The 57671-nt window shown below is 67.8% G+C and carries 48 protein-coding genes and 2 tRNA genes (1 of these 50 running past the window's edge); 13 read left to right on the plus strand and 37 right to left on the minus strand.

Annotated elements, in window-relative coordinates; all coding sequences use genetic code 11:
- Together EDC36_RS01410 and EDC36_RS01415 are read right to left on the minus strand one after the other, a co-directional pair.
- The coding region (locus EDC36_RS01410) for a thiosulfate oxidation carrier protein SoxY (RefSeq protein ID WP_243646423.1) at window positions 1–305 on the minus strand (305 nt) is incomplete at its 3' end.
- Window positions 306–521: 216 nt separating this feature from the next.
- Window positions 522–1118 carry an isochorismatase family protein gene (locus EDC36_RS01415; protein WP_132961695.1) on the minus strand — a complete coding sequence of 199 codons (597 nt, stop codon included), beginning with the start codon at window positions 1116–1118 and terminating at the stop codon, window positions 522–524.
- A 73-nt stretch (window positions 1119–1191) separates the two neighbouring features.
- Here EDC36_RS01415 and EDC36_RS01420 point away from each other — a divergent pair, with 73 nt between their 5' ends.
- Window positions 1192–1785: a C40 family peptidase gene (locus tag EDC36_RS01420; RefSeq protein WP_243646424.1), complete on the plus strand. Its 594-nt coding sequence runs from the start codon at window positions 1192–1194 to the stop codon at window positions 1783–1785.
- A 16-nt stretch (window positions 1786–1801) separates the two neighbouring features.
- Here the strand turns inward: EDC36_RS01420 and EDC36_RS01425 are convergent, their stop codons facing one another.
- Together EDC36_RS01425 and EDC36_RS01430 are read right to left on the minus strand one after the other, a co-directional pair.
- Window positions 1802–2023, minus strand: coding sequence for an HP1242/YdcH family protein (locus EDC36_RS01425; protein ID WP_132961485.1), 222 nt, complete (start codon window positions 2021–2023; stop codon window positions 1802–1804).
- A 112-nt stretch (window positions 2024–2135) separates the two neighbouring features.
- Window positions 2136–4427, minus strand: coding sequence for an arginine/lysine/ornithine decarboxylase (locus tag EDC36_RS01430; protein WP_132961486.1), 2292 nt, complete (start codon window positions 4425–4427; stop codon window positions 2136–2138).
- A gap of 32 nt (window positions 4428–4459) precedes the next feature.
- Between EDC36_RS01430 and EDC36_RS01435 the strand changes: the two genes are divergently transcribed.
- The 3 genes from EDC36_RS01435 to EDC36_RS01445 all read left to right on the plus strand — a co-directional run bounded on the left by EDC36_RS01435 (window position 4460) and on the right by EDC36_RS01445 (window position 5981).
- Window positions 4460–4879: an NfeD family protein gene (locus EDC36_RS01435; RefSeq protein WP_132961487.1), complete on the plus strand. Its 420-nt coding sequence runs from the start codon at window positions 4460–4462 to the stop codon at window positions 4877–4879.
- A 31-nt stretch (window positions 4880–4910) separates the two neighbouring features.
- Window positions 4911–5831: an SPFH domain-containing protein gene (locus tag EDC36_RS01440; protein WP_132961488.1), complete on the plus strand. Its 921-nt coding sequence runs from the start codon at window positions 4911–4913 to the stop codon at window positions 5829–5831.
- Window positions 5832–5890: 59 nt separating this feature from the next.
- Window positions 5891–5981: transfer RNA gene (locus EDC36_RS01445), tRNA-Ser, on the plus strand.
- Window positions 5982–5992: 11 nt separating this feature from the next.
- Here EDC36_RS01445 and EDC36_RS01450 read toward each other — a convergent pair.
- The 19 genes from EDC36_RS01450 to uvrB all read right to left on the minus strand — a co-directional run bounded on the left by EDC36_RS01450 (window position 5993) and on the right by uvrB (window position 28455).
- A complete protein-coding gene (locus EDC36_RS01450) occupies window positions 5993–7684 on the minus strand; it encodes an acyl-CoA dehydrogenase family protein (protein WP_132961489.1) in 1692 nt (563 codons plus the stop codon).
- A gap of 116 nt (window positions 7685–7800) precedes the next feature.
- Window positions 7801–8931: a cell division protein ZapE gene (gene zapE, locus EDC36_RS01455; protein WP_243646425.1), complete on the minus strand. Its 1131-nt coding sequence runs from the start codon at window positions 8929–8931 to the stop codon at window positions 7801–7803.
- A 45-nt stretch (window positions 8932–8976) separates the two neighbouring features.
- The gene (lpdA, locus tag EDC36_RS01460; RefSeq protein ID WP_132961490.1) at window positions 8977–10404 is read right to left on the minus strand and encodes a dihydrolipoyl dehydrogenase; all 1428 of its coding nucleotides are present in this window, start codon (window positions 10402–10404) and stop codon (window positions 8977–8979) included.
- A 19-nt stretch (window positions 10405–10423) separates the two neighbouring features.
- On the minus strand, window positions 10424–11692 hold the full coding sequence (gene odhB, locus EDC36_RS01465) for a 2-oxoglutarate dehydrogenase complex dihydrolipoyllysine-residue succinyltransferase (protein WP_132961491.1): 1269 nt from the start codon (window positions 11690–11692) through the stop codon (window positions 10424–10426).
- Window positions 11693–11780: 88 nt separating this feature from the next.
- Entirely contained in the window at window positions 11781–14663 is a 2883-nt protein-coding gene (locus EDC36_RS01470; RefSeq protein WP_132961492.1) for a 2-oxoglutarate dehydrogenase E1 component, read from the minus strand.
- A 213-nt stretch (window positions 14664–14876) separates the two neighbouring features.
- On the minus strand, window positions 14877–15248 hold the full coding sequence (locus tag EDC36_RS01475; RefSeq protein WP_132961493.1) for an ArsR/SmtB family transcription factor: 372 nt from the start codon (window positions 15246–15248) through the stop codon (window positions 14877–14879).
- A 67-nt stretch (window positions 15249–15315) separates the two neighbouring features.
- Window positions 15316–17220: a propionate--CoA ligase gene (locus EDC36_RS01480; protein WP_132961494.1), complete on the minus strand. Its 1905-nt coding sequence runs from the start codon at window positions 17218–17220 to the stop codon at window positions 15316–15318.
- Between the two features lie 132 nt (window positions 17221–17352).
- Window positions 17353–17427 (minus strand) — tRNA-Val (locus EDC36_RS01485).
- Between the two features lie 86 nt (window positions 17428–17513).
- Window positions 17514–18224: a DNA polymerase III subunit epsilon gene (dnaQ, locus tag EDC36_RS01490; RefSeq protein ID WP_132961495.1), complete on the minus strand. Its 711-nt coding sequence runs from the start codon at window positions 18222–18224 to the stop codon at window positions 17514–17516.
- Between the two features lie 38 nt (window positions 18225–18262).
- Window positions 18263–18601 (minus strand): ISC system 2Fe-2S type ferredoxin, encoded by a 339-nt coding sequence (gene fdx / locus EDC36_RS01495; RefSeq protein ID WP_132961496.1) that lies wholly within the window; start codon window positions 18599–18601, stop codon window positions 18263–18265.
- A 2-nt stretch (window positions 18602–18603) separates the two neighbouring features.
- Complete coding sequence (hscA, locus tag EDC36_RS01500) at window positions 18604–20499, minus strand: Fe-S protein assembly chaperone HscA (protein WP_132961497.1); 1896 nt, start codon at window positions 20497–20499, stop codon at window positions 18604–18606.
- A complete protein-coding gene (hscB, locus tag EDC36_RS01505; protein ID WP_243646426.1) occupies window positions 20499–21065 on the minus strand; it encodes a Fe-S protein assembly co-chaperone HscB in 567 nt (188 codons plus the stop codon). The genes hscA and hscB overlap by 1 nt, the downstream gene beginning before the upstream one ends.
- Entirely contained in the window at window positions 21043–21366 is a 324-nt protein-coding gene (gene iscA, locus EDC36_RS01510) for an iron-sulfur cluster assembly protein IscA (protein ID WP_132961498.1), read from the minus strand. The genes hscB and iscA overlap by 23 nt, the downstream gene beginning before the upstream one ends.
- Before the next feature lie 2 nt (window positions 21367–21368).
- Window positions 21369–21776: a Fe-S cluster assembly scaffold IscU gene (gene iscU, locus EDC36_RS01515; RefSeq protein WP_132961499.1), complete on the minus strand. Its 408-nt coding sequence runs from the start codon at window positions 21774–21776 to the stop codon at window positions 21369–21371.
- Between the two features lie 40 nt (window positions 21777–21816).
- The gene (locus EDC36_RS01520; RefSeq protein WP_132961500.1) at window positions 21817–23037 is read right to left on the minus strand and encodes an IscS subfamily cysteine desulfurase; all 1221 of its coding nucleotides are present in this window, start codon (window positions 23035–23037) and stop codon (window positions 21817–21819) included.
- Between the two features lie 33 nt (window positions 23038–23070).
- A complete protein-coding gene (locus EDC36_RS01525) occupies window positions 23071–23604 on the minus strand; it encodes a Fe-S cluster assembly transcription factor (protein WP_132961501.1) in 534 nt (177 codons plus the stop codon).
- Window positions 23605–23729: 125 nt separating this feature from the next.
- On the minus strand, window positions 23730–25655 hold the full coding sequence (locus EDC36_RS01530) for a sensor histidine kinase (protein WP_132961502.1): 1926 nt from the start codon (window positions 25653–25655) through the stop codon (window positions 23730–23732).
- Window positions 25656–25675: 20 nt separating this feature from the next.
- A complete protein-coding gene (locus EDC36_RS01535; protein ID WP_132961503.1) occupies window positions 25676–26329 on the minus strand; it encodes a LuxR C-terminal-related transcriptional regulator in 654 nt (217 codons plus the stop codon).
- A 56-nt stretch (window positions 26330–26385) separates the two neighbouring features.
- Window positions 26386–28455, minus strand: coding sequence for an excinuclease ABC subunit UvrB (uvrB, locus tag EDC36_RS01540; RefSeq protein ID WP_132961504.1), 2070 nt, complete (start codon window positions 28453–28455; stop codon window positions 26386–26388).
- Between the two features lie 171 nt (window positions 28456–28626).
- Here uvrB and EDC36_RS01545 point away from each other — a divergent pair, with 171 nt between their 5' ends.
- From EDC36_RS01545 to rsxB, 3 genes are all read left to right on the plus strand, one after another.
- Complete coding sequence (locus EDC36_RS01545) at window positions 28627–29823, plus strand: amino acid aminotransferase (RefSeq protein WP_132961505.1); 1197 nt, start codon at window positions 28627–28629, stop codon at window positions 29821–29823.
- A 110-nt stretch (window positions 29824–29933) separates the two neighbouring features.
- On the plus strand, window positions 29934–31337 hold the full coding sequence (locus tag EDC36_RS01550; RefSeq protein ID WP_132961506.1) for a polyhydroxyalkanoate depolymerase: 1404 nt from the start codon (window positions 29934–29936) through the stop codon (window positions 31335–31337).
- A gap of 6 nt (window positions 31338–31343) precedes the next feature.
- Window positions 31344–32021 carry an electron transport complex subunit RsxB gene (gene rsxB / locus EDC36_RS01555; protein WP_243646427.1) on the plus strand — a complete coding sequence of 226 codons (678 nt, stop codon included), beginning with the start codon at window positions 31344–31346 and terminating at the stop codon, window positions 32019–32021.
- Here rsxB and EDC36_RS01560 read toward each other — a convergent pair.
- The 5 genes from EDC36_RS01560 to scpA form a co-directional block, all read right to left on the minus strand.
- Complete coding sequence (locus EDC36_RS01560; protein WP_132961507.1) at window positions 32009–32494, minus strand: VOC family protein; 486 nt, start codon at window positions 32492–32494, stop codon at window positions 32009–32011. The genes rsxB and EDC36_RS01560 overlap by 13 nt on opposite strands.
- Entirely contained in the window at window positions 32491–34557 is a 2067-nt protein-coding gene (accC, locus tag EDC36_RS01565) for an acetyl-CoA carboxylase biotin carboxylase subunit (RefSeq protein ID WP_132961508.1), read from the minus strand. Before accC ends, EDC36_RS01560 begins: the two co-directional genes overlap by 4 nt.
- 23 nt (window positions 34558–34580) lie before the next feature.
- Window positions 34581–36113 carry an acyl-CoA carboxylase subunit beta gene (locus EDC36_RS01570; RefSeq protein WP_132961509.1) on the minus strand — a complete coding sequence of 511 codons (1533 nt, stop codon included), beginning with the start codon at window positions 36111–36113 and terminating at the stop codon, window positions 34581–34583.
- A gap of 66 nt (window positions 36114–36179) precedes the next feature.
- Window positions 36180–37238, minus strand: coding sequence for a methylmalonyl Co-A mutase-associated GTPase MeaB (gene meaB / locus EDC36_RS01575; RefSeq protein WP_132961510.1), 1059 nt, complete (start codon window positions 37236–37238; stop codon window positions 36180–36182).
- Window positions 37235–39409, minus strand: a complete 2175-nt coding sequence (gene scpA / locus EDC36_RS01580) for a methylmalonyl-CoA mutase (RefSeq protein WP_132961511.1) — start codon at window positions 39407–39409, stop codon at window positions 37235–37237. The genes meaB and scpA overlap by 4 nt, the downstream gene beginning before the upstream one ends.
- 93 nt (window positions 39410–39502) lie before the next feature.
- On the opposite strand from scpA, the gene EDC36_RS01585 reads away from it, so the two are divergent.
- Window positions 39503–40150 carry a GntR family transcriptional regulator gene (locus EDC36_RS01585; protein ID WP_132961512.1) on the plus strand — a complete coding sequence of 216 codons (648 nt, stop codon included), beginning with the start codon at window positions 39503–39505 and terminating at the stop codon, window positions 40148–40150.
- Here the strand turns inward: EDC36_RS01585 and dusA are convergent, their stop codons facing one another.
- The 6 genes from dusA to maiA all read right to left on the minus strand — a co-directional run bounded on the left by dusA (window position 40151) and on the right by maiA (window position 46672).
- Entirely contained in the window at window positions 40151–41206 is a 1056-nt protein-coding gene (dusA, locus tag EDC36_RS01590) for a tRNA dihydrouridine(20/20a) synthase DusA (RefSeq protein ID WP_132961513.1), read from the minus strand.
- A 34-nt stretch (window positions 41207–41240) separates the two neighbouring features.
- Window positions 41241–41981, minus strand: a complete 741-nt coding sequence (phbB, locus tag EDC36_RS01595; RefSeq protein WP_132961514.1) for an acetoacetyl-CoA reductase — start codon at window positions 41979–41981, stop codon at window positions 41241–41243.
- A gap of 50 nt (window positions 41982–42031) precedes the next feature.
- On the minus strand, window positions 42032–43210 hold the full coding sequence (locus EDC36_RS01600; protein ID WP_132961515.1) for an acetyl-CoA C-acetyltransferase: 1179 nt from the start codon (window positions 43208–43210) through the stop codon (window positions 42032–42034).
- A gap of 5 nt (window positions 43211–43215) precedes the next feature.
- Window positions 43216–45021, minus strand: coding sequence for a class I poly(R)-hydroxyalkanoic acid synthase (phaC, locus tag EDC36_RS01605; protein ID WP_132961516.1), 1806 nt, complete (start codon window positions 45019–45021; stop codon window positions 43216–43218).
- 168 nt (window positions 45022–45189) lie between these two features.
- The gene (gene pgeF, locus EDC36_RS01610) at window positions 45190–46008 is read right to left on the minus strand and encodes a peptidoglycan editing factor PgeF (RefSeq protein WP_243646428.1); all 819 of its coding nucleotides are present in this window, start codon (window positions 46006–46008) and stop codon (window positions 45190–45192) included.
- Complete coding sequence (maiA, locus tag EDC36_RS01615) at window positions 45998–46672, minus strand: maleylacetoacetate isomerase (RefSeq protein WP_132961517.1); 675 nt, start codon at window positions 46670–46672, stop codon at window positions 45998–46000. The genes pgeF and maiA overlap by 11 nt, the downstream gene beginning before the upstream one ends.
- A gap of 198 nt (window positions 46673–46870) precedes the next feature.
- Here maiA and EDC36_RS01620 point away from each other — a divergent pair, with 198 nt between their 5' ends.
- Window positions 46871–47914, plus strand: a complete 1044-nt coding sequence (locus EDC36_RS01620) for a TRAP transporter substrate-binding protein (protein ID WP_132961518.1) — start codon at window positions 46871–46873, stop codon at window positions 47912–47914.
- A gap of 45 nt (window positions 47915–47959) precedes the next feature.
- Window positions 47960–48505, plus strand: a complete 546-nt coding sequence (locus tag EDC36_RS01625) for an NUDIX hydrolase (RefSeq protein ID WP_132961519.1) — start codon at window positions 47960–47962, stop codon at window positions 48503–48505.
- A 12-nt stretch (window positions 48506–48517) separates the two neighbouring features.
- Here EDC36_RS01625 and EDC36_RS01630 read toward each other — a convergent pair whose 3' ends face one another.
- Entirely contained in the window at window positions 48518–50632 is a 2115-nt protein-coding gene (locus tag EDC36_RS01630) for a putative bifunctional diguanylate cyclase/phosphodiesterase (protein WP_165902787.1), read from the minus strand.
- Between the two features lie 73 nt (window positions 50633–50705).
- Between EDC36_RS01630 and EDC36_RS01635 the strand changes: the two genes are divergently transcribed.
- Complete coding sequence (locus EDC36_RS01635) at window positions 50706–51047, plus strand: Hpt domain-containing protein (RefSeq protein WP_165902788.1); 342 nt, start codon at window positions 50706–50708, stop codon at window positions 51045–51047.
- 2 nt (window positions 51048–51049) lie between these two features.
- Here EDC36_RS01635 and EDC36_RS01640 read toward each other — a convergent pair whose 3' ends face one another.
- Window positions 51050–52078 carry a cell division protein FtsZ gene (locus EDC36_RS01640; protein ID WP_132961522.1) on the minus strand — a complete coding sequence of 343 codons (1029 nt, stop codon included), beginning with the start codon at window positions 52076–52078 and terminating at the stop codon, window positions 51050–51052.
- Window positions 52075–55608: a chromosome segregation protein SMC gene (gene smc / locus EDC36_RS01645; protein ID WP_132961523.1), complete on the minus strand. Its 3534-nt coding sequence runs from the start codon at window positions 55606–55608 to the stop codon at window positions 52075–52077. The genes EDC36_RS01640 and smc overlap by 4 nt, the downstream gene beginning before the upstream one ends.
- 42 nt (window positions 55609–55650) lie before the next feature.
- Here smc and dapC point away from each other — a divergent pair, with 42 nt between their 5' ends.
- On the plus strand, window positions 55651–56892 hold the full coding sequence (gene dapC, locus EDC36_RS01650) for a succinyldiaminopimelate transaminase (protein WP_132961524.1): 1242 nt from the start codon (window positions 55651–55653) through the stop codon (window positions 56890–56892).
- 31 nt (window positions 56893–56923) lie between these two features.
- Window positions 56924–57671 carry the 5' portion of a 2,3,4,5-tetrahydropyridine-2,6-dicarboxylate N-succinyltransferase gene (gene dapD, locus EDC36_RS01655; protein ID WP_132961525.1) on the plus strand. It continues 80 nt past the right edge of the window, so only the first 748 of its 828 coding nucleotides appear in the window; it begins with the start codon at window positions 56924–56926; the stop codon falls past the right edge of the window.

Raw genomic sequence — 57671 nt, forward strand, 5'->3', positions numbered from 1 at the left:
GCCAGCGGCGTCGGGTTCTTCTCCACCAACAGGTAAATCTCCGTCGTGTTGGGGATCTTGCTCACCGCACCCACCGGCACCACCGCACCGTTTTCAGCAATGTCCGGCGACACAATCTGCACCTGGTCGCTCGTGGCCGGCTGACCACCCACCGCGTTGAGCGCCTCAGCCAAACTCTTGCTCGCAAACGCCTCACGCGGCAGCGCCAGCGCCTGCTCGCTCGTGATCACCCCCAGCGACACCAGCGTCGCCACAGCCCCGCCGGCGCGCAACACCCGACGACGTTGTCTAGAAATGATAGACATGCTCCATCTCCTGATCGAAAAGGAATCGCAAACGGTCAGCAACCGACCGGCAGCCGATTATCGGATCCTCAGCATCGAGTTCACCATGGGCATTTACCCTAAACATTGCGATATTCTTATTTAGCGATAGCTAACCTCTATGATAGGCGCCGGCTTTTTCGAAGCCGCCCCCGTCCACGTCCCCGTGTTCTCAGGGGGGCGGTCCGTGGACAGCCGCTACTTCAGGATGGCCAGCGCCTGGGCGAAGCGTTCGTCGCGCGCGCTGCGCAGCCACTCGAAGCCCACCATCTCGGTGGTCACGAGGGTCGCCCCCTCGGCCGCCAGCCGGTCGAACGCCGCGTCGCGGTCACGTTCCCGGCGCGAGCCACAGGCGTCGGTGACCACCACCACCTCGAGCTCGTCGTGCTCCAGCAGGGTCAACGCGGTTTGCATCACGCACACGTGCGCCTCGCAGCCGGCCAGCACGACGGTGTGGCGCGGTGGCGCCGCTGGCTTTTGCAAGTGCCGTGGCAGGCTGCGCGCGTTGCCGGCCGGGCGCGGTGGCGCGCACAGGTGTTGCTGCAGAGGCGTGTCGCTGGCGTCAAAAGCGGCCTTGGCCCACACCTGCCGACAAGCCTGGCGCAACGTTGGGGGCATCGGGCCGAGCTTGTCGGGCACCTGTTCCGTTCCCCAGCAGGGCACGCCGAACAACGTGGCCAGTGCGGCCAGCCGGTTGGCACGGTCGAGCACCTCGTCGCCATGGGCGATGGCGGGCATGAGCCGCGCCTGGTAGTCCACCAGCACCAGCTGGCAGTCGCTTGCATCCAACAACATCATGGTCCTGTGGGTTGTGGTTGGCACCCGGGCGTTGACGTCGGCGCCGGCACCGGCTATCGTTGGCCGCATCATGTTCGACGCGACGCGATGGGGTGTAGGGTGGTGTGCAGCCGCCGCAGCCGCGGTGCTGCTGGCCGGTTGCGCGTCGCCGCCGCGCGCTGCCGCCCCCGCCACCACGGGGGCCGATCCTATCACGGACTGGTTGGCGCGCCGAGGCGAACTGGCGCCGCACGCCCCGCGGCCGATGCCCGACGATGCGGGGCGCCAGCGCGCCGGGGCCCTCGTGCTCGCGATGGCCTACGTTGGCGTGCCCTACCGCCGTGGCGGCACCGACTTCGACCAAGGCGTGGATTGCAGCGGCTTTGTGCAAAGCACCTTCCGCGAAGGGTTGGGGATTGCGCTGCCGCGCACCGCCGCCGAACAGGCCCAGGCCACCCGCCCCATCGGCGTCGATGCGCTGGAGCCTGGGGATTTGGTCTTTTTCAACACGTTGGGTCGCCCGTACAGCCACGTAGGTATTTACGTGGGGCAAGGGCGCTTCGTGCACTCGCCACGGCCCGGCGCCCAGGTGCGGCTGGAGCGCCTGGACGGCGCGTACTGGCGTGCGCGCTTCGATGGCGCGCGCCGTGTCGACGTGCCGTCGGTGCAGGCGCGCGCCGAGTGAGCGCGCCACGGTGGCCTCAGGCCGTGGCCGCGGCCTTGCGCAACAGATCGTACAGTTGGTCTTTCAGCAGCAGCTTTTCTTTTTTGAGCGTCTCGATTTGCTCGTGCGTGCCCGGCTCAATGCCCTGCTCCATACGCTGGATGCGCTCGTCGAGTTCGTTGTGTTTGTCGAACAGGCGCGCGAAGTGGGTGTCGGTGGTTTTGAGCTTGCTGATCAGGTCGCGGTACTCGGGAAACATGGTTGCACACTCCTACGTCAGGCCCCTGGGACCGATGACCACACTGTAGCGCATCCCGTGCGAGGCACCGCGGCCCGCGCGCGCAGGGTTTGACCCAGCGCAAGCGCGGCGGTCACTGGCGCACGCAGTCGGCGTAGTAGCGCTTGCGGCCGTCGAACCCCTCCTCCACCACCAGGCCGTGGATGTCGGTCTCGAAACCGGGGCAGCGCTCGTTGAACTCGCGCGAAAACTTCAGGTATTCCACGATCTTGCGGTTGAACACTTCGCCCGGGATGAGCAATGGGATGCCCGGCGGGTACGGCGTGATCAGCGCGGTGGTGACACGCCCCTCCAGCTCGTCGATGGGCACGCGCTCGGTGTTGCGGCGCGCGATCTGGGCGTAGGCGTCGCTGGGCTTCATTGCCGGCGTGAGGTCGCTCAGGTAGATCTCGGTGCTCAGGCGCGCCACGTCGTACTTGGCGTACATCTCGTGCACAAACTGACACAGGTCGCGCAGCCCCATGCGTTCGTAGCGCGGTTGCTTGCGGCAAAACTCCGGCATCACCCGCCACATCGGCTGGTTGCGGTCGTAGTCGTCTTTGAACTGCTGCAGCGCGGTCAGCAGCGTGTTCCAGCGGCCTTTGGTGATGCCGATGGTGAACATGATGAAAAACGAGTACAGCCCCGTCTTTTCCACCACCACGCCGTGCTCGGCCAAAAACTTCGTCACGATGCTGGCCGGAATACCGGTCGGCGCGAAGTCGCCCTTCAGGTTGAGGCCCGGGGTGATGATCGTGGCCTTGATCGGGTCGAGCATGTTGAAGCCCGGCGCCATGTCGCCAAAGCCGTGCCAGGCGTCTTCACCGTCGCTGGTTTGCACGCCATCGGCGTCGGTGCGCTTGAGCACCCAGTCGGTGGCGCGACCGATGCCCTCCTCGGCCAGCGCCTCCGGGCCCCAGACCTGGAACCACCACTCGTCGGGGCCGAATTCGGCATCGACCTTGCGCATCGCACGCCGAAAGTCCAGCGACTCGACGATGCTTTCCTCCACCAACGCGGTGCCGCCGGGCGGCTCCATCATCGCCGCGGCCACGTCGCAGCTGGCGATGATGCTGTACTGCGGGCTGGTGGAGGTGTGCATCAGGTAGGCTTCGTTGAACAGGTGGCGGTCCAGCTTTTGCGTCTGCGAGTCCTGCACCAGCACCTGCGACGCCTGGCTGATGCCGGCCAGCAGCTTGTGGATCGACTGCGTCGAGTACACCACCGAGTGCTGCGGCCGCGGGCGCTTGCGCCCCATCGCATGGTAGGTGCCGTAAAAGGGGTGAAACGCCGCGTGCGGCAACCAGGCCTCGTCGAAGTGCAGGTTGTCCACGTAGCCGTCGAGCATGCGCTTGATGGTTTCGGTGTTGTACAGCACACCGTCGTAGGTCGACTGCGTCAGCGTCAGGATCTTGGGGCGTACCTGCGCCGGATCCACCCCTTGCAGCAGCGGATGGGCGGCAATCTTGGCCTGGATCGCGGTGGGCTCGAACTCGCTTTGCGGGATCGGGCCGATGATGCCGTAGTGGTTGCGCGTGGGCTTGAGGAACACCGGGATCGCCCCGGTCATGATGATCGCGTGCAGCACCGATTTGTGGCAGTTGCGGTCCACCACCACCACGTCGCCCGGCGCCACCGTGTGGTGCCAGACCATCTTGTTGCTGGTGCTGGTGCCGTTGGTGACGAAGAAGCAGTGGTCGGCGTTGAAGATGCGCGCGGCGTTGCGCTCGGCTTCGCCGATGGCGCCGTTGTGGTCGAGCAACTGGCCCAGCTCTTCGACGGCGTTGCACACGTCGGCGCGCAGCATGTTCTCGCCAAAAAACTGGTGGAACATCTGCCCCACCGGCGTTTTGAGGAACGCCACCCCGCCCGAATGCCCCGGGCAGTGCCAGGAGTACGAGCCGTCCTCTGCGTAGTCCAGCAGCGCCTTGAAAAACGGTGGCTGGATGTACTCCAGGTAGGCCTTGGCTTCGCGGATGATGTGCCGGGCGACGAATTCCGGCGTATCCTCGAACATGTGGATGAAGCCGTGCAGCTCGCGCAGGATGTCATTGGGCAGGTGGCGGCTGGTGCGCGTCTCGCCGTAGACGTAGATCGGCACCTCGGCGTTTTTGCGCCGCACCTCCTGGATGAAGGCGCGCAGGTTTTGCACCGCCGGGTCGTCGTCGGGGTTGCCGCTGACCTCCTCGTCGTCGATCGACAAAATGAAGGCGCTGGCGCGGCTTTGCTGCTGGGCGAACTGGCTCAGGTCCCCGTAGCTGGTCACGCCCACGACGTCGAAACCCTCGGCCTCGATGGCCTGCGCCAGCGCCCGGATGCCCAAGCCCGAGGTGTTGTCGGATCGGTAATCTTCGTCGATGATGACGATAGGAAAGCGGAATTTCATAAGCACGCGAGTGTATGCCAAGGGGATGGCCGATGGATGACGCCACGCTGTGGTGGGTGCTGGCCGGCGCGCTGGTGGCGGCCGAGCTGACGAGCGGCACCTTCTTGTTGCTGATGCTGGCGCTGGGCGCAGTGGGCGGCGCCGTGGCCGCCCACGCCGGGCTGGGTGTGAGCCAGCAACTGCTCGCTGCGGCGGGAGTGGCGGGCATGAGCGTGGCCGCGTGGGCCTGGAGGCGCTTGCGCCACCGGGCAACCACCCCGCCCGCGGTGGCGGAGCTGGACATCGGGCAGACCGTGTACGTGGCGGCCTGGGACGCCGACGGCACCGCCCGCGTGCGCTACCGTGGCGCTGAGTGGGTGGCCGAAGCGCTGCCCGGCAGCCCGCCCCACCCTGGCGCCTGGCGCATCCACGCCGTGCACGGCAACCGCTTGGTCCTGCAGCCCGCCACCTGAACAAAAGGCCACACCCCAAAGGGAGCTCTCCATGGAAATCGCTTTCGTCGTCGCCGTCGTGGCGGTCATCTTTGTCGTCAAGTCGATCAAGGTCGTGCCGCAGCAGACCGCCTGGGTGGTCGAGCGGCTGGGCCGCTACGACCGCACGCTGGCGCCCGGCCTCAACTTCGTCGTGCCCTTCATCGAGAAAGTGGCCTACAAGCACAGCCTGAAGGAAATCCCGCTCGATGTCCCAGAGCAAATCTGCATCACCAAGGACAACACCCAGCTCAAGGTGGACGGCATCCTGTACTTTCAGGTCACCGACCCGATGCGCGCCAGCTACGGCTCGTCCAACTACGTGCTGGCCATCACGCAACTGGCGCAGACCACGTTGCGCAGCGTCATCGGCCGGCTGGAGTTGGACAAGACGTTCGAGGAGCGCGAGATGATCAACGCCCAGGTCGTCAACGCCATCGACGAAGCGGCGCTGAACTGGGGTGTCAAGGTATTGCGCTATGAAATCAAGGACTTGACGCCGCCTGCTGAGATTTTGCGTGCGATGCAGGCGCAAATCACCGCCGAGCGTGAAAAGCGCGCCCTGATCGCTGCCTCCGAAGGCAAGCGGCAGGAGCAAATCAACTTGGCCGAGGGCGAGCGTGCCGCCTTCATCGCCAAGTCCGAAGGCGAAAAGCAAGCCGCCATCAACCAGGCCCAGGGCGAAGCGGCGGCGATCCGCGAGGTGGCCGAAGCGACCGCCCAGGCGATCGAGCGCATCGCCGCCGCGATCCGGCAGCCCGGCGGCGAGCAGGCGGTGCAGCTCAAGGTGGCTGAAAAGGCCGTCGAAGCCTACGCCCGCGTGGCCCACGACGCCACCACGACCCTGATCGTGCCCAGCAACATGACCGAAGTGGCCACGCTGATCGGCTCGGCGATGCAGCTGATCGACAGCAAGCGCGCGCCCGCGGCGTGAGGAGGCGCCCGACGCCGCCAGCGGTCGGACTGGCCGTGTACAATGACGGGCTTCGACGCGGAGAGATGGATGAGCGGTCGAAGTCGCACGCCTGGAAAGCGTGTAGGGGTTAACAGCCCCTCGGGGGTTCGAATCCCCCTCTCTCCGCCACCCCGCTGAAGTCACGCCTCGGGCAAAGCTCGCGCCAAAATCGCGTCGGTGGCCCACGGGCGTGCGTCGATGACCCCCAACGTTTGGCCCACCGCAGCCTCGCCCAGCCGGGTGGCGATGAAGGCATCGGCCACAGCCGTCGGCGCACGCGTGCGCAGCAGCACCGCTTGGGCCAACAGCGCCAGGGTTTGCGCGATCCAGCGGGCTTGGTGCTCCAGCGCTGCCCCGTCGGTCTGGGTTTGCCAGGCGGCAGCCAACGTGTGCAACGCCCCCAAGGCCGCGGCATCCCCGTGCAGGGCCTGCCGCCAGTCGTTCAGCAGCGCGTGCGCCGCTTGCGGCTGCCGCTGCACGGCGCGCAGCACGTCCAGGCACATGACGTTGCCGGAGCCCTCCCAAATCGAATTGACGGGCGCTTCGCGCAGCAAGCGCGCCAGCGTCCCCTCCTCCACGTAGCCGTTGCCCCCCAGCACTTCCATGGCCTCGGCCGTAGCCGCGATGGCGCGCTTGCACACCCAGAATTTGGCCGCCGGGGTGACGATGCGCCGCCACGCCTGATCGAGCGGCGTCGCGTCTTCGCACGCCTGCGCCAGCCGCAGGCCCAGCTGCAGCGCGGCCTCGCTTTCCAGCGCCAGATCGAGCAACACGCCCCGCATCGCCGGCTGCTGCGCCAGCGCGCGCCCAAAGGCCTGCCGGTGGCGCGCGCTGTGCAGCGCCTGCACCAACGCCGCGCGCACGATGGCGGCGCTGCCCAGCACGCAGTTGATGCGGGTGTAGCTGGCCATTTCGACCAGCGTGGCGATGCCGCGCCCCTCCTCGCCGATCAGGATGCCCAGGGCGTCTTCGAACTCGACCTCGCCGCTGGCGTTGCTGCGGTTGCCCAGTTTGTCCTTCAGCCGCTGGATGCGCACCGCGTTGCGCTGCGCGCCCCACCAGCGCGGCACCCAAAAACACCCCATGGGACCGTCCGGGCCGATGCGCGCGCTGACCAGGTGCGCGTCGCTGCTGGGCGCCGAGTAAAACCACTTGTGTCCGCGCACGCGGTACACGCCACCGCGGCCACCGCCGTCCAGCGGCCACGCCGTCGTGGTGTTGGCGCGTACGTCGGAGCCGCCTTGCTTTTCGGTCATGCCCATGCCCACCCATATCGACGCCTTGGCCGGCAGCGGGATGTCGCGCGGGTCGTAAGCGTCGCTGAGCAGGGGGTCGCCCACCTGCGCCCACAGCGCCGGCTCGCGCCGCAGCAACGGCACCGCGGCCTGCGTCATCGTCGCGGGGCACAGCGTACCCTGCTCGATTTGCCCATGCAGGTAAAACCCGGCGGCCCAGGCCGTCCAGCGCCCCGGGCGGTCGTCGCGCCACGGCAGCGTCACCCACCCACCTTGGCGCAACAGGCCCAGCAGGTGGTGCCAGGCAGGGTGAAAGTCGACGGCGTCCAACCGATGCCCGCGCGCGTCGTAGGGGCGGTGCTGCGGACCGTGCACGTTGGCCGCCACCGCATCGGCGCGCGCTGCGGGGCTGCCGACCTGCCGTGCGTAGGTTTGCAGGCGCTCGGCAGCCCAGTGGGCACCGGCTTGCTCAACCGCTTCACGCAACGCCACGTCGGCGTCCCACAGGTCGTCATCGGCCCATTCCGGTACCTGGTTGACCACCGTGTGGGTGCTCCACAGCGCGGGTGAACGGCCCTCGGCCTCGAACACTGGCATGCCACGGTCTCCTCTACCCCAAGCGTGCGCCGATGGTAGGCCCGCGCGCCGGCGTCGCCAAGGGGGGGACCATGGCTGCGCCATCGCCTGCGCGACAGCGGCTGGCGCCGCCCCCGTCAGGTCAGCGCGGTGTCGACGTCGCGCCGCTGTTGGGCCAGGTACTCGGCCGACTGCATCTCGGTCAGCCGCGACACGGTGCGCGGGAATTCATGCGCCAGCGGCCCTTCGGTGTACAGCTGTTCGGGGGGCGTGGCGGCCGACAGGATCAGCTTGACACGCCGGTCGTACAACACATCCACCAGCCACGTGAAGCGCCGCGCCGCCGAGGCCATGTTGGGCGGCATCTGCGGCACGTTGCTGACCAGCACCGTGTGGAACTGGCTGGCCAGCTCCAGGTAATCGTTGTGCGAGCGTGGCCCGCCGCACAGCGTACGGAAGTCGAACCACACCACCCCGCCAGCACGACGAATGGCGCGGATTTCCCGCCCCTCGATGCGCAGCACCGGGTCTTCGTCGTGGGCCTCGGCCAATTGCTCGAAGATGGCCTCCATCTCGCGTTCGGTCGCTTCGCCCAGTGGGGTCAGGTAGGTGCGCACCTGCTGCAGGGCGCGACGGCGGTAGTCGGTGCCGTTGTCGACATTGACGACCTCCATCGTGCGCTTGAGCAGCTCGATGGCGGGCAGGATGCGGTCGCGGTGCAGCCCGTCGGGGTACAGCCCATCGGGGTGGAAGTTGCTGGTGGTGACCATGCCGATGCCGTACTTGTGCATCGCCGCCAGCAGGCGGTGCAGGATCATGGCGTCGGTCACGTCAGCCACATGGAACTCATCGAAGCAGATGAGCCGAAAGCGCACCGCCATGCGTTTGGCCAACGCGTCCAGCGGATCCACCGTGCCTTGCAGATCGGCCAGTTCCCGGTGCACCTCGCGCATGAATTCATGGAAGTGCAACCGGGTCTTGCGCCGCAGCGGCACGGCCTGGTAAAAGCAGTCCATCAAAAAGCTTTTGCCGCGACCCACCCCGCCCCACAGGTACACGCCGCGGGGGATGGGCAAGCGATGAATGAGCTTTTTGAGCGCGTTGGAGCGCCGTTGCTTGAAGTGGGTCCACTCGGCCGCGCAACGCTCCAGCGCCGCCACCCCGCGCAGCTGCGCAGGGTCGGACGCAAAACCGTGGGTGGCCAGCGCCGCTTCGTAGGCGCGACGCACCGGCCCCCAGGCCGCGTCGGCCGGGGGGGACGGTGCCACAAAGGTTGCTGAGGTGGTCACGGCGCGCCGCGCACAACCCTGGCGTCAGAAGTTGAGCGTGCGCTTGTCCACCGCCAACGCCGCTTCTTTGGTCGCTTCCGACAACGACGGGTGCGCGTGGCAAACGCGCGCGATGTCCTCGGCGCTGGCCTTGAACTCCATCGCCACCACCGCCTCGGCGATCAGCTCCGACACCATCGGCCCCACCATGTGCACGCCCAGGATTTGGTCGGTCGCGGCGTCGGCCAGGATCTTGACCATCCCGGTGGTGTCGCCCAGCGCGCGGGCGCGGCCGTTGGCCAAGAAGGGGAACGTGCCGGCCTTGTACGCCCGGCCAGCGGCCTTGAGCTGCTGCTCGGTTGCGCCCACCCAAGCCACTTCGGGGCTGGTGTAGATCACCCACGGAATCGTGTTGAAGTCCACGTGCGGGTGCTGCCCGGCGATACGCTCGGCCACCGCCACGCCTTCTTCTTCGGCCTTGTGCGCCAGCATTGGGCCGCGCACCACGTCGCCGACGGCCCACACACCCGGCAGGTTGGTGCGGCACAGCTCGTCGACGACGATGGCGCCGCGCTCATCAAGCTGCAGCCCCACCTTGTCGGCGCCCAGCCCTTCGGTGTTGGGCACCCGTCCGATCGAGACGATCAGCCGATCCGCGTCGAGCGTGGCCGACTCCCCCTTGGCGGTGGTGTAGGCGATGCTGACGCCCTTGCGGGTGGTCGTGACCTCGCCGACTTTGACGCCCAGCTCGATCTTGAGCCCCTGCTTGTCGAACGCCTTTTTGGCCTCCTTGGCGATCTGCTCATCCGCGGCGGCCAAGAACGTCGGCAAGCCCTCCAGAATCGTCACGTCCGCGCCCAGCCGGCGCCACACCGAGCCCATCTCCAGGCCGATGACACCGGCGCCGATGATGGCCAGTTTCTTCGGCACCGACGTCAGGCGCAGCGCGCCGACGTTGGACAGGATTTTGTCCTCATCGAACGGCACCCCTGGCAGCGCCCGTGCCCGCGAGCCGGTGGCCACGACAATGTGGCGGCCCAGCAGTGTGTCGGCTTGGGCGCCACTGACGGCGATCTCGTAGCCGCCCTCCACCGCCCGCACGAACGAGCCGCGTCCGTGGAAAAACGTCACCTTGTTCTTTTTGAACAGGTACAGGATGCCGTCGTTGTTTTGCTTGACGACCGCATCCTTGCGGGCGACCATCTTTTCCACGTCGATTTTGACGCTGCCGGTGCTGATACCGTGCTCGCCGAAGTGCAGCCGCGCGTGCTCGAAGTGCTCGGACGACTGCAGCAGCGCCTTGGACGGAATGCAGCCCACGTTGGTGCATGTGCCGCCGGGGGCCGGACCACCGGCCGGGCCGACCCACTCGTCGATGCAAGCCACCTTGTAGCCCAACTGCGCCGCGCGGATGGCGGCGATGTAGCCACCCGGCCCGGCCCCGATGACGACGACGTCGAAGGTTTGTGCCATGTGCGTCACCTCAATGGCGTCAGATGTTGAACAGCAGGCGCGCCGGGTCTTCCAGCGCTTCCTTCATCGCCACCAGGCCCAGCACGGCCTCGCGGCCGTCGATGATGCGGTGGTCGTAGCTCAGCGCCAGGTAGTTGATCGGGCGGATCACGATCTGGCCGTTTTCGACCACCGGGCGCTCCTTGGTCGCGTGCACGCCAAGGATGGCCGACTGCGGCGGGTTGATGATCGGCGTCGACAGCATCGAGCCAAACACGCCGCCGTTGGAAATCGAGAACGTGCCGCCCGTCATCTCGTCGATGCCGAGCTTGCCCTCCGCGGCGCGCTTGCCGAAGTCGGCGATCTTTTTCTCGATCTCAGCAAAGCTGAGCTGGTCGGCGTTGCGCAGGATCGGCACCACCAAGCCGCGCGGCGAGCCCACCGCGATGCCGATGTCGAAGTAACCGTGGTACACGATGTCGTTGCCATCGACGCTGGCGTTGAGGATGGGGAACTTTTTCAGCGCGTGCACGGCCGCCTTGACAAAGAAGCTCATGAAGCCAAGCTTGACGCCGTGCTCCTTCTCGAACTTCTCCTGGTATTTTTTGCGCAGCTCCATCACCGGCGCCATGTTGACCTCGTTGAACGTGGTCAGGATGGCGTTGGTGGCCTGGGACTGCAGCAGACGCTCGGCGATGCGGGCGCGCAGCCGCGTCATCGGCACGCGCTGCTCGGGGCGGTTGGCCAGCTCCGGCGGCAGCCCGACGGGGGCGGCCACCTGCGGCAAGGCCTTGGTGGGCACGCCGGTGGGGATGGCGGGTGCGGGGGCGGCAGCCGGCTTGGGCTGGGCCAGCGCGGCCAGCACGTCGCCCTTGGTCACGCGGCCGTCCTTGCCGGTGCCGGCCACCGAGCCAGGCGCCAGGCCATGGTCGGCCATCAGTTTGGCGGCGGCCGGCATGGCCACGTCGCTGCGGGTGGCCGCGGCGGGGGCCGCGGTGGCGGCCACCGCCGGCGCCGGTGCCGCGGCGGGTGCGGGGGCCGGCGCCGGGGCGGCCACGCCCGCCTTGGCTTCGGTGTCGATGCGGGCGATGACCTGGTCGGACACCACCGTGCCGCCGTCACCGACGACGATTTCGGCCAACACGCCGGCGGCCGGCGCCGGCACTTCCAGCACCACCTTGTCGGTTTCGATCTCGATCAGGATTTCATCGGCGGCGACGGCGTCGCCAGGCTTTTTCTTCCACTGCAGCAGCGTGGCCTCGGCGACCGACTCGGACAGCTGCGGAACCTTCACTTCAACGATGGCCATGGTATGCGTTTCCTTGCGATGCGTGTTCGGGACAGGTGCGGGGCGGGGCCGCGCGACAGGCCCCCCGCGCCCGCGACTCAGCGAGGCGTCACTTGCTCAGGATGAAGCCTTTGAGGCGACCGAAAGCCGCTTCCACCAGCGCCTTTTGCTGCTCTTGGTGAAGGTGGGCGTAGCCGACCGCCGGCGACGCCGAGGCGGCACGGCCCGCGTACCCCAGGCGCTGACCGTCCAGCATGTTCTCGTGGATGTTGTGTTGCACGAAGAACCACGGCCCCTGGTTTTGCGGCTCGTCCTGGCACCACACGATGTCGGTGGCGTTGGGGTAACGCTTGAGCTCGGCGGCAAACGCCTTGTGCGGGAACGGGTAGAGCTGCTCGATGCGCACGATCGCCACATCGTCGGCCCCCTTGTCCTCGCGTTTGCGCACCAGGTCGTAGTAGACCTTGCCCGAGCACACGATCACGCGCTTGACGCGCTGGGCGTTCTTGACCACGTCGGGGTTTTGCTCGCCGATGACGGTCTGGAACCCCCCTTTGGTGAACTCGCTCAACGGCGACGAGGCGTCTTTGTGGCGCAGCAGCGACTTCGGCGTGAAGACGACCAGCGGCTTGCGCAACTGACGCACCATCTGCCGGCGCAGCACGTGGAAAATCTGGCTGGCGGTGGTGGGCTGCACGATTTGCATGTTGGTGTCGGCGGCCAGCTGCATGAACCGCTCGATGCGCGCCGAGCTGTGCTCCGGCCCCTGCCCTTCATAGCCATGCGGCAGGAACAGCGTGATGCCGTTGACCCGTCCCCACTTGACCTCGCCCGAGGCGATGAACTGGTCGATCACCACCTGCGCGCCGTTGGCGAAGTCGCCGAACTGCGCTTCCCAAATCACCAGCGTGTTGGGGTCGTTGGAGGCGTAGCCGTACTCAAAGCCCAGCACCGCCTCCTCCGAGAGGATGGAGTCGATGACGACGAACGGGGCCTGGTTGTCGGCCACGTTTTGCAGCGGGATGTAGGTGCCCTCGTCCCACTTTTCGCGGTTTTGGTCGTGGATGACGGCGTGGCGGTGGGTGAAGGTGCCCCGACCGCAGTCTTCGCCCGACAGGCGCACGCCGTAGCCGCTGGCGACGAGCGAAGCAAACGCCATGTGCTCGCCCATGCCCCAGTCGACGTTGATCTCGCCGCGCCCCATGGCGGCACGATCGGCCAGCACCTTCTTGACCAGCGGGTGGGGCGTGATGCTGTCGGGCACCGTCGTGATGCGCTCGGCCAAGCGCTTCCACTCGGACAGCGGGATCGCCGTGTCGGCCACGTCGGTCCACTTCTTGCCGAGGAACGGCGCCCAGTCCACCGCGTACTTGCTCTTGTAGTTGGTCAGCACCGGGTCGACGGTGCGCCGGCCCTCGTCCAGGATCGCCCGGTACGCCTTGACCATCGCGTCGGGCCCGTCCGCGGGCAGCACGCCCTGCGCCACCAGCTTGTCGCCGTACAGCTTGCGCGTGCCGGGGTGCTGGGCGATTTTTTTGTACATCAACGGCTGCGTCAGGCTGGGCGTGTCCTGTTCGTTGTGGCCCAGCTTGCGGAAGCACACGATGTCGATGACGACGTCTTTTTTGAACGTTTGGCGAAACTCCACCGCCAGCTGCGTGGCCAGCACCACCGCTTCGGGGTCGTCGCCGTTGACGTGCAGCACCGGCGCTTCGATCATTTTGACCACGTCGGTGCAGTACAGCGTCGAGCGGCTGTCGCGCGGATCGGACGTGGTGAAGCCGATCTGGTTGTTGATGACGATGTGCACCGTGCCGCCGGTGTAGTAGCCACGCGTTTGCGCCAGCGCCAGCGTCTCCATCACGACGCCTTGGCCGGCAAAGGCGGCGTCGCCGTGCACCAGCACCGGCAGCACCTGGTCGCCCTTGCGGTCGCCACGGCGGTCCATGCGCGCGCGGGTCGAACCTTCCACGACCGGGTTGACGATTTCCAAGTGCGAGGGGTTGAACGCCAGGCTCAGGTGCACCGGGCCGCCGGGGGTGGACACGTCCGAGCTGAAGCCCTGGTGGTACTTGACGTCACCCGCGGGCAAGTCCTCGGGGGCGGTGTGCTCGAATTCGGCAAACAGGTCTTTGGGCATCTTGCCCAGCACGTTGACCAGCACGTTGAGGCGCCCGCGGTGCGCCATGCCGATGACGATCTCCTGCACGCCCAGCGCGCCGGCGCGCTGGATCAGCTCGTCCATCGAGGCGATGAAGCTCTCGCCCCCCTCGAGGCTGAAGCGCTTTTGTCCCACGTACTTGGTGTGCAGGTAGCGCTCCAGGCCTTCGGCCTTGGTGAGGTTTTCCAGGATGTGCTTTTTTTGCTCCGCCGTGAAGCTGGGCTTGCTGCGGATGCTTTCCAGCTTTTCCTGCCACCAGCGCTTTTGCGCCATGTCGGTGATGTACATGTACTCGGCGCCCAGCGTGCCGCAGTACGTTTCGCGCAGCGCGTTGAGCAGCTCGCGCAGCGACATGGTCTCCTTGCCAAAGTAGGTGTTGGAGACGTTGAAGACGGTTTCCAGGTCGGCGTCGGTGAAGCCGTAGAACGACGGCTCCAGCTCCGGAATGTCCGGGCGCTCGGAGCGCTTGAGCGGGTCGAGGTTGGCCCAGCGCACGCCCAGGTTGCGGTAGGCCGCGATCAACTGCTGGGTGGCCACGCGCTTGCGCGCGATGTCGCTGTCGGCCCCTTGCGCCACCACCACCGGCTGCGGCCCTTGCTTGGCCAGCTCGGCAAAGGCGTTGATGACCGGCATGTGGGGAATGTCACGCGCGTCGCTGCCGTCCACGGCGGGCACGTGTTGCAGCGCGTCGAAGTAATCGCGCCACGACTCGGGAACACTGGTGGGATCGGTGAGGTACTTCTCGTACAGCTCTTCGACGTACGGGGCGTTGCCCCCGAAGAGGTACGAGTTGGCGTTGAACGCCTCGTAGACGTTGGTCGTCTCGCTCATGGAATCGCTGACCTCCACTCCCCTGCGGGGAGCCTGCTGGTTGGAATCACCTTCCGCGACACGGCTGAACCGGTTGGCGGACGCGACTGTGACACTGGAAGGGCCGGTGCACACCGAATTGTGCCACCAAGCCAGCCTTTGCGGACGACTTTTTTGTAACGGGTTTGAAACCGACGGCAGTGCTGTGGCCGCCGTTGCGCCACCCCGCCGCGATCACACCCCGCGCGGGGTCAAGCGCTGGCTGGGTGGCACCCCGTTGGGCTCGTCGAGTTCGATGGCGATTTGGGTGCACACCGTGCGGCACAGCGCCACCGCCTGCTCACTCTGCACCCGGTAGTACACCTGGGTGCCCTCTTTGCGTTTGGCCAACACACCGGCGCGGTACAGCAGGTTGAGGTGCTGCGACAGGTTGGGCTGGGTGGTGTCGATCTCGGCCAGCAGCTCCGAGACCGATTTTTCCTTGTCACACAAGGCGTTGAGGATGCGCAACCGCATCGGCGTGGCCAAAATGCCGAACAGCTCGGCGGCCAGCTCGAATACACGCTGCTTGTCGACGACGGCGTCGGTGTCGGTGAGTTGTTGCATATATCGGCATTCGCAGTCTGTCGCCAATGATAGCGACAAAGGCCGCGAATGCCAAAACACCCGCGCGTCAGCGCGGCGGTGCCACCAGGTCGCGGATCTGCTGCAAGGCCGAGGGGTCGTCCAGCGTGGTCAGGTCGCCAGGGTCACGCCCCTCGCACACCGCCTGGATGGCGCGGCGCAGCAGCTTGCCGCTGCGCGTCTTGGGCAACAGGTTGACAAAGCGCACGCGCGCCGGCCGTGCCACCGCACCCAGTTGCTCGTCGACGAGCTTCATGATGTCGCCTTCGAGCTTGAGCGCGTCGGCTTCGGTGGCGGCACGCGCCGGGTCCTTCAGCACGGCAAACGCCACCGCCACCTGCCCCTTGAGCGCGTCGGCCACGCCCACCACGGCGACCTCGGCCACCGCCGGGTGGCTGGCGATGCTTTCTTCGATTTCGCGCGTGCCCAGGCGGTGGCCGGCGACGTTGATGACGTCGTCGGTGCGGCCCAAGATGTAGTAGTAGCCGTCGGCGTCACGCACACCCCAGTCGAAGGTGCTGTACATCTGCTTGCCCGGGATGCTGGACCAGTACGTCTTGACGTAGCGCTGATCATCCCCCCACACCGTCTGCAAGCAACCCGGCGGCAGCGGGTAGTTGACGGCGATGACGCCTTTGCGGTTGGGTTCGTGGATTTCCTCGCCCGTCACCTCATCGATCAGGCGCACGTCGTAGCCGTACACGGCCTTGCCCGGCGAGCCAAACTTCGTCGGGGCCGGCTCGACGCCGTTGCAGATGGCCAAAATGGGCCACCCGGTTTCGGTTTGCCAGTAGTTGTCGATGACCGGCTTGCCCAACGCCTGGCTGATCCAGGTGGCGGTGGGCTCGTCCAGCGGCTCGCCGGCCAGAAACAGCGCGCGCAGGCTGCTCAGGTCGTACTTGCTCAGGTACGCCGGGTCTTGCTTTTTCAGCACACGCGCGGCGGTGGGGGCCGTGAACATGATGCTGACGCGGTAGTCCTGCACCAGGCGCCACCAGATGCCCGCGTCGGGGCGGATCGGCGTGCCCTCGTACATGATCGTGGCCATGCCGTTGATCAGCGGGCCGTAGATGATGTAACTGTGGCCGACGACCCAACCGATGTCGCTGGTGGAAAAGTACGTCTCGCCCGGGTTGGCCATGTAGATGTGGCGCATCGAGGCGGCCAACGCCACCGCATAACCGCCGGTGTCACGCTGCACCCCTTTGGGCTTGCCGGTGGTGCCGCTGGTGTAAAGGATGTAGCTCGGATGCGCGCTGTCCACCCACTCGCACGGCACCTGCGCGTCCAGGTGCTGCTGGCGCAGCGCCGCGTAATCGACGTCGCGGCCCGGCACGGGGTCCAGCGGCGCCAGCCCGCGGTTGACCATCAACACCCGCTCGGGCTTGTGCCCCGCCAAGCGAATGGCCTCGTCCAACAGATGCTTGTACGGTACCACCTTGCCGCCGCGCATGCCGGCGTCGGCGCTGACGATGACCTTGGGCGCCGCGTCGTCGATGCGGGTGGCCAGGCTGTGGCTGGCAAAGCCGCCAAACACCACCGAGTGGATGGCGCCGATGCGCACGCAGGCCAGCATCGCAAACGCCGCCTCGGGGATCATCGGCATGTAGATCAGCACGCGATCGCCTTTGCCCACCCCCAGCGAGCGCAGGATCGCCGCCATGCGTTGCACCTCGGTGTGCAGCTCGCGGTAGGTGTAGGCACGCTCGGTGTCGGTCTCGGTCGAGACGTAGATCAGCGCGTTTTGGTCGGCACGCGCGGCCAGATGACGGTCCACCGCGTTGTGGCACAGGTTGGTCAGCCCCCCTTCGAACCACGTGACGAACGGCGGCCGTTCGGTGTTGCAGACGCGGTCAAAGGGCCGGTGCCAGTCGATCAGGCGGGCTTGCTCGGCCCAGAACGCGTCGCGTTCTTCGATCGAGCGACGGTAAAACGCGGCGTACTCGGCAGCCATGGCGAACAATCTCCTCGGGATCGTGATAGGGCTTGATCACGACACGATTATGGATCCATGACTTGCGCGATGCTGACACCGCCACGCGCACAACAAAAAACCCAGCCGCAGGGCTGGGTTGGACAATCAGGTTGGTGGGTGATAGTGGGATCGAACCACTGACCCCTGCCGTGTGAAGGCAGTGCTCTACCGCTGAGCTAATCACCCGGCGACGTTGCGTCGTCGATGAACGTTATTATAGACGACTTTGTGGCTGATTTTCGGCGCGGGCGGCGCTGGCGCAACGTTCGGCGTCACGCCGCGCCCACGCGGCGCCACACGGTGCGCCCTTTGGTTTCCTGGTCCAGCGCAGCCAGCAGCGCTTCGTGCGCCGCGAGCTCGTCGGCGTCGGGCGCCAGCACCGGCAGCTCCAGCGACGACAGGTCGCGGCGCACGTCGTCACCAGCCCCTTCGCCAAGGCTGGCGCCGAGGTCGATCACCAGCGACTCCTGCCCGCGGGTCATGTAGATGTAGACGTCGGCCAGCAGCTCGGCGTCCAGCAGCGCCCCGTGCAGTTGCCGCCCCGAATTGTCCACCCCCAGACGGTCGCACAGCGCGTCCAGGCCGTTGCGCTTGCCCGGCCACATTTCCTTGGCCAGCACCAGCGTGTCGACCACGCCACGCACCAGGGCGCGGGTCGGCCCCAAGCCCAGGCGGCCGAACTCGGCGTCCAAAAAACCCAGGTCAAACGGCGCGTTGTGGATGATCAGCTCGGCGCCCTGCAGGTAGTCGGCCAGCTCGGCGGCGATGTCGGCAAAGCGCGGCTTGTCGGCCAAAAACTCGCGCGTGATGCCGTGCACACGCAGCGCGCCCTCGTCGATGTCGCGGTCGGGGTTGAGGTAGTAGTGCCGGTTGTTGTGCGTCAGTTGCCGGTTGACCAGCTCGACGCAACCGATTTCGATGATGCGGTCGCCGTTGTGCGGCGACAGGCCCGTGGTTTCGGTATCGAGCACGATTTGACGCATGGGTCGTCCAAGGCCAGGCTACTTGGCGCGGCGGCGCTTCAGTGCCGCTCGCGCGCGTGGTTGATGGTGTAGCGCGGGATTTCGATCGTGACATCCTGGTTGCCCAGACGGGCTTGACAGCTCAGGCGCGAGGTGGGCGCCAAGCCCCAGGCCTTGTCCAGCAGGTCTTCTTCTTCTTCCGTGGGTTCGCCCAGCGACGCGTAGCCTTGCCGCACGATCACGTGGCAGGTGGTGCACGCGCAACTCATCTCGCAGGCGTGCTCGATGGGGATGTCGTGGTCCAGCAGCGCCTCGCAAATCGAGGTGCCGGTCGGAGCATGGATGGTGGCCCCCTGGGGACAGATCTCCGGGTGCGGCAGTACGGTGATGGCAGGCATCGTCAGATGGACTCCACGTGGCGCCCGGCCAAGGCCTGGGCGATGCTGCGGTTCATGCGGCGTGCGGCAAAGGCCTCGGTACCTTTGGCCAGCGCTTCGGTGGCGGCGGTGATGGCGGCGGTGTCGTCGCCCTGGCGCACGGTGTCGAGGTGCTGCAGCAACGCCTCGATGGCGGCGCGCTCGCCGGTGTCGAGCAAGTCGCCGTCGGCCGCCAACGCCTGGCGCGTGGCCAACAGCAGGCGCTCGGCTTCAACCCGCGCCTCGGCCAGCGCGCGCTGGCGCATGTCGGCTTCGGCGCTGGCGAAGCTCTCCTGCAGCATGCGGGTGATGTGCTCGTCGCTCAGGCCGTACGACGGCTTGACTTCGACGTGCGCTTCGACGCCGCTGGACAGCTCCTGCGCGCTGACGGTCAGCAGCCCGTCGGCGTCCACCGTGAAGGTGACGCGGATGCGCGCCGCCCCCGCCGCCATCGGCGGGATGCCGCGCAGCGTGAAACGCGCCAGGCTGCGGCAGTCTTTGGCCAGGTCGCGCTCGCCCTGCACCACATGGATGGCCAGCGCGGTCTGGCCATCTTGGAAGGTGGTGAAATCCTGCGCCCGCGCGGTCGGGATGGGGGTGTTGCGCGGCACGATGCGCTCGACGATGCCGCCCATGGTCTCGATGCCCAGCGACAGTGGGATCACGTCCAGCAGCAGCAGCTCACCTTCGGGATCGTTGCCGGCCAGCTGGTTGGCTTGGATCGCCGCGCCCAACGCCACCACCTGGTCGGGGTCGAGGTTGGTCAGCGCCGGCCGCCCGAACAGCGCCGCCACCGCGTCGCGCACGAGCGGCATGCGGGTCGATCCGCCCACCAGCACGACGCCCTTGACGTCGTCCACCCCGATGCGCGCGTCGTGCAGCACGCGGCGCACCGCGTGCAGCGTGCGCTCGGTCAACGGTCGCGTGGCGGCGTCCAGGTCGGCCATCGACACCGGCAGGCTGGCCCCACCCACGGCGGCCGGCAGGCGCAGCGGCACGGCCTGCCCCGCTCCGGCGCTGGACAGGGCTTCTTTGACCCGGCGCGCTTCGGCCAGCAGGTCGGCACGGGGGTGCGGCGCCAGCGACTCCAGCGTCGCATCGGCTTGCGCCGCCCGCAACGCCCACGCGGCTAACGCGCGGTCGTAGTCGTCGCCGCCCAGGGCCGAGTCCCCCCCGGTGGCCACGACTTCGAACACCCCCTTGGTCAGCCGCAGCAACGAGACGTCAAACGTGCCACCCCCAAGGTCGTAGACCAGGTACAACCCTTCGGCGGCGTTGTCCAGACCGTACGCGATGGCGGCCGCGGTCGGTTCGTTGAGCAGCCGCAGCACGTTGAGCCCCGCCAGCCGCGCGGCGTCTTTGGTGGCCTGGCGCTGCGCGTCGTCGAAGTACGCCGGCACCGTGATGACCGCGCCGTACAACTCGGTGCCGAAGGTGTCTTCGGCACGCTGGCGCAGCGTGGCCAGGATCTCGGCGCTGACCTCCACCGGGGTTTTGTCGCCCGCGACGGTGCGCACGACGATACCGCCAGGGCCGTCGGCCACCGTGTACGGCAGCCGCGCGGCCACGCCGTCACGCTCAATATCCGCCAGCGCACGGCCCATCAGGCGTTTGACCGAGCTGATGGTGTTGGCCGGGTCGTCCACCTGGGCGGCCAGGGCGTCGAAGCCGATCTGGCGCGACGGCTGGTGGCCCGGCGGCAGGTAGCGCACGACGCTGGGCAGGATCACGCGCCCTTGCGCGTCCGGAAGGCACTCGGCCACGCCGTGACGCACGGCTGCGACCAGCGAATGGGTCGTGCCCAGGTCGATGCCGACCGCGACGCGGCGTTGGTGGGGGTCCGGCGTCATGCCGGGCTCGGAGATTTGCAACAGCGCCATCAATCGTGTTCCGTATGGGCGGCTGCGTGCAGCCGCGCGTGCAGTTCGTCCAGCAGGCGTTCGATGAACATCAGCGCGCGCACTTGCGCCACCGCCGCCTGGGCGTCACCCGCGTCGTCGATGGCGTGCGCCAGCGCCTGCAACCGCCGGGCGCGCTCGGCCTGCACGTCCGCTTCGAGCGCGCGCAGCGCGTTGGTGTCGCCGCCGGCGTCATCCAACGCCTCGCGCCACTGCATCTGCTGCGCCAAAAAGTCCGCCGGCATGGCGGTGTTGGACTCCGCCTGCACCGGCACACCGTGCAGTTCGCACCAGTACGCGGCGCGCCGCAGAGGGTCGCGCAGGCGCTGGTACGCCTCGTTGATGCGCACCGACCACTGCATCGCCACGCGCTGCGCGGCCGCCCCCTGCGCCGCATGGCGATCGGGGTGCGCCAGACGCTGCAGCGCCTGACGGCGCTGGTTCAGCTCGGCCTCGTCCAGCGCAAAGCGCCGCGGCAGGCCCAACAGCGCGAAGTCGTCGGCCTGCAGCGCACCCAGCGTCGCTTCAGACGCGGAACGACTCGCCACAGCCACAGCGGTCACGCTCGTTGGGGTTGTTGAACTTGAAGCCCTCGTTGAGGCCCTCGCGCACGAAGTCGAGCTCGGTGCCGTCCAGGTACGGCAGGCTTTTGGGGTCCACCAGCACCTTGACGCCATGGGCGTCAAAGACGATGTCTTCCGGCGCGGCCTCGTCGGCGTACTCCAGCTTGTACGCCAAGCCGGAGCAACCGGTGGTTTTGACGCCCAGCCGCACCCCGATGCCCTTGCCCCTGCGAGCAAGGTACTTTTGAACGTGCCGTGCGGCGGCTTCGGTCAGGGTGATGGCCATGGTCAAGCGGTTTGCTCCTGCGTGGCCGCGGCGTGCTTGCGGCGGTAATCTTCCACCGCCGCCTTGATGGCGTCCTCGGCCAGGATTGAGCAGTGTATCTTGACGGGCGGCAGGGCCAGCTCTTCGGCGATCTGGCTGTTTTTGATCTGCACCGCTTCGTCCAGCGTCTTGCCTTTGACCCATTCGGTCACCAGCGAGCTGGAGGCGATGGCCGAGCCGCAGCCGTAGGTTTTGAAGCGCGCGTCTTCGATGACCCCGGTTTGCGGGTTGACCTTGATTTGCAGCTTCATAACGTCGCCGCACGCCGGCGCGCCGACCATGCCGGTGCCGACCGTGTCGTCGTTTTTGTCGAAGCTGCCCACGTTGCGCGGGTTTTCGTAGTGGTCGATGACCTTGTCGCTGTATGCCATGGTCACGCTCCTGGTGGTGTTGGGAAAACCGGGTGCCGCGTCAATGCGCCACCCACTGGATCGAATCGAGGTCGACGCCCTCCTGGTACAGCTCCCACAGCGGCGACAGCTCACGCAGCTTGGCCACGTTGGCCTTGATGGCTTCGATGGCGTAGTCGATGTCGGCCTCGGTGGTCCAGCGCCCGATTGTGATGCGCAGGCTGCTGTGCGCCAGCTCGTCGCTGCGCCCAAGCGCGCGCAGCACGTAGCTGGGCTCCAGGCTGGCCGAGGTGCAGGCCGATCCGCTGGACACCGCCACCCCTTTGATGCCCATGATGAGCGACTCGCCCTCGACGTAGTTGAAGCTCATGTTGAGGTTGTGCGGCACGCGCCGTGTCGGGTGGCCGTTGATGTACGACTGCTCGATCTGCGTCAGCCCCGCCACCAAGCGGTCGTGCAGGCGCTGGATGCGCGGCAGCTCGGTGGGCATTTCGGCCTTGGCGATGGCAAACGCCTCGCCCATGCCGACGCACTGGTGCGTGGCCAGCGTGCCGGAGCGCAGACCGCGTTCGTGCCCGCCGCCGTGCATCTGCGCTTCCAGCCGCACGCGCGGCTTGCGCCGCACGTACAGCGCGCCGATGCCTTTGGGGCCGTAGGTTTTGTGCGACGCCAGGCTCATCAAGTCGATGGGCAACTGACGCAGGTCGATCTCGACCTTGCCGGTGGCCTGCGCGGCGTCGCAGTGGAAGATCACCCCTCGTTCGCGGCAGATGGCGCCGATCGCGGCCACGTCCTGGATGACCCCGATTTCGTTGTTGACCAGCATCACGCTGGCCAGGATCGTGTCGGGCCGCAGCGCGGCACGAAACGCATCCAGGTCCACCAAACCGTCGGGCTGCACGTCCAGGTAGGTGACCTCGAAGCCTTCGCGCTCCAGGTGACGGCAGGTGTCCAGCACCGCCTTGTGCTCGGTCTTGACGGTGACGATGTGGCGCCCGCGGTCCTGGTAAAAGTGTGCCGCACCTTTGAGGGCCAGGTTGTTGGACTCGGTGGCGCCGCTGGTCCAGATGATTTCGCGCGGGTCCGCCCCGATCAGGTCGGCCACTTGTTCGCGGGCATGTTCAACCGCTTTTTCCGCTTCCCAGCCCCAGGCATGGCTGCGCGACGCCGGGTTGCCGAAGTGCTCGTGCAACCACGGGATCATTTTTTCGACGACGCGCGGATCCACCGGCGTGGTGGCGCTGTAGTCCATGTACAAGGGGTAGTGTTGGGTGTGGCTCATCGCGGCGCTCTCCTGCTGCGTCGGGGTGGCGGGTCAGTGCGCGCCGGCGGTGGCCAGCGCGAACACGGAATTGGGGGCGTTGACCCGGATGGGCTTGACCACGGGGTTGGGCGAGATAGCCCGCTTCAGCGACGGCCCTTGCTCGACCACCGCCCCGCGCGCGAGCTGGTCGTCGACCAGCTTTTGCAGCGTCACCGAGCGCAAAAACTCCAGCATGCGGGCGTTGAGTTCTTCCCACAGCTCGTGGGTCATGCAGGGCTGGCCCTCACCGTGGCAATTTTCCTTGCCGCCGCACTGCGTGGCGTCGATCGGCTCGTCCACCGACAGGATGATGTCGGCCACCGTGATTTCGCTGGCCTTGCGCCCCAGGGTGTAGCCGCCGCCGGGGCCGCGGGTGGACTCGACCAGCTTGTGGCGACGCAGCTTGCCAAACAGCTGCTCCAGGTACGACAGCGAGATGTGCTGACGCTGGCTGATGGCGGCCAACGTGACCGGCCCACTGGCCTGGCGCAAGGCCAAATCGATCATCGCCGTGACGGCGAAGCGCCCTTTGGTGGTCAGACGCATGGCAACACTCCTGGTCGTGCGGCAGGTCCGGACACCGGTGGTGTCCGCATTCCTGACTGTTTTGCTAAAGTATAGCAAAAGCCGAACAAAAAAGTCGGGAATACCCCGCACCAACCGGCGGTTTTTCAGCGCGTCCAACCGCTGTCCGACACCGGCCTGCCCTGCCCGATCGGAAAAGCGAACTCGATACCGGTGCCGGGATGGGCATCGTAAAAGCGCACCATGGCGCCCAAGCGGGCCGCACGCGCCAGCACGTTGCGCAGACCACGCCCCTCGGCCGGGCGCTGCTCGGCGGGCGGCAGGCCGACGCCGTCGTCTTCGATGGCCAGGATCACGTGGTCCTCGCGCACCCAGGTGCTGACCGTGATGCGCCGGGCCCGTGCGTGCTTGACCACGTTGGCAAAAATTTCCTGCAGGCAGCGAAACAGGTGCAAGACCCCGCGCGAGTCGAGCATCGCCAACGGTGGCACGTCCTGCACCTCCCAGCGCAACTCCAGCCCCACGCTCTCCAGCGCCGGCCCCAGCCGCCGGCGCAGCGTGCCCAGGATGGCTGGCAGGTCGCCGTCCATCGGCTCGAACGAGTCCAGCGTCAGGCGCAACTCGTCCAGCGCCTGGCGCAGCATGGTCGCCAGCGCGTCGCGGTCGAGCTGGGCGTTGGGGTTGCGCACCAGGTTGAGCGTTTGCACCAGCTGGCTGCCCAACCCGTCGTGCATGTCGCGCATCAGGCGCCGGCGCTCCTCTTCGATGACGCGTTGGCGCTCGGCCGCTTGCAGCTGCGCAAACGCCTGGTTGAGTTCGCGCTCGCGCTGCGCGATGCGCTGCGCCAGCGTCGCGTTGAGGCGGTGCACCGTTTGGGCCCAGGCGGCCGCGCGCTCCACCAGCACCCAGCCCAGGGTCAGCGTCAGCACCAGGCTGCCCACCGTCATCCAGCGCAGGTCGCCGTCGCCGGGCAGGTTGAGCTGGATGACGGCGAAGTCGCGCAGGGCCGTCAACCACGTGAACAGCGCCACCAGCGCCACCAGCAGGTGCTGCTGCAGCAACGCCCGTGCGCGCCATTGGTCCACCACCGCGGCGAGCAGCGCCACGGCGGCGAACACGGTCATCAGCGCCGCCCACACGCGAATCAAGTCGTAGGACTGCAACCACAACGCGGCGGCCGTCCACAGCGGCGACAGCGCCATCGTCGCCCACGCGCCCTGGCGTACCCAGGCCAGCCGACGGCCGAACAGCTCTTCGATCGTCAGCACGAAAAACCCGACGTACACACCGAAGGCGCTCCAGCGCAGCAGAATCAGCCAATCCAGGGGCAGCGGCGGCTCGACGGCCGTGACCAGCGCGGTGCGTGCCCCCAGCGCCAGCGCCGCCACCGCCATCAGCGCGAACAGCCGCTCCCCCAGGGCCCGCCACAGCAGCAGCGCCAACGCGCCGATGAACAACGCCAACGCGGCCATCACCCAAGAGCCCGTGACTTGCCACATCAACAGGGACTGATGGCGCTCCTGCAGCATGGCCTGGGGCCCCAGCACGATCGGCCACAGGCCGCTGCGCTCCAGCACGCGGGCCTGCACCTCGACGACGAGCTCGTTGTCGGCCGGTTGGGCCGTCAGCAACGCGGCGGGCAAGGCCACCAGGTGGGGCACGGCATGGCCCAGCACGCTGGCCTCGGGCGCGGCGTCCCAGCCAAACTGGTAGATCTCCTGCCCGTTGAGCAACACCCGCAGCCGCGTGCCCACCCGCGGCATCAGCATCGCCAGCCGCGGCGTGTCGCCCACAACGTAGCTCAGCCCGGTGGGCCAGGTGATGCGGTAGCGCGCTTGATCCCACCACGCCGGCCCTTCATCGTCGAGGATGTGCGGCAACGCCACGCGCCGCGGCGCCTGCCCGGGGTCATGCGGCAGCGACAACAAGGCCGTCTCCACCTTGACGGTGCCCGGCGGCTGCCACGGCCGGGTAAGCATGTACAACGCCCACAACAAGCCGGCCAACGCCAGGGCCAGCACCACCGTCAGAACCCGCGACGACGCCCGCACCGCCGTGCGCGGGGCAGCCACGGGCTCGCCGGCGCCGGTTGTCACAGCAGCCCCCGGGCCTGCGCGGCACGCACCACCTGCACGCGGGTGCGCACGGCCAGCTTGCGGTACAGGTTTTTGATGTGGGTGCTGACGGTGGACACGCCAATACCCAGCCGTTGGGCAATCTCCTTGTTGACGTAGCCTTGCGCCACCAGCCGCAACACGTCGGTTTCGCGCTCCGACAGCACCGGCACCGGGCCGTCGGCGGGGTCACGCTCCTCATCAGCCTGGCGGAACTGCTTGAGCAGCATGCGCGCCAGCAGCGGTGAAATCGGCGCGCCCCCCTGCCGAATTTGTTCGATCGCCTCGATCAGCTCCTCGGCGCTGCAGCCCTTGAGCACGTAGCCGGTGGCGCCCAGCTGCAGCGCGCGGATCAGGCGCGACTCGTCGCCGAACACGGTGAACACCAGCAGCTCGGCGTCGGGGCGCGCCTCGGCCAGCGCGCGCAGCATATCTTCGCCCCGCCCGTCGGGCAGGCCCAGGTCGACCAGAAACACGTCGGCCAGGCTGTGCGGGGCCATGCGCTGCGCGTGGGCGAAGGTGTCGGAGTAGCCCACCAGCTTGAAATCGCTGCGCGCAGCCAGGGCGTCTTCGACGAAGCGCAGGATGCTGCGGTCGTCTTCGATCAGGTAGATGCGCGTGGTGTCCGTCATGGCGAAATTGTCGACCAAGCACGGGCCGCGCCGCCTCCCCCAAACGGGGGAGGTCGTCAACCTGCGACGACGTCGGGATGCTGCGCGCCCAGCACGCGCGCTTTGAGCGCCAGCAGTTGGTCGCGCACGCGCGCCGCGGCCTCGAACTCGAGGTTGCGCGCATGCTCCAGCATTTGCTTTTCGAGTTGTTTGATGGCCCGCGCGAGGTCATTTTCGTCCATGTCCTGCAGCTCTTGGACGCTGGCGCGCACCTCGGCCGCGCGCTGCGCCACCTCCTGGGCGCGGTCGCTGGCCACGCCGTCGATCAGGTCTTTGATGCGTTTGCGCACCCCCCGTGGGGTGATGCCGTGCGCGGCGTTGTAGGCCAACTGCTTGGCGCGGCGACGCTCGGTTTCGTCGATGGCGCGGCGCATCGAATCGGTGACGCTGTCGGCGTACAAAATGGCCATGCCGTTGAGGTTGCGCGCGGCGCGGCCGATGGTCTGGATCAGGCTGCGTTCGGAGCGCAGGAACCCCTCTTTGTCGGCGTCCATGATGGCCACCAGCGACACCTCGGGGATATCCAGCCCTTCGCGCAGCAGGTTGATGCCCACCAGCACATCGAACGCGCCCAGCCGCAGGTCGCGGATGATTTCGGCCCGCTCCACGGTGTCGATGTCGGAGTGCATGTAGCGCACGCGCACGCCGTTGTCGTGCAGGTATTCGGTCAACTGCTCGGCCATGCGCTTGGTCAGCACGGTGATCAGCACCCGCTCGTGCCGCTGCACGCGCAGGTGGATCTCGTGCAGCGCGTCGTCGACCTGCGTGCTGGCCGGCCGCACCTCGACCACCGGGTCCACCAACCCCGTCGGGCGCACCACCTGCTCGACCACCTGCCCGCTGCGGCGCAGCTCGTACTCGCCCGGCGTGGCCGACACAAAAATGACCTGGCGCATGCGCTGCTCGAATTCTTCGAACTTCAACGGCCGGTTGTCCAGCGCGCTGGGCAGGCGAAAACCGTAGTCGACCAGGGTTTGCTTGCGTGCGCGGTCGCCGTTGTACATGCCCGCCAGTTGCCCCGTCATCACGTGGCTTTCGTCCAAAAACATCAACGCGTCGGGCGGCAGGTAGTCCACCAGCGTCGGTGGCGGCTCGCCGGGGCGAGCGCCCGAGAGGTGCCGTGTGTAGTTTTCGATGCCCTTGCAATGGCCCACTTCGGCCAGCATCTCCAGGTCGAACCGGGTGCGTTGTTCCAACCGCTGGGCTTCCAGCAGCTTGCCCTGCTCGGTGAACCAGCGCACGCGCTCACGCAGCTCGGCCTGGATGGTGTCGATGGCGCGCAGAATCTGTTCGCGTGGCGTGACGTAGTGGCTGCCGGGGTAGACCGTGAAGCGCGCCAAGGTGCGCTCGATGCGGCCGGTCAGCGGGTCGAACAGGCTCAGGCGCTCGACCTCGTCGTCGAACAGCTCGATGCGCAGCGCCAGTTCCGAATGCTCGGCCGGAAAGACATCGATCACATCGCCCCGCACGCGAAACTTGCCGCGCACGAACTCTTGCTCGTTGCGCTGGTACTGCATGCGCACCAACTGCGCGATGATGTCGCGCTGCCCCAGGCGGTCGCCGGTGCGCAGCGTGAGCACCATGCGGTGGTAGTTCTGCGGGTCGCCTATGCCGTAGATGGCACTGACCGTGGCCACGATCAGCACGTCACGGCGCTCCAGCAGGCTTTTGGTGGCGCTGAGACGCAGCTGCTCGATGTGCTCGTTGATGGCGCTGTCCTTTTCGATGTACAGGTCGCGCTGCGGCACGTAGGCTTCGGGCTGGTAGTAGTCGTAGTAGCTGACGAAATACTCGACCGCGTTGTGCGGAAAAAATTCGCGGAATTCGCTGTACAGCTGCGCGGCCAGCGTTTTGTTGGGTGCAAACACGATGGCCGGCCGCCCCAGGCGGGCGATGACGTTGGCCATCGTGTAGGTCTTGCCCGAGCCGGTCACCCCCAGCAGCGTCTGAAACGCTTCGCCGTCGCGCACCCCTTCCACCAGGCGCTCGATCGCCTCGGGCTGGTCGCCCGCGGGCGGGTACGGCTGGTACAACTCGAAGGGCGATCCCTCGAAACGGACAAACGATCCATGCGGCTCACTGCTCATACCGCCACAGTGTAGCGAGCACGCAGGCGCCGCCCGTGCCGTGAGGCACGGCGGCCGTACAATTATTGGTTGCGCCCATTCGGCCAGCCCAGCCCTTGTTAGGGCACCACCGCCACGGCCGCCATTGCGCTGCGCACCATCCACCGCCTTCAGACCGAGAGACTCCCGATCATGACGCTGTTTGCCCACGTCGAAATGGCCCCGCGCGACCCCATTTTGGGCCTCAACGAACAGTTTGCCGCCGACCCCCGCCCCACCAAGGTCAACCTGGGCGTGGGGGTGTACTACGACGACAATGGCAAGCTGCCGCTGCTGCAGTGCGTGCAGCAAGCCGAGGCCCAACTGATGGCGCAGCCGGCGCCGCGCGGCTACCTGCCCATCGACGGCCTGCCCGCCTACGACAACGCCGTCAAGGCGCTGGTGTTTGGCGCCGACAGCGACGTCGTGCGCAGCGGCCGCGTGGCCACCGTGCAGGCGCTGGGCGGCACGGGCGCGCTCAAGATCGGGGCGGACTTTTTGCACAAGCTCAACCCCAACGCCCAGGTGTTGATCAGCGACCCGAGCTGGGAAAACCACCGCGCCTTGTTCAGCAACGCGGGCTTTGCCGTGGCCACGTACGCCTACTACGACGCGGCGGCGCGCGGCGTCAACGTCGATGGCATGCTGGCCAGCCTGCGTGCGGCCGCCCCTGGCACCATCGTCGTGCTGCACGCCTGCTGCCACAACCCCACCGGCTACGACCTCACGCCCGAGCAATGGGACGCCGTGGTGGCCGTGGTGCGCGAGCGCGGCCTGGTGCCGTTTTTGGACATGGCCTACCAAGGCTTTGGGCATGGCATCGCCGAAGACGGCGCCGCGGTGCGCAAGTTCGTCGAAGCGGGCCTGGACGTGTTCGTGGCCACCTCGTTTTCCAAGAGCTTCAGCCTGTACGGCGAGCGTGTGGGCGCCTTGTCGGTCGTGTGCGCCGACAAGGATGAGGCCGAGCGTGTGCTGTCGCAGCTCAAAATCGTCGTGCGCACCAACTACTCCAACCCGCCCACCCACGGCGCCGCCGTGGTGGCCAAGGTGCTGGGCACGCCTGAGCTGCGGGCCTTGTGGGAGCAGGAGCTGGGCGGCATGCGCACGCGTATCAAAGCCATGCGCGAACAGTTGGTCCAAGGCTTGCAGGCCGTCGGCGTGCAGCGCGACATGTCGTTCATCACCCGCCAGATGGGCATGTTCAGCTACTCCGGGTTGACCAAGGAGCAAATGCAGCGCCTGCGCAGCGATTTCGGCGTGTACGGCACCGACACCGGGCGCATGTGCGTGGCGGCGCTCAACAGCCGCAACATCGACTACGTGTGCAAGGCCATCGCGGCAGTGCTGTAAGCTGGCCCGTTGTCCCCGAGGTGACCGACCCTCGGGGATTGTGCCAGTGGCGCGCGCATCAGCTTCCTGTTATATTTGCTGCACTGCAACATTGACACCAAGGGGCTGGCATGCTGTACCACCTGTATGAGGCGCAGCGCGCGTTGATCGAACCGTTTTCCGACTTCGCGGCCGTGGCCGCGAAGATGTTCGCCACGCCCACCTCGCCACTGGCGCAGGCGCCGTTCGCGCAGCGCATCGCCGCCGCGTACGACCTGCTGCACCGCCTGGGCAAGGACTACGAAAAACCCGAGTTCGGCATCCGCACCATCGAGATCGAAGGCGTGCAGGTCGCCGTGCACGAGCGCGTCGAGAGCGACAAGCCGTTTTGCCAATTGCGCCGCTTCAAGCGCTACGCCGACGACCACGCCACGCTGGCGCGGCTGAAAGACCAGCCCGTCGTGTTGATCGTGGCGCCGTTGTCAGGCCACTACGCGACGCTGCTGCGCGACACGGTGCGCACGATGTTGCGTGACCACAAGGTGTACATCACCGACTGGAAAAACGCGCGCATGGTGCCGCTGGCCGACGGTGACTTTCACCTGGACGATTATGTCCACTACGTCACCGAGTTCATCCGCTACCTGCAGCGCAATTACGGCAACTGCCATGTGATGAGCGTGTGCCAGCCCACGGTGCCGGTGCTGGCTGCGGTGTCGCTGATGGCCAGCCGCGGCGAGCGCACGCCGCTGTCGATGACGATGATGGGCGGCCCGATCGACGCGCGCCGCTCGCCCACCGCGGTCAACAACCTGGCCACCCAGCGCAGCCTGGCGTGGTTTGAAAACAACGTCATCTACCGGGTGCCGCCGGGCTTTCCGGGCGAAGGACGCCGCGTGTACCCGGGCTTTTTGCAGCACGCGGGGTTCATCGCGATGAACCCGGACCGGCACGTCAACAGCCACTACGACTACTTCCAGCACCTGATCCAAGGCGACAACGAAAGCGCCGAGGCCCACCGCCAGTTCTACGACGAGTACAACGCGGTGCTGGACATGGACGCGAACTACTACCTGGAAACGATCCGCACCGTGTTTCAGGAGTTTCGCCTCGTGCACGGCACGTGGGACGTGCGCGCCCCCGACGGGCGCCTGGAACGGGTGCGCCCGCAGGACATCCGCAACACGGGGCTGCTGACGGTGGAGGGCGAGCTGGACGACATTTCCGGCAGTGGCCAGACCCGCGCGGCGCACGACCTGTGCACCGGCATCGCCCCCCACGAGCGCGAGCACTTCGAGGTGCAGGGGGCCGGGCATTACGGCATTTTCAGCGGCCGACGCTGGCGCGAGAAAGTGTACCCGGTGGTGCGCGACTTCATCGCCCGCCACCAGCCGAGGGCCGCCGGCACCGAGACGGCCGACGTGGAATCGGAGGCGGCGCTGATGGCCGCGGCCATCCAGCGCGACAGCAGCGTCGAGCCGACACCCACCCCGGCCGCCAGCCGCCGGCGTCGCCGTGCGCAACCCGGGGCGTAAGGTACGTTGTCATCCACCGTGGACAAGGCCGAGCTTGCCGCGCGAATCGACGCGGCGCTGCCGCAGACCCAGTGCACGCGCTGCGGCTACCCGGACTGCCGCGCCTACGCCGAGGCCATCGCAACCCAGGGCGCGGCCATCAACCGCTGCCCACCCGGGGGGCAACAAGGTGTGCAGCGCCTGGCGGCACTGACCGGCCAGCCGGCGCTGCCGTTGGACCCGTCGTGCGGCAGCGAGGGGCCGATGGGCGTGGCCGTCATCGACGAGGATTGGTGCATCGGTTGCACGTTGTGCCTGAAGGTCTGCCCGACCGACGCCATCGTCGGTGCGCACAAGCGGATGCACACGGTGATGGAACCCGAGTGCACCGGCTGCGAGTTGTGCATCCCTGTGTGCCCGGTGGACTGCATCCAAATGGTGGTGACCACGCCCGGGCGCACCGGCTGGGCCGCGTGGAGCGACGCGCAGGCCGAGCGCGCGCGCCAGCGTTACCACGCGCGCCGGGCGCGGCTGCAGCGGCAGGCCGACGAGCACCAAGCCCGCCAGTTGGCCAAGGCCGAGGCCAAATTGGCCGACCTGGCCGCGCATTCCAAGCACACCGACCCCGCGCTGCTGGAACGCAAGCGGGCGCTGGTGCAGGCGGCCATCGACAAGGCGCGCGCCGCGCGCCGTCAGGCCGGCTGAGCGGCCAGCGCCTCGAACGCGCGCACCACCTCCGGCGGCGCCTGCACGAGCTCGATCAACACGCCTTCGCCACCCTGCGGAAACGCTTCGTTGCCTTTGGGGTGGATGAAGCAGATGTCAAAACCTGCCGCACCTTGGCGGATCCCGCCAGGGGCGAAGCGCACGCCCTGCGCCTTGAGCCACTCGACCGCCTTGGGCAAATCGTCCACCCACAGCCCCACATGGTTCAGCGGTGTGGCGTGGACGGCAGGCTTGCGGTCCGGGTCCAACGGCTGCATCAGGTCCACCTCCACCCGAAGCGGGCCGTGGCCAACGGCGCAAATGTCCTCATCGACGTTTTCGCGCTCGCTGACGAAGGTGCCCGTGACCTGCAGGCCCAACAGGTCCACCCAGAGCCGCCGCAGCCGCGCCTTGTCCGGCCCACCGATGGCGATTTGCTGGATGCCCAGCACCCGAAACGGACGCGCGCTCATCGCTCGAACTCCACGATCGGCTGATCGACCACCAGGCTGTCGCCCTTGGCGGCCAGCACCTTGGCCACCACGCCGTCGGCCGGCGCGAACAGAATGTTTTCCATCTTCATCGCCTCGATCACCGCCACGCGTTCGCCGGCCTGCACGCGCTGCCCCGGCTGCACCGTCACGTCCACCAGCAGCCCGGGCATGGGCGACAGCACGTAGCGGCTCATGTCGGGCGGCGCCTTGTGCGGCATCAGGCGGTGCAACGCCGCCACGCGCGGCGACACCACCAGGCACGTCAGGCGCGTGCCGTTGTGCTGCACCACCAACGCCAGCGGTTGCGTCGCCGAGCCGCGCTCGACCTGCGCGGTGAACGGCCGACCATTGCATTCGCCGCGGATCACGATGTCGTTGAGGCGCGACGTGGACGTGATCTTGTAGCGTGGCGCGTCGTCGCCCTGCCCCACACGCACACTGGCGTAGCCCGTTTCACCCACATACTCGTCCACATGGACCGGTGTGTAACGATGCTGTCCGCCGACGGCGTCCAGCGTGATGACGACGTAATCCTTGCTGATCTTGGCGCCGTAGCCCGGCATTTGGCCGCTGATGCTGGCGGCAAACTCGCGGCTCTTGCGGCGCACGAACGCGGCCAGCGCGACCAGGAAGTCGGGGTCGTCGTGGGTGATGTCCTCGGGGCGGAACCCCTGCGCGTAGTGTTGCGCGATAAAACCGGTGTTGAAGCGCCCGGCCACGAAGTCCGGGTGCGCCATCAACGCGGCCTGGAACGGGATGTTGCTGCTGATGCCGCGGATGACAAAGCCGTTGAGCGCCTCGCGCATCTTGGCGATGGCGTCGAGCCGGTCTTTGCCGTGCACGATGAGCTTGGCGATCATCGAGTCGTAATACATCGGGATCTCGCCGCCTTCGAACACCCCGGTGTCGACACGCACGCCGTAGCGGTGCGCGGTGTCGGCGGCCCACATCGTGACCGCAGGCGGCCTGAAGTGCACCAACCGCCCCGTCGAGGGCAAAAAGTTGCGCATCGGGTCCTCGGCGTTGATGCGGCACTCGATGGCCCAGCCCTCGCGCCGGATGTCGGCCTGGGCGAAGGGCAGCTTTTCGCCAGCGGCCACGCGGATCATCAGCTCCACCAGGTCCAGCCCAGTGATGCACTCGGTCACCGGATGTTCGACCTGCAGCCGCGTGTTCATTTCGAGGAAGTAAAAGCTCTGGTCCTTGCCGACCACGAACTCCACCGTGCCCGCGCTTTGGTAGCCCACCGCCTTGGCCAGCGCCACGGCCTGCGCGCCCATGGCGGCGCGGGTTGCTTCGCTGATGAAGGGTGACGGGGCTTCTTCGATGACCTTTTGGTGACGGCGCTGGATCGAGCACTCGCGCTCCCACAGGTACACGACGTTGCCGTACGCGTCGCCCAGCACCTGAATCTCGATGTGGCGCGGCTCTTCGACAAACTTTTCGATGAAGACGCGGTCGTCGCCGAAGCTGGCGCGTGCCTCGTTGCGGCACGAGGTGAAGCCCTCCAGCGCTTCCTTGTCGTTGTAGGCCACCCGCAGCCCCTTGCCGCCGCCGCCCGCGCTGGCCTTGATCATCACCGGGTAGCCAATCTCGCGCGCGATCTGCACCGCCTGCTCGGGCGTGTCGATGGGGTCGTTGTAACCTGGGATGGTGTTGACCCCGGCTTCCTTGGCCAGCTTTTTGGACGCGATCTTGTCGCCCATCGCGGCGATCGCCTGATGCTTGGGGCCGATGAAAACCAGGCCCTCTTCCTCCACGCGGCGGGCGAAGTCTTCGTTCTCGCTCAGAAAACCGTAACCCGGGTGGATGGCCTGCGCCCCGGTGGACTTGGCCGCGGCGATGATCTTGTCGGCCACCAGGTAGCTTTCGCGGCTGGGCGCCGGGCCGAGGCACACGGCCTCGTCGGCCAGGCGCACGTGGCGAGCCTCACGGTCGGCTTCGGAGTACACCGCCACGGTGGCGATGCCCATCTTTTTGGCGGTGGCGATGACGCGGCAGGCGATTTCGCCGCGGTTGGCAATCAGGATTTTTTTAAACATAGGCGTTCTCCATCGACGCGCCATCACAACGGGATGTTGCCGTGCTTGCGCCACGGGTTGTCGAGCTTTTTGTCCTTCAGCATGGCCAACGAGCGGCAAATGCGCTTGCGCGTCTCGTGCGGCAGGATGACGTCATCGATGTAGCCCCGCTCGGCCGCGACGAACGGGTTGGCAAAGCGGCGTTTGTATTCGGCCTCACGCTCGGCCAGCTTGGCGGGGTCTTTTTTGTCCTCGCGGAAAATGATTTCCACCGCCCCCTTGGCACCCATGACCGCGATTTCCGCGTTGGGCCAGGCCAGGTTGACGTCGCCGCGCAGGTGCTTGGAGGCCATCACGTCGTAGGCGCCGCCGTAGGCCTTGCGGGTGATGACGGTGATCTTGGGCACGGTCGCCTCGGCGTAGGCGTACAGCAGCTTGGCGCCGTGCTTGATGATGCCGCCGTACTCTTGCGCCGTGCCGGGCAAAAACCCCGGCACGTCCACGAACGTGATCACCGGGATGTGGAAAGCGTCGCAAAAACGCACGAACCGCGCCGCCTTGATCGAGGATTTGATGTCCAGACAGCCGGCCAGCACCAACGGTTGGTTGGCCACGATGCCCACCGTTTGCCCGTCCATACGGGCAAAGCCGACGATGATGTTTTGCGCGTATTCAGGCTGAATCTCGAAAAAATCGCCGTCATCCACCGTCTTGAGGATCAGCTCCTTCATATCGTACGGCTTGTTGGGGTTGTCCGGCACCAGCGTATCCAGGCTGGGTTCGCAGCGATCGATGGGATCGCCCGTGCGCCGAACGGGCGGCTTTTCGCGGTTGGACAGCGGCAGGTAGTTGAACAGGCGGCGCACCATCAGCAGCGCTTCGATGTCGTTGTCGAACGCGCGGTCGGCCACCCCGCTTCTGGTGGTGTGCGTCAGCGCCCCGCCCAGCTCCTCGGCGGTCACCTCCTCGTGCGTGACGGTCTTGACCACCTCCGGCCCGGTCACGAACATGTAAGACGTGTCCTTGACCATGAAGATGAAGTCGGTCATCGCGGGGCTGTACACCGCGCCGCCCGCGCACGGCCCCATGATGACGCTGATTTGGGGGATGACGCCCGAGGCCAGCACGTTGCGCTGGAACACCTCGGCGTAGCCGCCCAGCGAGGCAACGCCTTCCTGAATGCGCGCGCCGCCGGAGTCGTTCAGGCCAATGACGGGCGCACCGACCTTCATGGCCTGGTCCATGATCTTGCAAATTTTTTCGGCGTGCGCCTCGGACAACGCGCCGCCGAACACGGTGAAATCCTGGCTGAACACGAACACCAGGCGGCCGTTGATCGTGCCGTAGCCGGTCACGACCCCATCGCCGGGGATTTTGTTGTCGGCCATGCCGAAGTCGGTGCAGCGGTGCTCGACGAACATATCCCACTCTTCGAAGCTGCCCTCGTCGAGCAACGCCTCGATGCGCTCACGGGCGGTGAGCTTGCCTTTGCCGTGCTGGGCTTCGATACGCTTGGGGCCTCCGCCCAGCCGCGCTGCGGCGCGTTTGCGCTCGAGCTGTTCGAGGATGTCTTGCATGGTGGTCACTCCTAGGGCCAATGGGTGGTTGGTGTCGATGGGGTCGAGGCGGCCTGTCGCACGGACTCAACACCGCTGCGCGGGTGCGTCGGGGGTGGCATGCGCGGCGCCGTTGGCGGCGGACAAAAAGGCGCGCAACAACTCGCGCGCGGCCACCGACGGCACCGTGCGGCCGGCCAGCACCGCCTCGGTCAACGGGGCCAGGCGCTCGCGCACGCCGGGGTGGCCGGCAAACGCTTCGCGCAGGCCCGCATCGATGCGCTCCCACATCCAGGCTTGCGCTTGGCGCTGCCGCCGCGACTGCATGCGGCCGGTTTGGCGCTGCCGCTCCACAAACGTCTGCACCGCGCCCCAAAACGCTTCGATGCCCTGCCCCTGCAAGGCGCTGAGCTGCATCACCCGCGGCAGCCCGTCGTCGTGGTCGGTATCGGCCGCACGCCCGTGCAGCCCCAGCAGCCGCAGCGCGCTGGTGATGGTGGCTTGCGCCCGGGTGGCGGCGTCGGGGTCGAGGTCGGCTTTGTTGATGACGATGAGGTCGGCCACCTCCATGATGCCTTTTTTGATCGCCTGCAGGTCGTCACCCGCGTTGGGCAGTTGCAACACGCACAACAGGTCGGTCATGCCGGCCACGGCCGTTTCGCTTTGCCCCACCCCCACCGTCTCGACGATCACGATGTCGTAGCCCGCGGCCTCGCACACCAGCATCGCCTCGCGGGTCTTGGCGGCCACACCGCCCAACGTGCCGCCGCTGGGACTGGGTCGGATGAAGGCGCGCTCGTGCACGGACAGCTTTTCCATGCGGGTTTTGTCGCCCAAAATCGAGCCGCCCGACACGCTGCTGCTGGGGTCGACGGCCAGCACCGCCACCCGGTGGCCGCGCGCCACCAGCCACAGCCCCAGGGCCTCGATGAACGTGCTCTTGCCCACCCCGGGCACGCCGCTGATGCCCAAGCGCAGCGCCTTGCCCGTGTGCGGCAGCAGCGCCTCGAGCAGCGCGTCGGCCTGCTGGCGATGGTCGGCGCGGGTGGACTCCAGCAGCGTGATCGCCTTGGCCATCGCGCGGCGCTGCTGCATCGGGGCGCCGTGCCGCAGGGCTTGCAGCAGGCTTTCGGTGGCCGGGCTCATGACCGCTGGGCGCCGCGCTCGATCAGGGTCTGGCGGATTTTTTCCAGCACGTCCTTGGCGCTGGCCGGGATGGGTGTACCGGGGCCATAAATGCCCTTGACGCCCGCGTCGTAGAGGAATTCGTAATCCTGGCGCGGGATGACGCCGCCGACGAAGACGACGATGTCGTCCGCCCCCTGCTTGCGCAGCTCCTCGATGATGGCCGGCACCAGCGTCTTGTGCCCGGCGGCCAGCGTGCTGATACCCACCGCGTGCACGTCGTTTTCGATCGCCTGGCGGGCGCACTCCTCCGGTGTCTGGAACAGCGGACCGATGTCCACGTCGAAGCCAAGATCCGCGTACGCTGTGGCCACGACCTTGGCGCCGCGGTCGTGCCCGTCCTGGCCCAGCTTGGCGATCATCACGCGAGGACGCCGGCCAAACTCGGCGGCAAAGGCGTCGATTTCGGCCTTGAGCTTGTCCCAGCCCTCGGCACTGTCGTAAGCGGCAGCGTACACCCCGGTCACCTTTTGCGTATCGGCGCGGTGGCGCCCAAACACTTTTTCCAGCGCGTCCGAGACTTCGCCCACCGTCGCGCGGGCGCGCATGGCCTCGATCGACAGGGCCAGCAGGTTACCCTGGCCCGTGCGCGCGCACTCGGTCAGCGCGTCCAGCGCATGCTGCACCGCCGCGGCGTCGCGCGTGGCGCGGATGCGTTGCAGCCGCGCGATTTGCGCCTGACGCACCTTGAGGTTGTCCACCTCGAGAATCTCGACCGGGTCCTCTTTGTCGAGCCGGTACTTGTTGACGCCGACGATGACGTCCTTGCCGCTGTCGATGCGGGCCTGCTTTTCGGCCGCGCTGGCTTCGATCTTGAGCTTGGCCCAGCCACTTTGCACGGCGCGCGTCATGCCCCCCATGGCGTCGATCTCCTCGATCAACGCCCAGGCCTTGTCGGCCATTTGCTGGGTCAGCGTCTCCATCATGTAGCTGCCGCCCCAGGGGTCGATGACGTTGGTGATGTGCGTCTCTTCTTGCAGGATCAGTTGGGTGTTGCGCGCGATGCGGGCCGAAAACTCGGTCGGCAGCGCGATGGCCTCGTCAAAGCTGTTGGTGTGCAGCGACTGCGTGCCACCAAACACGGCCGCCATCGCTTCGATGGTGGTGCGCACGATGTTGTTGTAGGGGTCTTGCTCGGTCAGGCTCCAGCCCGAGGTCTGACAGTGCGTGCGCAGCATCAGGCTCTTGGGGTTCTTGGCGCCAAAGCCCTTCATGATGCGGCACCACAGCAGGCGCGCCGCCCGCATCTTGGCGATCTCGAGGTAAAAGTTCATCCCGATCGCCCAGAAAAAGCTCAGCCGCCCGGCAAACTCGTCCACATCCAGGCCCTTGGCCAGCGCGGTCTTGACGTACTCCTTGCCGTCGGCCAGCGTGAAGGCCAGCTCCAACGCCTGGTTGGCGCCAGCTTCCTGCATGTGGTAGCCCGAGATCGAGATCGAATTGAACTTGGGCATGTGCCGCGCCGTGTACTCGATGATGTCGCCGATGATGCGCATCGAGGGCTCGGGTGGGTAGATGTAGGTGTTGCGGACCATGAACTCCTTGAGGATGTCGTTTTGGATCGTCCCCGAGAGTTGGTCCTGGCGCACGCCCTGCTCCTCGGCCGCCACCACGTAGCCGGCCAGCACGGGCAGCACCGCGCCGTTCATCGTCATCGACACCGACACCTTGTCCAGCGGGATGCCTTCGAACAGGATCTTCATGTCCTCCACGCTGTCGATGGCCACGCCGGCCTTGCCGACGTCACCCACCACGCGCGGGTTGTCGCTGTCGTAGCCGCGGTGGGTGGCCAGGTCGAACGCCACGCTGACGCCTTGCGCGCCCGCAGCCAAGGCCTTGCGGTAAAAGGCGTTGGATTCTTCGGCGGTGGAAAACCCGGCGTACTGGCGGATCGTCCAGGGCTTGACGGCGTACATCGTGGCTTGCGGGCCGCGGATGAACGGCTCGAACCCCGGCAGCGTGTCGGTGTACGGCAGGTCGCGCACATCGGCCGCGGTGTACAGCGGCTTGACCGTGATGCCCTCGGGCGTGACCCAGTTCAGGCTTTCCAGCGGCGCGCCCTTGAGCGACTTGCGCGCGGCGGCCTCCCATTCGGCCAGGGTGACGGGGGGAAATTCAGGCGTGGTGGACATGGGTTTCTCGACGGGGTGACGTGCGGGTAGGGGGCAAGTTTACCGCATTCATAATTATTGATGACGCATGCACGCGCCTGTATCATACGCGCCATGACCGCCGTGCCCCTGCTTTCCCGCGCGTTGTACGAAGAAGTGGCCGACTGGCTGCGCCAGCGCATCTTCAGCCGTGAACTGCCCCCGGGGACGTGGATCGACGAGATGAAGATCGCGCAGGAGCTGGGCATCAGCCGCACGCCGCTGCGCGAGGCGATCAAGGTGCTGGCCGCGGAGGGCCTGGTGACGATGAAGGTGCGCCGCGGCGCCTACGTCACCGAGGTTTCGCAGCAGGACTTGCGCGAGGTGTACGAGCTGCTGGCGCTGCTGGAAGCCGACGCGGCCGAAGCGGCGTGCTGGCGCGCCACCGACGAGGAGTTGGCCGAGCTGCGCCGCATGCACGAGCAGCTCGAAGCCGCCGCGGACCCCGCCACCGGTTCACGCGAGCGGTTTTTCGAGCTCAACGAGGCGTTTCATCTGCGCGTGCTCGACCTGGGCCACAACCGCTGGCGCAAACAACTGGTGCAGGATCTGCGCAAGGTCATGAAGCTCAACCGCCACGGGTCGCTGTTCAAGCAAGGACGCGTGGCCGAATCGTTGGCCGAGCACCGCGCCATCCTGGACGCGCTGTGCGCACGCGACCCCAAGGCCGCCGCCGAGGCGGTGCGCCGCCACTTTGCCAACGGCCTGCAGGCCGCGGTGTGATCACACAAGCGGCCGCTCGGGCGTGCGGGCGGCGGCTTGCAGGGCCTCGCGCGCCAGCGCGGCCACCTCGTGCACCGGGCGGCGTTTGAGCCGGTGGTCGCTCCAGACCTGACGCCAGCGCCGCGCGCCTGGCTGGCCGTGGCGCAAGCCCAGCATGTGGCGCGCGATGGCGTACCACCCCCCGGGCAGCGTTGGCCCGACCTGGGCCATGTAGTCCACCATCGCCGCCTCGACCGCATCGCGGTCCGCGGCCGGGCCGTGGTCACCGAAGTACGTGGCGTCCCAAGTGGCCAACCACCAGGGGTTGTGGTACGCCTCGCGTCCGATCATCACGCCGTCCACGTGGCGCAGCTGCTCGGCCACCTGGGCATCGGTGGTGATGCCGCCGTTGACGACGATGACCAGGTGGGGAAAGTCGCGCTTGAGCCGGTGCACCACCTCGTAGCGCAAGGGCGGCACGGTGCGGTTTTCGGCGGGGCTGAGTCCGTCCAGCCAGGCGTTGCGCGCGTGCACGATGAAGACGTCGCAGCCCGCTTCGGCCACCGTGCCGACAAAATCGCGCACAAAACCGTAGTCCTCGACCCGGTCGATCCCGATGCGGTGCTTGACGGTGACCGGCACGCGCACGGCGTCGCGCATGGCCCGCACGCTGTCGGCCACGAGGCGCGGGTGCTCCATCAGGCAGGCGCCGAACGCCCCCCGCTGCACGCGGGGGCTGGGGCAGCCGCAGTTGAGGTTGATCTCGTCGTAGCCCCAGGCCTCGCCCATACGGGCACACACGGCCAGCTCACGCGGGTCGTTGCCACCCAACTGCAACGCCACCGGGTGCTCGAGCGGATCAAACGCCAAATGGCGCGCGATGTCGCCGTGCAGCAACGCGCCCGTGGTCACCATTTCGGTGTACAGGCGCGCGCGGCGCGTCAGTAGGCGGTGCAGCCAACGGCAGTGGCGGTCCGTCCACTCCATCATCGGGGCCACGCTCAGCCGCCACGCGGCGGCCCGGGCATGGTCACCCGCGGGCAAGGGAGGCTCGGGGCTCGGGGTGGTGTCGTTCATCACCCCGTATTGTCCACCCGTTGGGCACGCGGCGTCAGCCCATGTGCAAGCCGCCGTTGATCGAGAAGTCCGCCCCGGTGGCAAAGCCGGCGTCGTCGCTGGCCAGCCACGCGACGATGGAGGCGATTTCGCGCGGCTCACCCAGCCGCTTGACGGGGATTTGCGCGACGATTTTTTCCAGCACGTCGGGTCGAATGGCCTTGACCATGTCGGTGGCGATGTAGCCCGGGCTGACCGTGTTGACGGTGATCCCCTTGGAGGCCAGCTCCTGCGCCAACGCCATCGTGAAGCCGTGCATGCCGGCCTTGGCGGCCGAATAGTTGGTCTGGCCCGCCTGGCCTTTTTCGCCGTTGACCGACGAGATCTGGATGATGCGTCCCCAGCCGCGCTCGATCATGTCCGGCACCACCTGCTTGGTGACGTTGAACATCGACGTCAGGTTGGTGTTGATGACGGCGTCCCAGTCTTCCTTGGTCATCTTGACGAACAGCCGGTCGCGCGTGATGCCGGCGTTGTTGACCAGCACGTCGATCGGGCCGTGCTCGGCCTTGGCCTTGGCGAAGGCCTGCACGACGCTGTCCCAGTCGGCCACGTTGCCGACGCTGGCGTAAAACGTGTAGCCCAGCGCCTTTTGCTCGTCGAGCCACTTTTGGTAGTCGCGCGTGGGGCCGCAGCCGGCGATGACCTTGAAGCCCTTGTCGTGCAAAGCCTGGCAAATGGCGGTGCCGATGCCGCCCATGCCGCCCGTGACGTAGGCGACGCGTTGTTGAGCCATGGTGCGAGTCTCCTCTCTGGTGGGTTGGACGTTGGGGGTGGATGGGACGCTCAGCGCTCGACGGTGAGCGCCACACCCATGCCGCCACCGATGCACAGTGCCGCCAGGCCCTTGCGGGCGTTGCGGCGCCGCATTTCGTGCAGCAAGGTCACCAGGATGCGGCAGCCCGAGGCGCCGATGGGGTGGCCCAGCGCGATGGCGCCGCCGTTGACGTTGACCTTGGCCGGATCGATGCCCAGGGCGTTGTTGACCGCGCAGGCTTGCGCCGCGAAAGCTTCGTTGAGCTCGGCCAGCTCCACGTCGTCCACCGACCACCCGGCCCGCTGCAAGGCCTTTTGCGAAGCCGGCACCGGCCCCATGCCCATCGTGGCGGGGTCCAGGCCGCTGGTGGCGAAGCTGGCGATGCGCGCCAGGGGCGTCAAGCCCAACTGCGCGGCCTTGCTGGCCTTCATCACCATCACCGCGGCGGCGCCGTCGTTGATGCCGCTGGCGTTGCCCGCCGTGACGCTGCCGGCTTTGTCAAACGCGGGCTTGAGTCCGGCCAGCGCTTGCGCGCTGGTCTTGCGGTTGATGTACTCGTCGGTGTCGAACAGCAGCGGGTCGCCTTTGCGCTGCGGGATCGACACCGGCACGATTTCGTCCTTGAACTTGCCGGCGTCCTGGGCGGCGGCGGCCTTTTGCTGGCTGGCCAGCGCCAGCGCGTCTTGCATCTCGCGCGTGATGCCGTGGGCTTTGGCCACGTTCTCGGCGGTGATGCCCATGTGGTACTGGTTGTACACGTCCCACAGGCCGTCGACGATCATCGAGTCGATCAGCTTCCAGTCGCCCATGCGCTGCCCCTCGCGGCTGCCCAGCAGCACGTGCGGCGCCAGCGACATGTTTTCCTGGCCCCCGGCGATGACGATTTCGCTGTCGCCCCACGCCACCGCCTGCGCGGCCAGCATCACGGCCTTGAGGCCCGAGCCACACACCGCGTTGATCGTCAACGCCGGTGTCTCCTTGGGCACGCCTGCTTTCATCGAGGCTTGCCGGGCGGGGTTCTGACCACAGCCCGCCGCCAGCACCTGCCCCATGATGACCTCGCCCACCTGCTCGGGCGCCACACCGGTGCGCTGCAGCAGCGCCTGAATGACGGCGGCTCCGAGTTCGGTGGCGGGGGTTTTGGACAGCGTGCCGCCGAATTTGCCGATGGCGGTGCGCACGGCACCGACGATGACGATATCGTCCATGGGGTTCATCCTTGTTTCGCTTGCGGGTTGGCAGAGGCCAGCGGCGCCGACAGCAGCGTGGCCAGGGCCTCGTCGGCCTTGACACGTACGTAGCGCCCTGGCGCGGGTTCGATCGGCTTGTAGCGTCGGTTGCCGTAGCTGCGCGGCGCGGCGACCTGGCGGCCGGCCTGCGCGGCCAGCCACGGCGACCAGTCGGTCCACCAGCTACCCTTGTGTTCGGTGGCGGCGTCGATCCACGCGTCCACCGAGGGTGGAAAGTGCCCCTCCGGCGCGGTCCAAAAGCTGCGCTTGCCCTTGGCGGCGGGGTTGATGACCCCCGCGATGTGGCCCGAGGCGCCCATGACGAAGCGCATCGGGCCGCCCAGGTGCTGGGTTGTCGCGTAAGCGCCGGCGATCGGCACGATGTGGTCCTCGCGCGAGCCGTAAATGTAGGCGGGTATGTCGATCGCCCCCAGATCGACCGGCACCCCGCACACCTGCAGCTTGCCCGGTTGGCACAGCTCGTTTTGCAGGTAGGTGTGGCGCAGGTACCACGCGTACCACTTGCCGGGCAGGTTGGTGCTGTCGCTGTTCCAGTACAGGAGGTCAAACGGCGGCGGCGTCTCGCCCTTGAGGTAGTTGCCCACCACGTAGTTCCAGACGAGGTCGTTGGGGCGCAAAAAGCTGAACGTCGTGGCCAGGTCGCGTCCGGGCAGCAGGCCGCCATTGGCGAATTGCAGCTCGCGCATCGTGACGAACGCCTCGTCGATGAAGACGTCGAGCACCCCCGTTTCGGTGAAGTCCAGCAGCGTGGTCAGGAAGGTCACGCTGTGCACCTTGCGCTGGCCACGCGCGGCCAACACCGCCAGGGCCGTGCCCAGCATCGTGCCGCCGACGCAAAAGCCCAGGGTGTTGATGGTGTCGGCCTTGCCGATGTCGCGCACGATGTCGATGGCACGGATGACGGCATCATCGATGTAGTCGTCCCACGTGGCCTGGGCCAGCGACGCGTCGGGGTTGCGCCAACTGATGACGAAGGTGCGGTGGCCCTGCTCGACCGCGTAGCGCAGGAACGAGTTGTCCGGCTGCAGGTCCAGGATGTAGTACTTGTTGATGCACGGTGGCACCACCAGCAGCGGGCGCTCGTACACCTTGGGCGTCAGCGGCTTGTACTCGATTAACTGAAACAGCGCGTTTTCGAACACCACCTGCCCTTCGGTGGTGGCGACGTTGCGCCCCACTTCAAAAGCGTTGGGGTCGGTCATCGAGACCTGGCCGCGCTGCAGGTCTTGCAGCAGGTTGACCAGGCCACGCGCCAGGCTCTCGCCACGGGTGTCGATGGCTTTTTGCAGCGCTTCGGCGTTGAACGCCAGAAAATTGCTGGGCGCCGTGGCGTCGATCCACTGCTGCACCGCGAAACGGATGCGCGCGCGCGTCTTGGCGTCGGCCTGCACCGCTTCGGCCATGCGCATCAGCGTGCGGGCGTTGAGCAGGTACAACGCGGCCTGGAACGCCGCCACCGGGTTGCTCGCCCAGGCTTGGCCCGCAAAGCGCTTGTCCGCCGGCGGGGGGACGTGCGAGCCCTGCTGCCACAACTCGGTCAGCTCACGCAGGTAGTCTTGCTGGATCTGCAACCATTGCGCCGCGTCGAGCTGCAACGGTTGCCCCCCCAGGCCGCGCAACACTTGCGTCAATCCGGCCAGCGCGGGCGCTGGCGCGGACCCGCTGGTGGCCGATGCCCACGCTTGCTGTGCCCACTGCGTCCACGGGTTGGCGTCGAACGAAGCCCAGGTGGCCCAGGGGGTGGTGTCGTTGCGTGGCGGTTGCGCCATGGGATCGTCTCCTCGTGGGGGGTGGAGGGCAGCGCCGTACGTCCGGTTGGTGCGTCGCGGCACACCCGATGCCACCTAGGTTGCCATGGTAACGCGTTTGGATGGCATCTCGCTTACAGCGTCGCACCCACGACACACCACGACGCCGGGGTGGACCATGCGCCACGCTCAGGCCAACCACACCGCGGCGGCCATGCGCCCACTGGTGCCATGCGGCCGGGCATCGCGGCGGTGCGAGAAAAAAACGTCAGGCTGGGCCGCGGTGCACCAGGCGGTTGAGCCGTCGTGTCCATCAACGCACTCAACCCCCAAGCGCCGCAGCCGCGCACGGGCCAGCGCCGCCAGGTCGGCCAACCAATGCCCCGGGCGTTGGGGCGACGGCACGAAGGCGCTTGCGTCGTCCGGGCACGCCTGCACGAACGCGGCCTGCACCTCGGGCCCCACTTCGAACGCCTGCGCGCCGATGGCCGCGCCGATCCAGGCCCGGCTGCGCGCCCGGTCGCGCGGCTGCCGCCACGCCGGCCACGCCTGCGCCAGCGCTTCCAGCACGCCCACACCGCCCTGCCCCAACAGCCCGCGCCAGCCGGCGTGCACCGCCGCCACCGACGCACCGTCCTGGCTGGCCAGGAGGATCGGCAGGCAGTCCGCCACCAGCACCGCGCACGCCACCCCGGGGGCGTCGGTCCAGGCGGCGTCGGCCACCTGGCCCGGCGGCGTGCCGCCATCCACGCGGACCACATCGACGCCGTGCACTTGGCGCAACCACACCGGACGCACCCCCAGCGCCGCCTCCAGCCGCGCGCGGTTGGTGGCCACGGCCCGCGGGTCGTCGCCGACGTGGTCACCCAGGTTCAACGCCGCCCACGGCCCCACCGACACGCCGCCGACGCGGGTGCTCATCCAACCGTGCGCGCCATCGCCCAGCGTCGCCGCCAACCCCGGCAGGCCAGCGCGCGCGAGCCAACGCGGGCCAGGCTCACTCGGCATCGGGGCAGCGGCTGGGGTGCGCGCGCTGGAAGGCGTCGAGCTGCATGCAGCGCTCAAACACCGCCATCGTCAGCGGTATGCCCTCGTACTCGAGCCCGAAACGGCGCCCGTTGACGATTTGCGGCACCAGGCAGCAGTCGGCCAGCGTCGGCGTGTCACCGTACGAGTACACCGACGGCGGCAAGCCCAGGCGCGCGCGCTCCTGCGCCAGGTCTTGAAGACGCCGCTCGTAAGCGCGCAGCCCTTCCATGACCCAGTGGTTGTACCAGGCGGTGCGTTGCGCCTCGCTCAGGCCCAGCGGGCCGGCCAGGTACTTAAGGATGCGCAGGTTGTTGATGGGGTGGATCTCGCACGCGATGGTCTGCGCCAGCGCCCGCACACGCGCGCGGCCCAAGGGATCGCGCGGCAGAAGCGGCGGCTCGGGATGGGTTTCGTCCAGGTATTCGATGATGGCCATCGACTGGCTCAGCAGCGCGTGGTCGGGCTGCCCCTCGACGTCGAGCACCGGCACCAGGCCGTCCGGGCTGATGGCGCGGTAGGCGTCGCTGTGTTGCCCGCCCTTGGCCAGGTGCACCGGGATGTAGTCGTACGACAGCCCCTTGAGGTTGAGGGCGATGCGCACCCGAAACGAGGTGCCGGAGCGAAAGTAGTTGTACAGCTTCATGATGGCGCGAGGGTGAACGTGCGGGATCGTGCAAGTCTAGCCGAGCGCCGCGCGACCCTGGGGTAAACCTCGAGGCGATCGACGCGCCGCGCGGGCCTTGGGCGGCTACACTGCAACCTTGACAGCGTTGTGGGCCTCCACGGCCCACAAGGTCACCGTGGCCCACCTGAGAGCTCGACGTCGTAGGAGACCCTGACCATGATTCGCCGCCGCACCTTGCTTCAATCGGGCGCCGCCGTGGCGCTGGGCGCCCCCGCCCTGACGGGGTTTGCCCAGGCCAGCGTGACGCTGAAGTTCCACACGTTCATGTCCCCAACGTCCAACGTCTGGCTCAACATGCACAAGGCCTGGATGGACAAAGTCACCAAGGACTCGGGCGGACGCATCAAGTTCGAAGCCTACCCGGCCATGCAACTGGGGGGCTCGCCGGTGCAACTGTTCGACCAGGCCAAGGACGGCGTGGTGGACATCGTCTGGACGCTGCCGGGCAACACGCCGGGGCGCTTCCCCCGCATCGAGGTGTTCGAGCTGCCGTTCATGATGACCAACGCCGAGGCCACCTCCCGCGCGCTGTGGGAGTACGTGCAAACCAAGGCGCCGGACGAGTTCCGCGACGTGCACCCGATCGCCCTGCAGGTGCACGGCCCCGGCATGTTCCACGTCAAGACCAAGCTGATCACGCAACCGGACGATCTGCGCGGACTCAAGATGCGCGGCCCGACGCGCCAGATCACCAAGCTGCTGGGCAACCTTGGCGCCACGCCGGTGGGCATGCCGCTGCCGCAAATTCCCGACGCGCTGTCCAAAGGCGTCATCGACGGCTGCGTGATCCCGTGGGAGGTGGTGCCCTCGGTCAAGGTGCATGAGCTGACCACCTTCCACAGCGAATTCGACCCCAAGGGCGGGGCCTTGTACACGACGACGTTCGTGATGGCGATGAACAAGGCGCGCTACGAGTCGTTGCCGCCGGACCTCAAAAAGGTCATCGACGCCAACTCGGGGATCGAGACATCGGCCTTCCTGGGCCGCGTGCAGCAGGCCGGCGACGTCCCGGCGCGCAAGCTGGCCGTGGAGCGTGGCAACAAAATCCACACCATCGGACTGGCCGAGGCGCAGGCGTTCCGGCGCCAGGCACGCCAGGTCGAGGTCGAGTGGGTGCAGGACATGGACAAGCGCGGCTTCAACGGGCGCGATTTGCTTGAAACGGCACGCAAGCTGATCGAGAAGCACACCAAGGCCTGACCGCCGCAGCCTCCCGGGGGCCTCGCGGCGGCTACACTGCGGCGCATGTGGCGCAACCCGATTCGTTTTTGCCGTGCCTGCGCGGCCGCGGTGGAGTACCGTGTCCCTGACGACGGCGACACCCGCGCGCGGGCCGTGTGCTCCAGCTGCGGCACCATCCACTACGAAAACCCGCTCAACGTGGTGGGCACCGTGCCGGTGTGGGGCGACCGGGTGCTGCTGTGCCGGCGTGCCATCGAGCCGCGGCGCGGCAAATGGACGCTGCCGGCGGGCTTCATGGAGCTGGGTGAAACCACGGCCGAAGGCGCCTTGCGGGAAACGCGTGAGGAGGCCGGCGCCGACGTCGCGCTGGAAGGACTGTTCACGCTGCTCAACGTGGCGCGTGTGGGGCAGGTGCACATTTACTACCGCGCGCGGCTGTTGAGCGACCGCTTTGACCCTGGCCACGAAACGCTGGAGGCCCGCCTGTTCGCCGAACACGAGGTGCCGTGGGACGAGCTGGCCTTCCGCACCGTGCACGAGACGCTGCGGCGCTACTTCGACGACCGCCGCCGTGGTCACTTTGGGGTGCACACCGGCGACATCGTCTGAGTCCGGCGCGGATCAAGCGCGCGCGCCCGGCGCGCGTCGCGCCAACGCCTCAAGCTCCGCCGCCGTCATCGGGCGGCCAATCAGGTAGCCTTGCACCTGCGTAACCCCAAGCGCCTCGAGGAAGTCGCACTGGCGTTGGGTCTCCACCCCCTCGGCGATCGTTTCCACCCCGAGCGCCTGGGCCAGCGCCACGATGGCGCGCACGATCGCACGATCGGCCCGCCCGCGTGTGACGTGGGTGACGAAGGCGCGGTCGATTTTGAGCACGTCGATCGGGAACTGCAACACGTACGCCAACGACGAATGCCCGACGCCGAAGTCGTCCAACGCCACCGACACGCCCAGGGCACGAAACCGCTGCAGCAGCGCCACCGCGTGCTCGACGTCGTGCATCGTCAGGCTTTCGGTGATCTCAAGCTCCAGCAACGCCGGCGTCACCCCGCTGGCGTGCAGGGCCGCTTCGATGTCGGCGGTCAGGCGTGGGCTCATGAACTGCCGCGCCGACAAATTGACCCCCACGCGCAGCGGCATGCCCGCGCGTTCCCACGCGGCGGCTTGGCGCGCCGCTTCGCGCAACACCCAGGCCCCCACGTCGACGATGCGCCCCGACTCTTCGAGCAGGCCGATGAATTGCGCCGGCGGCACCACGCCCAAGGTGGGCGAATGCCAACGCAGCAAGGCTTCGCAGCCCTGGATACGCCCGCTGGCGAAGTCGAGCTGCGGCTGGTACACCAGCACGAACTCGTCGTTGTTCAGCGCGCTTTGCAGCGCTTGCTCCAGCGCCAGCTGACGCTGACGGTGCTGCGCGTCGAGTTCGTCCAGGTCGGCCACGGCCCACGAGCGCCCTTGGACGCGCGCGCGGCGCTGGGCTTGCTGGGCCTGGGTCAGCAGCGCTTCGGGGGCCTGGCCGTGCACCGGGTAAGCGGCACAGCCCGCGTTGAGGTTGAGCTGCAGCGGGCCGGTGCCCAGATGCACCGGCTGCTGCAACGCCAACAGCACGCCTTCGATCGCCGCCTCCAGCGCGTGCCCGGCGGGCACCCGCTGGGCCCAGGCAAATTCGTCGCCATCGATGCGCGCCACGTCCAGCACCGTGCCGGCCTCACGCAGCCGGCGCAGACGCGCCCCGAGCTGCCGCAGCACCTGGTTGGCCACGGATTCGCCCAACGTCTCGTTCAGCCGTCCAAAGCGTTGGATGTCGGCGGCCACAACCCATACCCCCTCGCCGCCTTGCTCCAAGGCCTGCCCCACCTGGCGCAAAAACAGCCGCCGGTTGGGCAAGTCGGTGACTTCGTCGTGCAACGACAGGTAGTCGACCAACGCCTCGGTGCGTCGAACCGCCGTCAAATCGTGAAAGACGCCAAACACGTACGCGGCGTCGGCGCCTTCCTGGCCCCGCTGCCCGACCACGCGCAAAATGCGCTCGCCGCCCTGCAGGGTGATGCGAAACTCCAGGTCCAATCGACCGCGGCCCGAGCGCGCGTCGTCAAGCCCGGCGCGCAGCCGCGCGGCGTCCTGCGGGTGCACCCGTTGCAAGAATGCTTCGCGCAGCACCCCTTGCGTGGCCCGGATGCCCGCCAAAGGCTCGAACTCGTCGCTCCAGCTCAGCGTGTCGTCGTCGAGCCGCCACTCCCAGTAGCCCATGCCCGCCACGCGCCGCACGGCCAGCTCGCGCAGGTGGGCGCGGCGCAGCTCGCGCGCCTGGCGGCCGGCACGCAACGCGTAGCGCACCCGCTGACGCAACAGCGTCCACTGGATGGGTTTGGTGATGAAATCCGTGGCGCCGGCCTGAAACGCGGCGTCGATCGAAGCCACATCGTCAGCCCCGGTCAACATCACAATGGGCAACGCGTCATCACGCAGCAGCTCCCGAATGCGCGCGCACGTTGCATGCCCGTCGATGCCGGGCATCATCACGTCCAGCAGGATCAGGTCTGGGCGCGTGGCGTGGGCCAACGCCACGCCTTGCTCGCCATCGGTGGCTTCGGTCACTTGCAAGCCGTCGCGCCGCAGCAGCGCCGCGACCATCGCGCGGGTGTGGTCATCGTCGTCCACCACCAGCACATGCGGGGGGGCCGGCGCCTCCGTGGCCGGCGCGGCATGGGTCGGCTTGGACTCGAGCGCGCTCATGACGTGCCAGCATAGCATGGCCGGCTGCGGCTTCGGTTACCATCGCGACGCGCACCCACGGCCATCCCTACCCATGTCTGCTTTGCTCGACACCACCAACCTCGACGCCATGCTGGCGATGCTCGGCGAAGATTTCCGTGCCATCGTACAGCAATACGCGGCGCAACTGGACAGCGAGCTGCGCAGCATGGAGCAAGCCCGGCAGCGGCAGGATTGGACGTTGCTGCGGCGCCTGGCGCACACGCTCAAGGGCAGCAGCGGCAACGTCGGCGCGATGGCGCTGGCGGGTCAGGCCGCGCAGTTGGAGCGGGCGGCGCAGCAGGCCGACGCCCAGGCCGCGGACGCCGCGCTGGCGGCGCTGGCGCCGTTGATCAGCGCCACGCGCTCGGCGTTGGACGCCGGGGGTTACACGTAGGCTCAGCTGAACAGGCGCTTGGCCTGCGGCGAACCGGCGGCAAGCCCTCGGGCGTGTAGCCGATCGTACAGCGTTTGCAGTTCGGTGCCGATGGTGTCCAGCGCCCGCTCATCCAGCGGGTTGCCTTGGTCATCGCCGATCCAGCCGTCCATCGCCTGCGCCAGCGCGGTGGCCAGCGCACGCAAGCGGTCGTAGGGCTGCGCTTCCTGGGGGATCTGGGGCGCATCCAGCACCAAGCGGACCTCGCGCAGCACGGCCAGCGCGGGATCGTCGGCCAACGCCGCCTGGGTTTCGAACTGCAACACGATCCATGGCGTGCCATCGTGCCCGGGCCACACCATCCGCCCGGGCAAGGTGCCGGGCACGAACCCAAGCCGCAGCGCGTGCTGGGTGACGTAGCCCGGGTTCCAGGCGGTGCGACGGGCGCGCAACGTCAGGGCGAGCTGCGCGTCGTGCTCGGCGGCGAACTGGTCGAGCTCGCGCGCGCGTTGCACCACGCCGAGCATGTCGGGAAAGTCGGGCGGCGCCGTCACCAGGTGCTCGGCCCACTGCCCGACCTTGTGGACGAATTCGGAGTATTCGATCTCGTTGAGCGCGCCGGCGCGGTTGGCCAGTTGCACCCCCGCGCGCAGCCGGGCGTAGCGTTGCCCGGCGCGGGGCAGCTCCCAGGCGTCGGGCGGCGCGCCTTCGGGCAGCGCCTCGATGGTCAACGGCTTGGTGCCGACGTGCCGGGTGGCGGGCCCTGAGGCCAGCACCGCCTCGCCGCTGACCACACGTTCCAGCGCCAGCTCGACGATGGCATCGAGGTCGGGCGTCAGCACGCGCCGTGGCGCAGGTTCGTCCGCCGCCGCGGGGGTGCTGGGCTCCAGGTGCGGCTCGACGCGCTCAGCCACCACCGCCGGCACCGGCTCGGGGCGCGGCGCCGGCGGCAACAGGCGCCGGATGCGCCATTGATGGTAAGCCCACACACCCAACAACACCGCCGCCCCGAGCAACGCCAGGGCCAGCGGCAACGCAAGGTCTTGGTTCATGGCTGCGCATTGTCCATCATGCCCACGGCCTGCTGCAGGTCCACCGCCACGATGCGCGACACCCCCTGCTCCTGCATCGTGACGCCGACAAGCTGCTCGGCCATCTCCATGGCGATGCGGTTGTGGCTGATGAACAGAAATTGCGTGTCGCGGCTCATGCGCGTCACCAAGCGGGCGTAGCGTTCGGTGTTGGCGTCGTCCAGCGGCGCGTCCACTTCGTCCAACAAGCAAAACGGCGCCGGGTTGAGTTGGAAGATCGCAAACACCAACGCGATGGCGGTGAGCGCCTTTTCGCCGCCCGACAGCAGGTGGATGGTCTGGTTGCGCTTGCCCGGGGGTTGCGCCATCACCTGCACCCCGGCGTCGAGGATTTCGTCACCGGTCATGATCAGGCGCGCCTGCCCACCCCCGAACAGTTCGGGAAACATGCGGCCAAAGTGCGCGTTGACGGTGTCGAACGTGCGCTGCAGCAGCGCGCGCGTTTCGGCGTCGATGCGCTGGATGGCGTCTTGCAGCGTGTGGATGGCCTGGCGCAGGTCGTCGGATTGCTGGCGCAGGAACTGCTCACGCTCGCGCGCGGCGGCCAGCTCCTCCAGCGCGGCGAGGTTGACCGCACCCAGCGCGGCGAGTTCACGTTGCAGCCGCGGCAGCTCCGCTTCGATCGCGGGCAGCGCCAGCCCGTCCTCGGCCACGCTGGCGGCCACCGCCTCGTCGTCGGCCCCAGCCTGCTGCAGCGCCTCGGTGTGCTGTTGCACGGCCAGCTCGGCCGCTTGCAGTTGCAGCTGCAGCGCGGTAATGCGCGCGCGCAAGGGCTCCAGCTCGCGCTCGGCACGCAGGCGCTGCTCGTCCAGCGCGCGCCATTGGGCACCGAGCTCGTCGTAACGGCTGCGGCAAGCAGCCAGGTGCGCTTCGGCCTGCGCGCGGCGCTGCAGCGCGTCGTCCAGCGCCGCGCGCGGCGCGTCGTCCGTGTGGGCTTGCAGCTCGGCGTGCAGGGTGTCGAGTTCGGCCTGCAAGCGCTGCTGCTGGGCCTGCGCGGTGTCGTGCTGGCGGCGCAGCTCGTCCAGCCGAGCCTGCAAGCTGCGCTGCGCAAAGACCGCCTCCTGCGCGCGGCGCTCCAGCACGCGCTGCTGCTCGAGCATGGCGCCAAGGCGGCGCTCGGCCTCGTGCACCGCGTCTTCGGCCTGCGCGAGCGCGGTTTGCGCCACGGCCAGGTCGTCGTCCAGCGCTTCCAGCTGGGCTTGCAGCACCTCGCCACGCTCGGCCAAGGTTTCCAGCGTCGTTTGGGCTTCGGCCAGCTCGTCGTGCAGCCGTTGTTGGTGCTCGGCGGCCTGGGCATGACGTTGCTCAAGGCGCAGCCGCTCCATTTGGGCGCCGTGCAGCCGTTGCTGGGCGTCGGTCAGTTCACGCCGCGCGGCATCGACGTCCGTGCGCAGCTGCGCCAGCCGGGTCTGCGCCCGTTGCGCCGTCAGCCGCGCCTGCTCCTCCACCAAGGCCTGCGCGCGCAGCGCGCGCTGCAGGTGCTGCAACTCGTGCTCGCGCGCCAACAGGCCGGCCTGGGGCTCGTCAGCAGCGTAGAAGCTGACGTCGTGGCGACCGACGCTGTGGCCCTGCGGGGTGACGATGCGCTCCCCCGGGCCCAGGTGATCGCGCGCGCGCAGCGCCTGCGCCAGGTCGTCGGCCGCCCACCAGCCACGCAGCCAGTCGGTCAACAGGGCATGCAGGGCCGCGTCGTGCACGCGCACGTGTTGCAACAGCGCAACGCACCCGGGCGGGGGCGCGGCCACCTCACCTGCCTGTGCATCAGCTTGGGCGGCGTACAGCGCCAGTCGCGCCGGCGGCGGCGTCTGCGCCATCCCACCCAACGTGTCGAGCTGCCCCACCGCCAGCGCACGCACGCGCTCGCGCAGCACCGCTTCCAGCGCGGTCTCCCAGCCGGTGTCGCTGGGCAGTTGGCGCCACAGGGCAGCCAAGCCGTCAAGCCCATGTTCGCGCAGCCACGGCCGCAAGCGCTCGTCGGCCTGCAGCTTGTCTTGCAACGCCTGCAACGCCTGCACGCGCGCTTGCAGTTCGGCCAACCGCTGCGCCTGGGCTTGGGCGTCGCGCTGCGCCGCGGCCAGGTCGCGTTCGTGCTCGGGCAAGCTGGCCTGCAGCGCCTCCAGCCGGGCTTGCTGTTGCTGACAAGCGTCCTGGGCACGTTGTTCTTCGGCCTGCCAGTGCTGCAGGTGCTGCGCGTCCGGCGCTTGCAGCGCACGGGCCTGCGCCTGCAGTCGATCGGCCCGCTCGGCCGCGGTGCGACGCTGCTCGTCCAGCGCCCGTTGCTGGGCGCTCAGGGCCGCCAGGGCGCGCTGCACCTCGTGCACGCGATCACGCTGGCGGTGCAGGTGGTCGCGTGCCCGCGCCAGCGCCTCGTCGAGCGCCTCCCGCTGAGGGGTGCACTCCTCCAGCTGGGCCGCCAGCGCCTCGGCGTCGGCCCCAACGGCATCGAGCTGCTGCAGCACCGCCGCGCGTTCGTCCTCGGCCAGCGCGGCCCGGGTACGCCAATCGTGCAGTTGCGCCTGCAGCGCCTGCTGGCGCTCCTGGGCACGCTGGCGGCTTTGTTCGGCGAAGCGGATCTGCGCTTGCAGTTGCGCAACCTCGGCCCCCACCTCGTACAGGCGAGCTTGGGCCTGGTTGAGTGTGTCGCCGGCTTGCAGGTGCGCCTGGCGCAGCGCCTCCAGCTGCGCTTGCCAGGCGCTCAGCTCGGCCGCGCGCGCTTGTAAGTCCGCCGCGGCCTGTTGGCCTTGCGCGCGCACGTCGTCGGCTTGCTGCTGCGCCGCGCGGCGCTTGAGCCACCACAACTGCTGCTGCCGCCGCGCCAAGCGGGCTTGCAACTGGCGGTAGCGTTGCGCCACCTCGGCCTGTTGGGTCAGGCGCTGCAGTTGCCCTTGCAGCTCGCGCAGGATGTCCTCGACCCGCGTCAGGTTGTCACGCGTGTCGGCCAGCCGATGTTCGGTTTCGCGGCGGCGTTCCTTGTACTTGGACACACCCGCCGCCTCTTCCAGAAACAGGCGCAACTCCTCGGGGCGGCTTTCGATGATGCGGCTGATCGTGCCCTGCCCGATGATGGCGTAGGCGCGCGGCCCGAGCCCCGTGCCCATGAAGACGTCGTGCACGTCGCGCCGGCGCACCGGCTGGTTGTTGATGAAGTAGCTGCTGGTGCCGTCACGCGTCAGGACGCGGCGCACGGCGATCTCGGCGTATTGGTTCCACGGGCCGCCAGCGCGCCGCGCGCTGTTGTCGAACACCAGCTCGACGCTGGCGCGCTGGGCCGGCTTGCGCGTGGTGGTGCCGTTGAAAATGACGTCCTGCATGGACTCGCCGCGCAGCTCGCTGGCCTTGGACTCGCCCAGCACCCAGCGCACGGCGTCCATGATGTTGGACTTGCCGCAACCGTTGGGGCCCACCACGCCGATGCGCTGCCCAGGCAGGTGCAAGGTGGTGGGCTCGGCAAAGGACTTGAAGCCGGAGAGTTTGATGGTCTGCAAGCGCACGGGGCGCTAGTGTACGGGCGCCAGCCGCTACCATTGCGGCCCATGGACTTCGCTGGCAACCCCCTGCTGCAGCGGCTGCAGCCCTACCCGTTTGAGCGTTGGCGGGCGCTGACCGCCGGCATCACCCCCAACCCCGACCACACCCCGATCAACCTGGGCATTGGTGAGCCGCGCCACCCGACCCCGGCGGTGCTGACCCAGGCGTTGCACGCGGCCATCGACAGCCCGTCCGGCCTGGCCACGTACCCCGCGACCGCCGGCACGGCCGAACTCAAGGCGGCGTGCGCGGCCTGGCTGCGGCGTCGCTACGGCGTGACGGCGGACCCCGCCACCCAGGTGTTGCCGACGCTGGGCTCGCGCGAGGCGCTGTTTGCCCTGGCGCAGGTGGTGGTGAACCCGCGCGCGTTCACGCAGGGTGCCGAGCCGGTGGTCGTGTGCCCCAACCCGTTTTATCAGATTTACGAAGGCGCGGCGCTGCTGGCGGGCGCCCAGCCTTGGTACGCGCCCAGTGACCCGGCACGCAACTTCGCCACCGATTGGGACAGCGTGCCCGAGGCGGTCTGGGCGCGCACGCAGTTGGTGTACGCCTGCTCCCCAGGCAACCCGACCGGGGCGGTGATGCCGTTGGACGAATGGCGTCGCCTGTTCGAGCTGAGCGACCGCTTTGGATTTGTCATCGCCAGCGACGAGTGCTACAGCGAAATCTACTTCCGCGACGACCCGCCGCTGGGCGCGCTGCAAGCGGCGGCGGCGCTGGGCCGGCACGATTTTCGGCGCTTGATCATGCTGACGAGCCTGTCCAAGCGCAGCAACGCCCCGGGGCTGCGCAGCGGTTTCGTCGCGGGTGATGCGGCCATCGTGCGCGCTTTCACGCTGTACCGCACCTACCACGGCAGCGCAATGGGTGGGGCGGTGCAGCAGGCCAGCGCCGCGGCCTGGGCCGACGAAGCCCACGTCGAGGCCAACCGCGCGCTGTACCGCGCCAAGTTCGAGCGCGTGACGCCGCGGCTGACCGAGGTGATGGACGTGCGCCTGCCCGACGCCGGGTTTTACCTGTGGGCCAAGGTGCCGCCGCGCTTTGGTGGCACCGAAGGGGGCGACGACACCGACTTCGCACGGCTGCTGCTGGCCCAATACAATGTGACCGTTTTGCCCGGCAGCTTGTTGGCGCGCACGCACGCGGGCCACAACCCCGGCGCGGGCCGCGTGCGCATGGCGCTGGTGGCCGGGCTGGACGAATGCCTCGAAGCCGCCGAGCGCATCGTGCGCTTCGTGCGCACCTGACACCCCAACCACCCTCACAACGCCTCGCACCATGACGCAAGACGCATTGCAAGCCATCATCGAAAACGCCTGGGACAACCGCGCGCAACTCTCGCCGGGCAACGCCCCGCACGAGGTGGTCGATGCGGTCGAGCACGTCATCGCCGAGCTGGACGCGGGACGGTTGCGGGTCGCCACGCGCCACGGTGTGGGCCAATGGACCGTGCATCAGTGGATCAAAAAAGCGGTGCTGCTCAGCTTTCGGCTGCGCGACAACGAGGTCATGCGTGCGGGTGACTTGGGCTTTTTCGACAAGGTGCCGACCAAGTTCGGACGCATGTCGCCGCAGGAGCTGGCCGCCAGCGGCGTACGGGTGGTGCCGCCGGCGGTGGCCCGCCGCGGCAGCTACATCGCCAAAGGCGCGATCCTGATGCCGTCCTACGTCAACATCGGCGCCTACGTGGACGAGGGCACGATGGTGGACACGTGGGCCACCGTGGGCTCGTGCGCGCAGGTGGGCAAAAACGTGCACCTGTCGGGCGGCGTGGGCCTGGGCGGGGTGCTGGAGCCGCTGCAGGCCAACCCCACGATCATCGAGGACAACTGCTTCATCGGCGCGCGCTCCGAAATCGTCGAGGGCGTCATCGTCGAGGAAAACTCGGTCATCTCGATGGGTGTGTACATCGGCCAAAGCACCCCGATCTACGACCGCACCACGGGCGAAATCCTCTACGGGCGTGTGCCAGCGGGCTCGGTGGTCATCAGCGGCAGCCTGCCCAAAGAGGGGGGCAAGTACAGCC

It is taken from the genome of Tepidimonas ignava (assembly GCF_004342625.1).
Classification (GTDB): domain Bacteria; phylum Pseudomonadota; class Gammaproteobacteria; order Burkholderiales; family Burkholderiaceae_C; genus Tepidimonas; species Tepidimonas ignava.

Excerpts from the sequence above, each read along its gene's own strand:
- odhB (WP_132961491.1), bottom strand. The coding sequence starts at position 11,692 with ATGGCCATCGTTGAAGTGAAGGTTCCGCAGCTGTCCGAGTCGGTCGCC.
- phbB (WP_132961514.1), bottom strand. The coding sequence starts at position 41,981 with ATGGCTCAACAACGCGTCGCCTACGTCACGGGCGGCATGGGCGGCATC.
- accC (WP_132961508.1), bottom strand. The coding sequence starts at position 34,557 with ATGTTTAAAAAAATCCTGATTGCCAACCGCGGCGAAATCGCCTGCCGC.
- uvrB (WP_132961504.1), bottom strand. The coding sequence starts at position 28,455 with ATGAGCAGTGAGCCGCATGGATCGTTTGTCCGTTTCGAGGGATCGCCC.
- iscU (WP_132961499.1), bottom strand. The coding sequence starts at position 21,776 with ATGGCATACAGCGACAAGGTCATCGACCACTACGAAAACCCGCGCAAC.
- EDC36_RS01550 (WP_132961506.1), top strand. The coding sequence starts at position 29,934 with ATGCTGTACCACCTGTATGAGGCGCAGCGCGCGTTGATCGAACCGTTT.
- EDC36_RS01535 (WP_132961503.1), bottom strand. The coding sequence starts at position 26,329 with ATGACGGACACCACGCGCATCTACCTGATCGAAGACGACCGCAGCATC.
- EDC36_RS01620 (WP_132961518.1), top strand. The coding sequence starts at position 46,871 with ATGATTCGCCGCCGCACCTTGCTTCAATCGGGCGCCGCCGTGGCGCTG.
- EDC36_RS01415 (WP_132961695.1), bottom strand. The coding sequence starts at position 1,118 with ATGTTGTTGGATGCAAGCGACTGCCAGCTGGTGCTGGTGGACTACCAG.
- maiA (WP_132961517.1), bottom strand. The coding sequence starts at position 46,672 with ATGAAGCTGTACAACTACTTTCGCTCCGGCACCTCGTTTCGGGTGCGC.
- iscA (WP_132961498.1), bottom strand. The coding sequence starts at position 21,366 with ATGGCCATCACCCTGACCGAAGCCGCCGCACGGCACGTTCAAAAGTAC.
- dusA (WP_132961513.1), bottom strand. The coding sequence starts at position 41,206 with ATGAACGACACCACCCCGAGCCCCGAGCCTCCCTTGCCCGCGGGTGAC.
- pgeF (WP_243646428.1), bottom strand. The coding sequence starts at position 46,008 with ATGCCGAGTGAGCCTGGCCCGCGTTGGCTCGCGCGCGCTGGCCTGCCG.
- EDC36_RS01435 (WP_132961487.1), top strand. The coding sequence starts at position 4,460 with ATGGATGACGCCACGCTGTGGTGGGTGCTGGCCGGCGCGCTGGTGGCG.
- lpdA (WP_132961490.1), bottom strand. The coding sequence starts at position 10,404 with ATGGCACAAACCTTCGACGTCGTCGTCATCGGGGCCGGGCCGGGTGGC.
- EDC36_RS01450 (WP_132961489.1), bottom strand. The coding sequence starts at position 7,684 with ATGCCAGTGTTCGAGGCCGAGGGCCGTTCACCCGCGCTGTGGAGCACC.
- EDC36_RS01585 (WP_132961512.1), top strand. The coding sequence starts at position 39,503 with ATGACCGCCGTGCCCCTGCTTTCCCGCGCGTTGTACGAAGAAGTGGCC.
- EDC36_RS01560 (WP_132961507.1), bottom strand. The coding sequence starts at position 32,494 with ATGAGCGCGCGTCCGTTTCGGGTGCTGGGCATCCAGCAAATCGCCATC.
- EDC36_RS01480 (WP_132961494.1), bottom strand. The coding sequence starts at position 17,220 with ATGGCTGCCGAGTACGCCGCGTTTTACCGTCGCTCGATCGAAGAACGC.
- dnaQ (WP_132961495.1), bottom strand. The coding sequence starts at position 18,224 with ATGCGTCAAATCGTGCTCGATACCGAAACCACGGGCCTGTCGCCGCAC.
- phaC (WP_132961516.1), bottom strand. The coding sequence starts at position 45,021 with ATGGCGCAACCGCCACGCAACGACACCACCCCCTGGGCCACCTGGGCT.
- fdx (WP_132961496.1), bottom strand. The coding sequence starts at position 18,601 with ATGCCTGCCATCACCGTACTGCCGCACCCGGAGATCTGTCCCCAGGGG.
- EDC36_RS01525 (WP_132961501.1), bottom strand. The coding sequence starts at position 23,604 with ATGCGTCTGACCACCAAAGGGCGCTTCGCCGTCACGGCGATGATCGAT.
- dapC (WP_132961524.1), top strand. The coding sequence starts at position 55,651 with ATGGACTTCGCTGGCAACCCCCTGCTGCAGCGGCTGCAGCCCTACCCG.
- scpA (WP_132961511.1), bottom strand. The coding sequence starts at position 39,409 with ATGTCCACCACGCCTGAATTTCCCCCCGTCACCCTGGCCGAATGGGAG.
- EDC36_RS01430 (WP_132961486.1), bottom strand. The coding sequence starts at position 4,427 with ATGAAATTCCGCTTTCCTATCGTCATCATCGACGAAGATTACCGATCC.
- EDC36_RS01570 (WP_132961509.1), bottom strand. The coding sequence starts at position 36,113 with ATGCAAGACATCCTCGAACAGCTCGAGCGCAAACGCGCCGCAGCGCGG.
- EDC36_RS01440 (WP_132961488.1), top strand. The coding sequence starts at position 4,911 with ATGGAAATCGCTTTCGTCGTCGCCGTCGTGGCGGTCATCTTTGTCGTC.
- EDC36_RS01635 (WP_165902788.1), top strand. The coding sequence starts at position 50,706 with ATGTCTGCTTTGCTCGACACCACCAACCTCGACGCCATGCTGGCGATG.
- EDC36_RS01630 (WP_165902787.1), bottom strand. The coding sequence starts at position 50,632 with ATGAGCGCGCTCGAGTCCAAGCCGACCCATGCCGCGCCGGCCACGGAG.
- meaB (WP_132961510.1), bottom strand. The coding sequence starts at position 37,238 with ATGAGCCCGGCCACCGAAAGCCTGCTGCAAGCCCTGCGGCACGGCGCC.
- EDC36_RS01545 (WP_132961505.1), top strand. The coding sequence starts at position 28,627 with ATGACGCTGTTTGCCCACGTCGAAATGGCCCCGCGCGACCCCATTTTG.
- hscA (WP_132961497.1), bottom strand. The coding sequence starts at position 20,499 with ATGGCGCTGTTGCAAATCTCCGAGCCCGGCATGACGCCGGACCCCCAC.
- EDC36_RS01600 (WP_132961515.1), bottom strand. The coding sequence starts at position 43,210 with ATGGACGATATCGTCATCGTCGGTGCCGTGCGCACCGCCATCGGCAAA.
- EDC36_RS01640 (WP_132961522.1), bottom strand. The coding sequence starts at position 52,078 with ATGAACCAAGACCTTGCGTTGCCGCTGGCCCTGGCGTTGCTCGGGGCG.
- EDC36_RS01425 (WP_132961485.1), bottom strand. The coding sequence starts at position 2,023 with ATGTTTCCCGAGTACCGCGACCTGATCAGCAAGCTCAAAACCACCGAC.
- EDC36_RS01625 (WP_132961519.1), top strand. The coding sequence starts at position 47,960 with ATGTGGCGCAACCCGATTCGTTTTTGCCGTGCCTGCGCGGCCGCGGTG.
- EDC36_RS01470 (WP_132961492.1), bottom strand. The coding sequence starts at position 14,663 with ATGAGCGAGACGACCAACGTCTACGAGGCGTTCAACGCCAACTCGTAC.
- EDC36_RS01420 (WP_243646424.1), top strand. The coding sequence starts at position 1,192 with ATGTTCGACGCGACGCGATGGGGTGTAGGGTGGTGTGCAGCCGCCGCA.
- EDC36_RS01475 (WP_132961493.1), bottom strand. The coding sequence starts at position 15,248 with ATGCAACAACTCACCGACACCGACGCCGTCGTCGACAAGCAGCGTGTA.
- EDC36_RS01520 (WP_132961500.1), bottom strand. The coding sequence starts at position 23,037 with ATGAGCCACACCCAACACTACCCCTTGTACATGGACTACAGCGCCACC.